Source organism: Salmonella sp. SAL04213 (genome assembly GCF_046550535.1).
GTDB lineage: Bacteria > Pseudomonadota > Gammaproteobacteria > Enterobacterales > Enterobacteriaceae > Salmonella > Salmonella enterica.
Genome location: NZ_JBGDXS010000006.1, coordinates 227,880 through 285,550, shown reverse-complemented (window position 1 = coordinate 285,550; position 57,671 = coordinate 227,880). Strand labels below are relative to the sequence as shown.

The following is a 57,671-nucleotide window of genomic DNA, read 5'->3' as shown; positions in this document are numbered from 1 at the left end:
ATAAAAGGACGGGGCGGAGTGTCACGCAGACGCGTATCCGGCCCTGCGCCCTTTGTTAGCGAAAGAAGCGCTGTACCCTGCCGAACACCGGTTTCAGACGGGCGCGGAGATAATGGGAATATAAATTTTCAGATATGCATAGAAACAACCCGAACCATACTGCACAAAAGCAGAGCAGTTCCGCGTAATTAATGTGCTCGCCAAATATCATAATGGCAAGTAAGAACTGTAAAGACGGCTCTATATATTGCGCCAGTCCGGTGACAATCAACGAGGTGTGATTTAACGCGATGGCAAATAATACCAGTGGAATGATTGTCACTGGCGCCGTCATAACATACAAAAAGAAAGGAGTATTAGCGGATATAATTGGTCCAGTATCGCTAAAGAGAAAAATTAATAGTGAGACAGGCAATGCCCATAATGTTTCAATCGTTATCGATGTCATCACATCATAATGTATAAACTTTCGCGCCAGGCCATATAGCGCAAATGATAATCCCATGGTTAGCGCCAGCGCCGGGAAATGCCGTAACATGATAATTTGAAAAGTCAGGCCACAGACACCAGAAAAAACGGCGATGGCCTGAAACAACGACAGTTTTTCTTTAAGAAAAATGCATCCCAGCGCAATAACAAATAGCGGGTTGATAAAATAGCCGAGGCTGGCATCAAGTACCAGATGATGGGTTAGCGCATAAATAAAAGATGACCATGAGACAATCATCAAAAGTCCGGCAATCATGCAGAAGAAAAAAGATTTTTTATCTTTCCAGGCATCATGAAATCGCGTTCGCTGCCGAAATAACAATCTTACTGCCAGTAATAATGGAATTGACCAGAATACCCGGTATATCAATATTTGTGCGAGGTTCCCCCCTGATAAATATTGATAATATAAAGGTGTTAACCCCCATAATATAAATGCCAGTACCACAAACATGGTACCGCTACGCAGATATTTTTCCACTTATCCATATCCTGTTATAACTTCACCCGATACGTATGAAGTTTCCAGTTCTCCTGCTACGCTACATCGAGTGGCTTTATTTACTCTAAAATCTTCACGCCGTTTTAACATGGATTCTAACATTGTAATTTCATTGTGATAGCTGATAAAAATCAAAAGAATGTTTATCAGGGAAATCTGACGCCGAAACTAATAAAGTGACTGGATTATTTTATCTGCATCGCCTGACCGCCGTGGACGGCGCTGTCAGGCGACAGAATATTTACGCTATTTCAACCCTTATGCGTTGCGGCAACAATCGCTTCGCTCAGCGCGTTCAGCCCCTGACTGCGTGAGGCGCTAAGCTGGGCGCGTAAACCCAGCTCATCAAACAGCGCCAGCGGTGAACGAGCCTGTAATTCGGCGGCGTTTTTTCCTTCCACCGCGGTGAGCAATACCGCCAGCAGGCCGCGGACAATCCGCCCCTCACTGTCGCCGAAAAAGTGCATCGTTCCGTTATCTGATCGGGTAAAGCCCAGCCAGACGCGGTTCTCGCAGCCGGCTATCTCTTTCGCCTGCGCTTTGCATTCATCCGGCAGAGCGGGGAGCTGTTTTCCTAACAGAATCAACTGACGATATTTATCCTCCCACTGGGTCAGCGGGAGAAAGATAGCGCGTAACGTCTCTTCCGTTACCGTTGTGCCGAACGGGTGTCCGGTATAAAGAGGGTTTGTCATTAATCCACCAGCAGTTCCAGCGCGCGGTCAACGGCGTTAACCAACGCATCCACATCATGTTGGGTATTATACGGCGCAAAAGAGGCACGCAGAGTCCCTGTGACGCCAAGTTCCGCCAGCAATGGCTGGGCGCAATGTTGCCCGGCCCGGAGCGCAATACCGTATTCCGCCAGCAGTGTCACCATATCGCTGTGGTGCACGCCGACAAAATCAAAGGCCAGCAGGCTGGAGTCCTGGCAGCGGAACGAACGAAAGCCCGGGCGTTTCGCCAGTGCGTCTTCCGCCAGCGTCGCCAGCCCCCGGCTCCAGTTTTCGGCCTGTTCAATATCGATATCGGACAGCCATTCCAGCGCAGCGCTCAGGCCGATGACCCCGGCGACGTTCGGCGTCCCCGCTTCCAGCTTCCAGGGAGCGCTTTGAGTGGTGAAGCCTTCAAAGCTAACGTCACGGATCATCTTGCCGCCGCCGAGCCAGGGCGACATCGCCTCAAGAAGCTCCGGCTTACCGTACAGCACGCCGATACCGGTCGGGCCATACAGTTTGTGAGCGGAAAAAGCATAAAAATCGATATCAAGCTGCTGAACATCCGCCGGGAAGTGTACCGCGCCTTGCGCGCCATCTACCATCACGACCATTCCCGCTGCGTGAGCGGCGCTGATAGCGCTTGCGAGATCCGGGCAGCCACCCGTTACGTTCGACATTTGCCCCAGCGCCAGAATGCGGCTGCGCGACGTGATCAGTTCCGGCAGACGTTCAATATCAGGAAGACGCCGGTCATTAAGCGGCAGTTTTATGACCTGCGCGCCGGTTTGTTGCGCCACCATCAGCCAGGGCACAAGGTTGGCGTGATGCTCGGCGACGCTAACGATAATTTCATCGCCGGGGCGCAGACGAGGACGGGCGTAACACTGCGCCACCATGTTGATCGCTTCGGTGGTGCCGCGTGTCCAGACGATACTTTTTTCATCGGGCGCGTTTAACAGTCGCGCCGCTTTTGCTCTGGCCGCTTCATATTGCGCCGTCAGGCGCTGCGCCTGCGCAAACTGGCTACGATGAACGTTACCGGCGCTCAAACAATAAAACTGGTGCGTGGCGTCAATGACTGCCTGTGGCTTTAATGCCGTGGCGGCGCTATCGAGATAAACACCCGCATCGGCTAGCGCGGGAAACTGCGCGCGAAACTGCGTGGGATTAAAAGCGTTCATGATATTCCTCGGTTCAGTTTACCGATCGTGGCGTAAAAGCGCGGCTGATACAAGGTTTGTCCTAACCATCGGAATCGTCTGTATATCCTGGCGAATTATGTAAAGGAGGTTATGCTGAATAATGTTAGGCGAATGTTTAAGCCTGTTACGGAGTCCGCTTTAAATAGCACAAACAGCTTTAAGGAGAAGAAGATGAAAAAGACTGCCGCAATTATCTCTGCATGTATGCTGACTTTTGCCCTGAGCGCCTGTTCCGGTCCTAATTACGTTATGCACACCAATGATGGACGTAGCATTGTGACCGACGGTAAACCCCAGACCGATAACGATACCGGTATGATTTCGTATAAAGACGCTAATGGCAACAAACAGCAGATCAATCGTACTGACGTGAAAGAGATGGTGGCTCTGGAAAACTAACCGTTTGTTATACAAAAAAAAGCACCGCAATATGGCGGTGCTACATTAATCACTATGGACAGACAGGGTAAATGTACAGGAAGTGAAAAAGGGTAGTCTCGCTACCGTGGTCTGAATCGCAGACCAATTGCAAACACAACAACACAACATCACAACCGTAAGCCAAAAGCCCATCAGAACACGCATTCCGATAAAACTTTTCGTTCCGGCTCAGGAAGTGCCGCCACTATAGGTATTTGCTGGTAGAACCTCAACGGACAATTTATAATGTCTCAGATTAAAAAAACTAATAGGTTACATGTTGTTACCTATTTGTTAAATTCATTCGACATTAAGTCCAGAGGCCATGTCAAAACGATTACCTCCTTTAAATGCGTTACGCGTTTTTGATGCTGCCGCGCGCCATTTGAGCTTTACGCGAGCAGCGGAAGAACTTTTTGTGACGCAGGCCGCAGTAAGCCACCAAATTAAGTCACTTGAGGATTTTTTGGGGCTAAAACTGTTCCGCCGCCGCAATCGTTCGCTGCTGCTGACGGAAGAAGGCCAAAGCTATTTTCTCGACATTAAAGAGATATTTTCCCAGCTCACGGAAGCAACGCGTAAGCTTCAGGCGCGCAGTGCTAAAGGGGCGCTGACGGTGAGTTTACCACCCAGTTTTGCCATCCAGTGGCTGGTGCCCAGGCTCTCCAGCTTTAACTCAGCTTATCCGGGAATTGACGTTCGGATACAAGCCGTTGACCGTCAGGAAGATAAACTGGCAGACGATGTCGATGTCGCGATTTTTTATGGCCGGGGAAACTGGCCGGGCTTGCGCGTCGAAAAATTATACGCAGAATATTTACTGCCCGTCTGTTCTCCTTTATTACTCACAGGCGAAAAACCGTTAAAAACGCCGGAAGATCTGGCGAAACACACGCTATTGCACGACGCCTCCCGGCGTGACTGGCAGGCCTACACTCGTCAGTTAGGACTCAACCATATTAACGTTCAGCAAGGGCCGATATTTAGCCACAGCGCGATGGTGCTACAGGCCGCTATTCACGGACAGGGGATCGCGCTGGCGAATAATGTTATGGCGCAGTCGGAAATTGAAGCCGGGCGACTGGTGTGTCCATTTAACGATGTTCTGGTGAGTAAGAATGCTTTTTATCTGGTTTGTCATGACAGCCAGGCAGAACTGGGTAAAATAGCCGCCTTCCGTCAGTGGATTTTGGCGAAGGCGGCGACGGAGCAAGAAAAATTCCGTTTTCGTTACGAACAATAATTAACTTAGGGTATGACCATGACCAGCCGTTTTATGCTGATTGTCGCCGCTATCAGCGGTTTTATTTACGTTGCTCTGGGCGCGTTCGGGGCGCATGTTTTGAGTAAAACCCTGGGCGTGGTTGAAATGGGCTGGATTCAGACCGGCCTGCAATATCAGGCGTTCCATACGCTGGCGATCTTTGGCCTGGCGGTGGCGATGCAGCGCCGTATCAGCATCTGGTTTTACTGGAGCAGCGTTTTTCTGGCGCTGGGCACAGTGCTGTTTAGCGGCAGTCTGTACTGCCTTGCGCTTTCGCATCTGCGCCTGTGGGCGTATATCACGCCTGTCGGCGGCGTCAGTTTCCTGGTGGGCTGGGCGCTATTGCTGATTGGCGCCATTCGTATGAAACGTAAGGGCGCGAGCCATGAATAAAGTTGTCTTGCTCTGCCGTCCGGGGTTTGAAAAAGAGTGCGCTGCAGAAATTACCGATAAAGCGGGAAAACGGGAAATATTTGGTTTTGCACGCGTAAAAGAGAACGCAGGCTATGTCATTTATGAATGCTACCAGCCGGAAGATGGCGAAAAGCTGATTTCAGAACTGCCGTTCAGTTCGCTGATTTTCGCCCGCCAGTGGTTTGTGGTGGGTGAACTGCTGCAACATTTACCGCCGGAAGACAGAATTACGCCGATTGTTGGCATGTTGCAGGGCGTAGTGGAAAAGGGCGGCGAGCTGCGGGTTGAAGTCGCCGATACCAATGAAAGTAAAGAACTGATGAAGTTCTGCCGCAAATTTACGGTGCCGCTGCGCGCGGCTTTGCGTGATGCGGGCGTATTGACGAATTATGAAACGCCGAAGCGTCCGGTCGTTCATGTCTTTTTTATCGCGCCAGGATGCTGCTATACCGGTTATTCGTTCGCGCATAACAATTCACCGTTTTATATGGGCATCCCGCGTTTGAAGTTTCCGTCTGATGCGCCGAGCCGCTCAACGCTGAAACTGGAAGAGGCGCTCCACGTTTTCATCCCGGAAGATGAGTGGGATGAACGTCTGGCGAACGGCATGTATGCGGTGGATTTGGGCGCCTGTCCCGGCGGATGGACGTACCAGTTAGTGAAGCGCAATATGTGGGTTTACTCCGTAGATAACGGCCCGATGGCGCAAAGCCTGATGGACACCGGACAGGTGACCTGGTTGCGTGAGGATGGCTTCAGGTACCGTCCGAACCGGAATAATATTTCGTGGATGGTCTGCGATATGGTGGAGAAGCCGGCCAAAGTCACCGCGTTAATGGCGCAGTGGCTGGTGAACGGCTGGTGCCGGGAGACGATTTTTAACCTTAAACTGCCGATGAAAAAACGCTATGAAGAGGTGTCGCATAACCTGGCGTATCTTCAGGCGCAGTTGGATGAGCATGGCGTTAATGCGCAGATCCAGGCGCGTCAGCTTTATCACGATCGCGAAGAGGTGACGGTACACGTGCGTCGATTGTGGGCGGCTGTTGGCGGACGTCGCGACGAGCGATAAAAACGCGCTGCCGTCATCCGGCGCGTCATCAGCGCCGGATGACGCACGCTTATCCGGCCTATGACTGCGGCGCATCTGAAACAATATGCGTCACATCATCCAGATGGCCGATGCGCGCCTCTCCTGAACGATTAAATTTACTTTTATCAATCAATAATAAAGACTGCGAGGCGCGCCTGAGCAGGATAGATTTAAAATCGGCGTTGATCGCATTGGAGTCCCACAGATCGCCGCCGCCGTCGATCCCCTCACAGGAAAAGATGAACAGATCGATATCAAGCGATTTTAGCTGTGAGATAAGCGACGGATTAACATAACAGCCATATTTACGTTCAAGCTGGCCGCCGGAACTTATCAGCGTAATGCGTTCGCGTTTTCCCAGCTCCTGACAGATAGGATGGCTATTGGTAAAAACCTGAATGGGAATATCCGGCAACTGGCGGGCCAGATACCAGCAGGTTGAACTGGCATCCAGCGCAATCGTCATTCCTTCTTCTATCCACGCTAACGCTTCACGGGCAATATCGGCTTTGTGCGCATAATGGCTTTTCAGGCGGATATGGAATGGATCGCCGCTGTCCTGATTTTCACGATGAATATATTTAGCTCGTCCGTGATTACGCAGCACTTTTCCCTGCGTCTGTAGTTCACTGAGATCGCGGCGGATGGTCTCTTTACTGACGTTAAGCCGGGTGGCCAGCGCTTCGGTGGTCAGACTTTTATGGTTGATCAGCAGATCGACTATCGCTTGTTGGCGTGCCGCTTTCATTTTTCTCACCCCATCATTCGATGAACGCCCGCGTCATGCGGGCGCACCGGCAAGAGATTACGGCGTTACCCCTTTTTTTAAAAGAATATTTCCGTACTTCGCGCACTCACCTGTGATAACGATCGCAAACGCTTTTTGCGCCCGCTCATAAAACGCATAGCGGTCGATACGAACGATATCCGGGCACGGCGCTTCTAATGACAAGGCATCGCGATAGCGCGCTTCAACGCTGGGGTCGAGCGTGTCGCCTTCCACGGCGGCCATCATCACCAGCGGCGGAGCGTAGCTATCCAGCTCAAAGAGCGGAATGATTGCCCGCAGTAGATCGCTGACGCTAAGACCATCGGCGCGAATCACCTGCGGGCCCAGGCTATGCGCGGGAAAGTGAGCGTCGGAAAAAATGATTTCGTCCCCGTGGCCCATCTCGGCCAGCACTTTGAGCAGTGTCGGGGAAATTAACGGTGAAATGGTTTTTAGCATTTCATACTCCCTCAATAATTTCAGGTTCGGTTTGCGGCCAGAAATAGCGATACTGATAATTGACCTGCGCGCGCGCCTGCTCCGGGCTACTAAATTCGCCTACGCCGTACCAGCCAAACATGGCAGCGCCGGCCACGGTGGTTTCCGCATCGTCCAGCACTTTGATAGGGAGAGCAAGCTGATTCGCTTTAATTTGATTCCATAAAGCGTTGCGACTGCCGCCGCCAACCAGTAACAGTTCTGTGGCGTTAAAATGACCGATTTTCTCCAGCGTGCGCAGGTTACGCTGCAGTTGCGCCGTCAGGCCTTCCAGCGCGGCGCGATAGAAATGGCCGCGGGTGGTATTGAGCGTCACGCCCTGCCAGCCTGCATTTTGGCAGGCGAGTAGATCGCACTGCATCCGCACGCCTTCCGCGCCAGCGGGAATAGCGCGCGCTTCGTCGATCAGCGTTTGCCATGGCGTTTCCGGCGTCCACAGCAGTTTTCGTACCCATTCGAGTACGCCGGAGGCCAGCCACTGCATTCCGGGGTTATAAAGCCCCGACTGACTGTCCAGTTCACAGGTCGAGCCCGGATACTGACTGAGCAGCGAGGTATCCACCTGACCGCTGCGCACCATCAGAATCTCCCATGTTCCGGAGGAGAGCACCGGTTCACCTTGCTGCGCGCCAGCGCCGAATAACGCGAACTGAGTATCGTGTCCGGCAGAGATCACCGGCACACCCGCCGGGAGACCGAGTAGCCTGGCCGCGTCTGTCTGTAGCGTGCCTATCGGGGCGCCCGCTTCCACGATACGTGGGAACAGGCGGCGCGCCAGGCCCGTCGCCTGCAGGATTTCCGGACTAAAGTCGCGCTGATGGATATCCAGGAGCTGGCTGGTGCCTGCCATAGTGATATCGGTCGTAAACTCGCCGGTCAGACGGTGGTTAATCAGCGACGAGATAAACAGCCAGCAGTGAGCTTGTTCCAGCAGGCGCGGATGATTCTCTTTAAGCCAGACCAGTTTATACAGCGTGTTAAAGCTGAACGCGCCGACGCCGGAGAGCGTCTGCAATTGCCGGGGCGAGATAAAGCGCTCAATCGTTTCCATCACGGCAGCGGTTCGCGGGCATTTCCAACTGATGACCGGGTAGAGCAGCTTACCCTGCGCATCGACCAGCGCGCCATCGACGCCGAACGTAGTCACCGTAATACCGCGAACAACACACTCCGACAGGGCGCTGGAGAGTGACCTGCAGCAGTCGGCGAAACGTTGCAGGATGGCGTCCAGCGACCACTGATGCCAGGCGCTATTTTCTGCGGCAATGTCGCTGGCGTTAGCGGTTGAGGCGCGGGCGACAATTTTCCCCTGGCGATCAACGGCGATCGCCCGAACGTTAGTCGCACCGCAGTCGAGAACCAGGATAACGTCTTGTTTCATAGATAACTCCATAAACGCCGCCCGATGGCGCTACGCTTATCCGGCCTACGGTTCACGCGCCCGTAGGCCCGGTAAGCCTGCGCCACCGGGCTAAGCCGCATTAACGTTTATACAGCGGGCCATAATTCTGGCAGGCGCGATAATCCTGGCCTTCGATATCCATACCGTGAGCCGCCCAGGCGGAAGGACGGTAGATCTTCGCCTCCTCCACGTTGTGCATACATACCGGGATACGCAGCATCGCGGCGAGAGTAATAAAGTCCGCCCCTACATGGCCGATGGTGAGTACGCCGTGGTTAGCGCCCCAGTTCGCCATCACCGAATAGACATCGGTAAACGGGCCTTTGCCGGTAAGACGCGGCGCAAACCAGGTAGTAGGCCAGGTAGAGTTGGTGCGGGCATCAAGCTGATCGTGCATCGCTTTCGGCAGTTCGACGCTCCAGCCCTCGGCGATTTGCAGTACTGGCCCCAGGCCTTTGATGATATTCACGCGGGTCATGGTGAATGGCACGCCGCCTTCGGTCAGGAAACGGGATGAGTAGCCGCCGCCGCGGAAGTATTCGTGAATCGCCGGGCACCATTCAGTGGCCGCCAGACACGCATCCGCCTCTTGTTGGCTGATTTCCCAGTGCGGTTTCATGGTCGGCTTGCCTTCGCTGTCGCGCTGTTTACAGGCACCGTCCAGAGCGGCAGAACCGGAGTTAATCAGGTGAATAATGCCGTGCTCCGCCAGTCCGCTGAGCGCCTGGCCGGTGACGCGTTCTACGGCTTCCGGCGACCAGTAGGTTCGCACGTCGGCGAAGATCTGCGCGGTACCGGTGAGTTGATGGCCGAACAGCATCGCTACGCCGTTCAGACTGTCATTTTCGGTGGCGACGACAAACGGTTCGCGTACGCCGTTCCAGTCAAAAGAACTATTGAGCAGCGCTTCGGCGGTATCGCCGTTCGGGTATTGATCGGTCCAGTGGCGCTGGCCCTGGAAGCCGGCGGCAATGGCGTTGTAGCCCAGCGATTCTTCAACTAACCCTTTGTCCGCCAGCGTCTTGTTGCCCTGCATCATGTCGCGAATACACATCGCCATCAGCAGGCTCTCTTTTAACACCGCGCGGTTCTGGGCTTCATTGCGCTTATACTGCGAGGCGTTCTGATCTTCGCCGTAGCGGAAGTTTTTATCCGCCCACGCCAGCGCCATCTCCAGTTCGGCCTCATCATAAATTTTTTGATCGATACGGCGGCGCAGTTCGGTCATATCTACCGCTTGCACCTTCATGCCCAGCCAGGATTCAAAGAAGTTATGATCGACAATGGAACCCGCGATCCCCATCGACACGCCGCCGACGGAGAGGTAGCTTTTGCCTTTCATGCTGGCTACCGCTAACCCTGCCCGCGCAAAACGCAGCAGTTTTTCTTCGACGTCGGCGGGAATGGAGGTATCGTCGGCATCCTGCACATCATGGCCATAAATGGAGAACGCCGGAATGCCTTTCTGGCTGTGCGCCGCCAGCGCCGCGGCAAGGTAAACTGCCCCAGGACGCTCTGTGCCGTTAAAGCCCCAGATGGCTTTCGGACGCATCGGGTCCATATCAATGGTTTCGCTGCCATAGCACCAGCACGGCGTAACGGTAATGGTCACGCCCACGTTCTGGCTACTGAATTTTTCTTCACAGGCGGCGGATTCCGCCATTCCGGCAATACAGGTATCCGCAATGACGCACTCCACCTGAGCCCCGCAGGCGTGGCGGATTTTCTCGGTGATGAGCGCCGCCGTCGCTTTCGCCATGTTCATGGTTTGTTCTTCGAGCGACTCGCGTACGCCCATACGACGTCCATCAATCACCGGGCGGATACCGATTTTCGGTAAGCTGATTTTTTTCATGACAGATTCCTCACGTTATTCGGATAAATGTTCAGTTTGTCGCCGCTTGTGAACGGAAACGGGCAAAGATGAAGATGACGGCAAAGCACAATGCCGGAACCAGTTCGGCGGTCGGGATTTTGCCTGCGGCGTCGCTAACGAAGCCCATTACTGGCGTGACAATACCGCCGCCAATGATGGTCATGACGATAAAAGACGAGCCGTACTTAGTGTCCTGTCCCAGATTTTTGATACCCAGCGAGAAGATGGTCGGGTACTGGATTGACATAAATGCGCTACACAACGTCAGCGCCAGCAGGCCGATATGTCCGCCGCTAAAGGCGGAAATCAGACACAGGAGCATGGCAAACAGGGCGTAGGCGGCCAGCACTTTATGCGGCGCGAAGCGGCTGATAAGCCAGGTCCCGGTGAAACGGCCGATAAAGAAGCACACCATCGTGCCGGTCAGGTAATTGGCGGCGAAACCGGGCGTCATTCCAGGGATCTCCTCAATGGCGTAGCGGATCAGATAGCTCCAGCAGGCGGTTTGCGCCCCCACATAGCAGAACTGCGCCAGCACCGCCCAGCGCCAGTGGCGGATACGGATGAGTCGGGAGAGAGAAGATAAGAAAGAGCTTTGTTTAGCATCGCTATGATCGTCACTTTGCAGGGCCGGAAATTTGGTCAGCATAATCAGCAGCGCAACTACTAATACGATGGCGACGATAATCATGTATGGCGTTTGTACCGATAACACCAGGCTGTGTTTATAGGCGCTAAGCTGATCCGGCGTCATTTTATCAAGCGCTTCTTGCGATTGATGCGGCACGTTAGACAAAATAAGGCTTTGCCCAAACACAACGGCGATAATAGCGCCAAAGGAGTTAAAAGTTTGCGCCAGATTAAGCCGGAAATGTCCGCCGCTTTCTGGACCTAATACCGTAACAAAAGGGTTGGCTGCAGTTTCAAGGCAGCCTAAACCGGCGGCGATGATAAACAGGCCAATTAAAAACAATGTGTAATTCATTATCTCGGCGGCAGGCCAGAATAATGCGGCGCCAACAGCATACAAAAAAAGCCCGGTGATAATCCCTGCTTTATAACTGAGTTTTTTCATCAAAATCCCAGCAGGAATTGGAATGACGAAATAACCGAAATAAAAGGCTGACTGAATAAGCCCAGCCTGAAAGTTAGTTAGCGTAAAAGCTTGTTGAAACTGCGGTAATAAAATGTCATTCAGATTATTGGCGACGGCCCACAGAAAAAATAGCGAGCAAAGTAAGGCGAATGGAATAATGTAGCGCTTGCTCTTGCTTTGCTCTGCATCCACAGCACGAAAACTCTGCGTTTGTATTGTTGTGTTTCCCATAGCATCCTCATCGGTTCAGAAGCTTTTGCGTGCGGTCGGTTCTGGTCACCAGACCGTAAAATTAGGTGAGTTCGCTTTTCTTACCGGTAATAAATTGGCGTCCGGAATGAACTCATGGATTCATTTTCAAATAAAAAAGGCCTTTTAATATGATGGCGGTCACATTTATACCTGAGAGCAGAGCATTCTGTGATTATCATCACTTTAATTTTCATAAAAAAATGACCGTTTGAGATGTTTAATTTAAAAAACCACAGACTGAATGCCCGAATTAAATTATTGCCACGAAAACGGGCAGTAGTAACTTATTCTTCATTTTTGCCCGTTTTAAAAAATATTATTAAGAGCGGGCATTTATCGGCGAGAGAAACGGTAGGCGTCTGGTTTATCGTGGCGAATTAATTGATGTGAATCACAAAATATCGTTATTTAAATTCCCTTCTCTTTATTCAGTATGATGATAGTTGCTAACTATTCGATTATTTCAACAGGACAGCAGCGCAATGCGAAAGGCGGTTTTGTTGTCTCATTTTGAATCACAGAGAGAGGTAAATAATGGAACGAAATAGACTGGCGCGGCAGATTATTGATACCTGTCTGGAAATGACGCGGTTAGGGTTAAATCAGGGGACGGCAGGTAACGTGAGCGTACGTTATCAGGGCGGATTGCTGATTACGCCGACGGGGATCCCCTACGAGAAGCTGACAGAGTCGCACATTGTCTTTATTGATGCAGACGGTCAGCATGAGCAGGGCAAGCTGCCTTCCAGCGAGTGGCGTTTTCATATGGCGGCATACCAGACGCGCCCTGACGCCAATGCCGTGGTACATAACCACGCTGTCCATTGTACGGCAGTCTCGATCCTGAATCGCCCGATTCCGGCGATTCACTACATGATTGCCGCCGCAGGAGGAAACTCTATTCCCTGCGCGCCCTACGCCACTTTTGGCACCCGCGAACTTTCTGACCATGTTGCCGTGGCGCTTAAAAATCGTAAAGCGACGCTGTTACAGCATCACGGGCTTATCGCTTGTGAAGAAAATTTAGACAAAGCGTTGTGGCTGGCGCATGAAGTGGAAGTGCTGGCGCAGCTCTATTTAAGTACGCTGGCCATTGTCGATCCGGTACCGGTACTGGATGACGAGGCGATCGCTATCGTACTGGAGAAATTTAAAACTTACGGATTACGTATTGAAGAGTGATGTCAGGAGACAGGCGATGGCGAACAGAATGATTCTGAATGAAACGGCATGGTTTGGCCGGGGAGCGGTGGACGCATTAACCGATGAGGTGACGCGCCGCGGTTATCATAAAGCGCTGATTGTTACCGATAAAACGCTGGTGCAATGCGGTGTGGTCGATAAAGTGACAAGCAGAATGGATGCCGCAGGGCTGGCGTGGGAGATCTATGCGGGCGTGATCCCTAATCCTACGATTTCCGTTGTCCAGGAAGGGCTTAAGGTCTTTACCCAAAGTGGCGCGGACTATCTCATCGCCATTGGCGGCGGTTCTCCGCAGGATACCTGCAAAGCGATCGGTATTATCAGTAACAATCCGGAATTTGCCGATGTGCGCAGTCTGGAAGGGCTATCGCCGACCCGTAAACCCAGCGTGCCGATTATGGCGATCCCGACAACGGCGGGAACCGCGGCGGAAGTCACTATCAATTATGTGATTACCGATGAGGAGAAACGGCGCAAATTCGTTTGTGTCGATCCACATGATATTCCGCAGGCGGCATTTATCGATGCCGATATGATGGACGGTATGCCGCCCGCGCTGAAAGCGGCAACGGGCGTGGATGCGCTAACCCATGCTATTGAAGGCTATATTACCCGGGCCGCATGGGCGCTGACGGATGCCTTACATATCAAAGCCATTGAGATTATTGCTGGCGCGCTACGCGGCGCCGTAGCCGGAGAAAAAGAGGCTGGTGAGGCGATGGCGCTGGGGCAATACGTTGCCGGGATGGGGTTTTCCAATGTGGGGCTGGGGCTGGTGCATGGGATGGCGCATCCGTTGGGCGCGTTTTACAACACGCCACACGGCGTCGCGAATGCTATTTTGCTTCCGCATGTGATGCGTTTCAATGCTGGGTCTACCAACGAGAAATTTCGTGATATCGCCCGGGCGATGGGGGTGAAGGTAGAAGGATTGAGCCTTGAAGAGGCGCGTAATGCCGCAGTGGAAGCCGTATTTACGCTAAATCGCGATGTGGGAATTCCGCTGCATTTGCGTGATGTCGGCGTTCGAAAAGAGGATATCCCGGCGCTGGCGCAGGCGGCGTTCGATGATGTCTGTACGGGCGGCAATCCGCGTGAAGCGAGTCTGGCGGACATTGTCGAACTGTATCATATCGCCTGGTAATTTTGCCGGATGGCGCTGCGCTTATCCGCTCTACATTTCGTGCAGTTCTGTAGGCCGGATAAGGCGTTCACGCCGCCATCCGGCAACAAAACTACCGCGCCAGCCGTAGCTGCTGTAAGTTTCCGTCGATATGTAAATCGGTTTGCAGACGTGCAATATCGCGGCAAAGAAATGCCATTTCTTTATGCGTCTCAAGCTTTTTGCGCCACTTTTCCGGCACCTCGTCCAGATGGGCGTAAATTCCCTCCAGATTTTGAAACTGAATCAACAGCTGGGTCGCGCTTTTGGGGCCGATACCGGCAACGCCGGGGACTTTCGAACTACTGATTCCTGCCAGACCCCAGTAATCCGGCAACTGCCGGGGAAGTACGCCAAACTCTTTTTCAATAAACGGCGCGTCCAGCCAGCGTTTCTGGAAGTAGTCGCGAATGCGCAATCCCGGAGAGAGCAACTGGCAATAGCCTTTATCGGTTGACACAATGGTTGCCTGGTGTCCGGCTTCGGTAACTTTTAGCGCCAGCGTCGCCGCCAGATCGTCCGCTTCGTTACCGTCTGATGCCCAACAGCGTACGCCGCGCTGTTCAAACGCGGCGCGTAGGGCGGGCATTTCATTATGTAAATCGTCAGGCATCGGCGGACGTCCTGCTTTGTAGTCCGGCAAACGCTGATGACGCCAGCCGCTGCTGCGCGCGTCGTCATCAAATACCGCTACGGCATGGGTTGGCTGGCTGTGGATAATCAATTGATCGAGCGCGTGTTGGCAGGTTTCCACACAGGGCGATCCCTGAACGGCGTGAATACGGCGAATCAAATTGAGCGCGTCGACGATAAGCAGATGAGCAGCCACGGTGTTCTCCCTTACAAACCTGCGCGTAGGGTAACATTCACGGCGGGGGGAGGCGAGCATTGCGAAATAGCGCTATCCGTAGGCCTGATAAGCGAAGCGCCATCAGGAAACAAAAGCCGGATGGCGGCGAGCGCCTTATCCGGCCTACAGATCCTAAAATGTGCTGAGAATTAATCGCAGGTAACGATCTTCATCGCCAGGCCGCCGCGCGAAGTTTCGCGGTACTTAGCGTTCATGTCTTTACCGGTTTCGTACATGGTCTCAATCACTTTATCGAGGCATACGCGCGGTTCGCTGGTACGGCGCAGCGCCATACGCGCGGCGTTGACCGCTTTGACTGAAGCAATCGCGTTACGCTCAATGCAGGGAACCTGTACCTGACCGGCAACCGGATCGCAAGTTAACCCCAGATTATGCTCCATGGCGATTTCTGCGGCGATACACACCTGCGCCGGACTACCGCCCAGCAGCTCGGCCAGACCCGCTGCCGCCATGGAACAGGCCACGCCGACCTCTCCCTGACAACCCACCTCGGCGCCGGAAATAGAGGCGTTCATCTTATACAGCGAGCCAATCGCGCTGGCGACCAACATATAGCGAGCAAGCGAGTTAGCATTTACTTCGCGGATAAACTTGTCATAGTACGCCAGCACCGCCGGAACAATACCACATGCGCCGTTAGTCGGGGCAGTGACTACTCGTCCGCCTGCGGCATTCTCTTCGTTCACCGCCAGCGCGAACATATTGATCCAGTCGACGACCGCCATCGGATCGGTGGTGGTCTTATCCTGACTGACCAGCACCCGACGCAGCGCCGCCGCGCGACGCGGAACGCGCAGTTTGCCCGGCAATACGCCCTCGGTGGTGATACCGCGCTCAATACCGCTGCGCATCACCTCCCAGACCCTGGCGAAGTGCTGCTCCAGCGCTTCTTTACTGTGCAGGGCCAGTTCGTTTTGCATCATCAGACCGGAGAGCGACAGGCCCGTCTCCTGGCAGTGGCGCTGTAAATCCGCGGCGGTTTTGTAAGGGTACGGCACGTTAACAGGTTCGCTATTCGTCAAACCAAAGTGCTCTTCATCGACGATAAAGCCGCCGCCAATGGAGTAGTAGGTTTGGCTGTAGAGCACCTTATCGCCCGCCAGCGCGGTAATACGCATCCCATTTTCATGCAGAGACAGGTTGTCGGCGTGGAAATTCATGCACTTATCGACCGGAAATTCGACTTCATGCTGCCCATTAGCCAGTAGTAAACGCCCATGGGTGTTCACATCCTGGATAAAGGACGGAATGGCGTCGATATCGACGGTGTCCGGCAGATTCCCCGCCAGGCCCATAATAATGGCGATATCAGTGTGGTGGCCTTTACCCGTCAATGACAGAGAGCCGTAGACATCCACCACGACGCGGGTGACATCTGTAAGGATATGGCGGGCAATCAGATCGTCCGTGAACTGCTTGCCTGCTTTCATTGGTCCGACGGTGTGAGAACTGGAAGGGCCAATGCCGATTTTAAAAATATCGAATACGCTAATCATAGGGCATCCATTGCGGTTGTATCATAGAGAAGCGCCGCGGTAAGCGGCGCTAAAGGACTTAGCTGAACAGTGAGTAGAAAATAGCGGAGATGGCAATCAGGCCCATAATCACAACGAATACGTTGCTGATATGACCGCTGTACTTACGCATTGCCGGTACTTTCTGGATGGCATACATCGGCATCAGGAACAGAATCATCGCGATGATCGGGCCGCCCAGGGTTTCAATCATGCCCAGGATGCTGGGGTTCAGCGTCGCCACAATCCAGGTGGTGACCAGCATGAACAGCGCGGTAATTTTATTCAGTTTGTTGATTTCGATGGATTTACCTTTACCACGCAGCGATTTAATCACCATCCCGTTAAAGCCTTCACGCGCGCCCAGGTAGTGGCCGAGGAAGGATTTGGTGATAGCAATCATCGCAATGATCGGCGCCATCCAGGCGATGATCGGCGCGTTAAAGTGGTTCGCCAGGTAAGACAGAATAGAGATGTTCTGCTCTTTTGCCGCTGCCAGATCCGCCGGCGTCAGGCTCAGCACGCAGCTGAAGACGAAGAACATTACGGTCAGCACCATCATGATGTGGGCGAAGGCCAGAATTTTAGAACATTTCTTCTCTGCGCCTTCACCGTACTCTTCACGCTTCGCAACCGCGAAGGAGGAGATGATCGGGGAGTGGTTGAAAGAGAAAACCATCACCGGAATCGCCAGCCACAGCGTCATCCACAGACCGTTACCGGTAGACGCGGCGGAATCAAAGGACAGCGTTTCCAGCGCCGCGCCGTTCCACTGCGGGATCAGGTACAAGGCCAGCAGCATCAGCGCAGCGACGAACGGGAATACCAGGATACTCATCGCCTTAACGATCATTTGCTCGCCGAAGCGCACGATGGTCATCATGCCAACAATCAGGATCAGGGAAAGAATCGCCCGCGGCGGCGGATTAATCGCTAACTGGTGGGTCAGGAAGCTTTCCACGGTATTAGTAATCGCCACGCTGTAAACCAGCAGGATGGGGTAAATCGCGAAGAAGTAGAGCAGGGTAATCAGTTTACCTGCGCCGATACCGAAGTGTTCCTCAACGACTTCAGTGATGTCTTCACCCGGGTTTTTACCGGACAGCACGAAGCGGGTTAAGCCACGGTGTGCGAAAAAGGTCATCGGGAAAGCGAGAATCGCCATGATGATGAGCGGAATCATGCCGCCGACGCCTGCGTTGATTGGCAGGAACAGAACGCCCGCGCCGATAGCCGTGCCGTAAAGGCCCAGCATCCACATGGTATCCGTTTTGCGCCATGCGCTTCGAGAGTCAATCGAAGCAATCGTGCTGGTCTGAGTGGTTTCCATCTATTTCTCCTGGAGGATGCTAAAAATCAGGTTGCTGGTCTAATCCAATGAAAAAAGACCTGATCGTAAAATGAAATCTGCTTAGGGACGCTTTTTATATAATTTTTCGCCGTAATAATTTTCGGGCGGAAAGATACATTTAAGTGATGAATCTATCAGTGATCCCGATCTCAAATGCAATAATCCGCTTCTTACATGGATAAATTTGGACCATTAATCTATTAAAAAAACGTCATAACGAATTTCCGGGCGCGAAGGCTACCATTAACGATATAAGGCCGGAAAGATTGGGGCGCAAGATACGGAGGTTTGACTATAAAAATCAAGGTTTTTAGTGGATTCTTGCGAAGAATAAGAGTTTGAGCCGATAAATCACGGTAAGAGGAGTCAAGTAAACGTTTGCCTGGCAATCTATTTATGATGAATTATAAATGGTGTTTATAAAACAATGCGGGCTATGCCTCTGATGATCATCATAAAAAATGAAGGAATACGTGAATCGCCATACCGCAATGAAAGGAATGGGAGAAGCGCCCGGCTGCTGGCGGCAACCGGGCATAAGCGCTAAGCGCAGATCTCGTAACAGGGGATGTAGGCGGAACCCGGCAATTTCATACGATGCTGCGCGACGAAACCCTGCAGCAGATCGTCCATGCGACGCATCATTTCTCGATCGCCGTGGATTTTATACGGACCATTAGCTTCAATGGCGCGTATCCCGACCTCCTTCACGTTCCCCGCGACAATACCGGAGAAGGCGCGTCGCAGATCCGCCGCCAGAATCTCAACCGGCTGATCCGGGTACAGTTTCAGGTTGGCCATATTCTCATGCGACGGCTCAAACGGCACCTGCAGATCCGGTGCAATACGCATCGACCAGTTAAAACTATAGGCGTCGCCAGTATCGCGGCGATTCTCTTTCACTTGCGGCATCGCTTTCTTCATCAGCCGCGCTACCTCCGCCGCATCGTCAATGATGATGCGGTAATGACGGCGGGCCGCTTCGCCCAGCGTATGGGTAATAAACTCATCCAGCACGCGGAAGTAATCGGCGCTCTCTTTTGGTCCGGTCAGGATCAGCGGCAGCACCTGATTTTTATTGGCTGGATTCATCAGAATTCCCAGCAAATAAAGCAGCTCTTCCGCCGTACCCACGCCGCCCGGGAAGATGATGATACCGTGTGCGATACGGACGAACGCTTCCAGGCGTTTTTCGATATCCGGCATGATGATCAGTTCGTTCACCAGCGGGTTAGGCGGTTCAGCCGCAATAATGGAAGGTTCAGTCATGCCGATAAAGCGGCTGTCTTTATAACGCTGTTGCGCGTGACCGACCGCCGCGCCCTTCATGGGGGCTTCCATCGCCCCAGGGCCGCAGCCGGTGCAAATGTTCAGCTCGCGTAATCCCAACTGCGTGCCGACGCGACGGGCATACAGGTACTCGTTTTCGTTAATTGAGTGGCCGCCCCAGCATACCACCATGTTTGGCGCTTCGCCGACGTGCAGCGCCCGGGCGTTGCGCAAAATGGAGAACACCAGATTGGTGATATGTGTTGAGCTTTCAAGATCCAGATGCTGGAAACGACCGGCATTGTGGATCTGCCCATTCACAAAGAGAATGTCGCGCAGCACCGCGAACAGGTTAGCCTGTAGCGCACGAATAATCCGCCCGTCAACAAAGGCGTCTTCAGGCGGGTTAATCAATTCCAGCTTCACGCCGCGCTCGCGGCGCAGTACGTTAATATCGAAATTTTCAAAGCGGGACAGCAGCTCTTTGCTGTTGTCGGTCAGGCTGCCGGAGTTAAGAACGGCAAGTGAACAGTTACGAAACAGTTGATACAGGTCGCTACTGGCCGTGCGTTTCAGCATGTCCACTTCCAGTTGCGACAACATATCCATTGAGCCAAGCGGGCTAATATGTGTAATCAAGTAAACTCCTTATGGGACGCAACACGCCATTCCCTGTTGATTACAATAGCCCTGGCTGATGACCTTTCACAACCTTACATGCGCAATCCGGCACGCAAAATTGACAAAAAAATTACTGTCGCGCCAGCCTGCCCGTGGCGGGCACGAAATTGGTATTGCTGCGCCAGGGATTAATGTCCAGCCCGCCGCGGCGGGTATAGCGCGCATAAACGCTTAACGTTTCCGGCTGGCAGAAGCGCAGAATGTCATTAAAAATACGCTCTACGCACTGCTCGTGAAATTCATTATGGTGACGGAAGGAGACCAGATAACGCAGCAGTTTTTCCCTGTCGATTTTGCGCCCGCGATACTGAATTTGTATCGAGCCCCAGTCCGGTTGGTGGGTGATCAGGCAGTTGGATTTCAACAGATGACTGACCAGCGTCTCTTCTACTTGCTTCTCGCCGCTGACCGCATGTTGCAGATAGTCGGTAGTAAACTGGTAGTTGTCGATACTGATATCCTGATCGTCAATACAGGTGCCGTGGAAATGGGCGACAGGCTGTCCTTCCAGCTCATCAAGACGATGAAGCCTCACGCTAACGTTGCCCTGCGCGCAGGCGCGCAGATCGCGCTCCAGCGTCTGGCGCACCGTCTCCCAGGTGTCAAAGCGCGTCTGGTTAAAGCTGTTCAGATACAGTTTAAAGCTTTTGGATTCGATTAAATTAACGCTGGTGTAATCCAGTTCGACATGCCCGACGGCGACCTGCGGAAGACCACGGCTGTTAAGCCAGGAAAGTTCATACAACGTCCAGATATCCGCGCCGTGGAACGGCAAATTATCGGCTGTTAATCCGAGCGGGTCGCGATTCAAACTGCGCGGTACGCCCTGCAGCAGGCTGGCGTCATAATTGTCCCGGTAATCCGTTGATTTTCCGAGAGTCAGGCCATCGAGAGCCTGATGGTTTTCATAAGAAGACATGTTTCACCGTCATAAACCAGATACACTATGCGCCAAGTGTATCCTGGCTTTTATGAAGAGAGAAACTGGTGGACGAACTGACAGCGCAGGCATTGAAAGCCTTTACGACGCGTTACTGCGACGCGTGGCAAGAAAAACACGGTAGCTGGCCGTTGAGCGAAGAACTGTATGGCGTACCTTCTCCGTGCATTATTTCTTCAACCCGCGATGCCGTTTACTGGCAGCCGCAGCCTTTTGAAGGCGAAGAAAATGTAAACGCGGTTGAACGCGCCTTTGATATTATGGTACAACCTGCGCTCCACGCGTTTTACACCACGCAGTTTGCTGGCGACATGCCCGCGCAGTTTGCGGATGAAAAGCTTACGCTACTGCAAACCTGGAGTCAGGATGACTTTCGGCGCGTGCAGGAAAATCTGATAGGCCACCTGGTCACGCAAAAGCGGCTCAAGCTTCCTCCCACGCTTTTTATTGCGACGCAGGAAAATGAGCTTGAGGTTATTTCGGTCTGTAATCTGTCCGGCGAGGTGATTAAAGAAACGCTGGGCACCCGCAATCGTACCGTTCTTGCCGCAACGCTTGCGGAATTCCTTACGCAACTTAATCCTCTTCTGTAATCGTTTGCCCTAACGGGTGTGAGAGATCTCTTACAAAGTCTGTAGGAGATCGCCAGGATATCAGCGGATACTGAGCCCCGTTTTCTTATGTAAGTCTATATAAAACAACTAATTAAAATGTTTTTGCGCACTTTCATATGAAAATTTACTTAAGGTATTGTCTGTAAGCGTCTTGTAAGACAAGGTGAAACAGGCGATTCTATCTTCGTCGACAGGGAGTCGTACAACGAAGCGAACGTCAGGATGATGACGCTTCAGCAGGACACGCCAGGATGGTGTTACAAGGAAAGGCTTCAGGATGAAGCAAAGTGGAAAGCGCAGGATGCGTTAAAGGACACCTCCAGGACGGAGAACGAGAGCCGATCAGGATGTTCGGCGGGTCTGGATGACCAGGGACGCTTCAGGATGAAGCTATCACATCGGGCGATGTGCGCAGGATGCAAACGTTCAGGATGAACAGGCCGTAAGGTCACAGGAAAAGTTGTCACGGATGAGCAGGGAGCACGAAAAGTAGCTGGAATGCTGCGAAACGAACCGGGAGCACTGTTTATACAGTGCTCCCTTTTTTTTGTTATTCTTCGCGCCAGATTTTCATCATTGAGGTTTTAACATGACGACTCATGACCGTGTGCGTCAGCAGTTACATGCGCTTGAAACGCTGCTGCGCGAGCATCGCCACTGGCGGCAGGATGCGCCGCAGGCGCACCTGTTTACCAGCACCCAACCATTTTTTATGGATACCATGGAACCGCTGGAATGGCTGCAATGGGTATTGATCCCACGTATGCATACCCTACTTGATAATGCGCAGCCGCTGCCCGAGGCGTTTGCCGTCGCCCCTTATTATGAAATGGCGCTGGCGGCGGATCATCCGCAGCGGGAGGCGATCCTGGCGGTTTTGCAGGATCTGGATGCGCTATTCGTCCGCGATAAATCCTGATGCTGGAGATCCTCTATCAAGACCCGTGGCTGGTTGCCGTGAATAAACCCGCAGGCTGGCTTGTTCACCGGAGCTGGCTGGATCGCGACGAAAAAGTCGTGGTCATGCAAACGGTGCGCGACCAAATCGGCCAGCATGTTTTTACCGCCCACCGTCTCGACAGACCCACGTCGGGCGTACTGTTAATGGGGCTGTCCAGCGAAGCGGGACGCCGTCTGGCGCAGCAGTTCGAGCAGCACCACATCCGTAAACGCTACCATGCCATTGTGCGCGGCTGGCTGATGGATGACGCGGTACTGGATTATCCGCTGGTGGAAGAGCGCGATAAAATTGCCGATAAATTCGCCCGCGAAGATAAAGCGCCCCAGCCGGCTGTAACGCAGTATCGCGGGCTGGCGACGGTCGAAATGGCGGTGCCGACCGGACGTTATCCCACCACGCGTTATGGTCTGGTTGAGCTGGAACCAAAAACGGGACGCAAGCACCAGCTTCGTCGTCATCTGGCGCATCTGCGTCATCCTATCATCGGCGACAGCAAGCATGGCGATTTGCGACAAAACCGCAGCGCCGCAGAGCATTTTGCCTGTCGTCGCCTGATGCTTCATGCCAGTCGGCTTGAACTGACGCACCCCTTTACCGGACAGCCGTTGATAATTCAGGCCGGGTTGGATGAAACCTGGATGCAGGCGCTGACACAGTTTGGCTGGCGTGGACTTCTCCCTGACAATGAAAGGGTTGAGTTTACGGCGGCGTCCCGGCAGGATGAGACTCATCAGGCATAATTCAGGGAGATACGCATAATGGCAGAAATTGGTATTTTTGTCGGGACCATGTATGGCAACTCACTGCTGGTGGCGGAAGAAGCGGAAGCGATCCTCGCCAGACAGGGCCACAGCGCGACCGTGTTTGAAGATCCTGAACTGTCCGACTGGCAGCAATATCAGGATAAGGTTGCGCTGGTCGTTACCTCGACAACCGGGCAGGGCGATCTACCGGATAGCATTGCGCCGCTCTTTCACGGCATTAAAGATACAGTCGGTTTTCAACCAAACCTGCGTTACGGGGTGATTGCGCTAGGTGATAGCAGCTACCCCAATTTCTGTAATGGCGGCAAACAGTTTGATGCCCTGTTGCAAGAGCAAAGCGCGCAGCGGGTGGGGGAGATGTTATTCATTGACGCCAGCGAACATCCGGAGCCGGAGAGCCAGTCCAATCCCTGGGTTGAAAACTGGGGAACTTTACTTTCCTGAGGTAAATCCCTCCCCCCTACGGGAGGGTACCTTTTCGTTTGCTTGCGTTGCCAGTAAGCAAAATCACGACCTGTATACAGTGTAAAGTAACTGAATCGTGTTAGCTTTGGGCATATGCCCGCAAAAGCGGCAGTTTTTTACGGGCGTTTTCATGTAATCAAGCGACCTGTTTCACATTCTTCTCTTTTTATTCCTCCTGCGTCGACGCCTGGCGCCTTCTGATTTCATTTCCGTGAAGTGGCTTCCACTGTCCTGGGCTTTTGCCATAAACAGGCGTAATTCATCGCCAAAATACTGTGTTGTTGCACGGTGAGTGTGTGTGGCGCGCTTTTTATACTTCTCCTGCCAGTGAATAAAAGCATGCAGCGTGCAAAGCAAACGACCTAATAAAAGCTGCAACAAGGAAACGTTATCTCTGATTCCCTACCGGTTGTGCAGTTCAGAGTGAGCGTAGCTAACGCGAAATTTCAGGAGTGCAACAATGAGTTCATTAAGTCACGCGGCGAGCAGTGCGGAGAAACGCACGAACGCCCGCTACTGGATAGTGGTGATGCTGTTTATCGTCACATCCTTCAACTACGGCGACCGCGCCACATTGTCCATTGCCGGCTCAGAAATGGCCAAAGATATCGGCCTTGATCCGGTAGGTATGGGCTATGTTTTTTCTGCTTTTTCATGGGCCTATGTTATCGGGCAGATCCCGGGCGGCTGGCTGCTGGACCGCTTTGGTTCCAAACGCGTCTATTTCTGGTCTATTTTCATTTGGTCAGTCTTCACCCTGTTGCAGGGTTTTGTCGATATCTTTAGTGGTTTCGGCATTATTGTCGCCCTCTTTACGCTTCGTTTCCTGGTTGGTCTGGCGGAATCGCCTTCTTTCCCGGGCAACAGTCGCATTGTTGCAGCCTGGTTCCCGGCGCAGGAGAGGGGAACGGCGGTGGCCATCTTTAACTCCGCGCAATACTTTGCCACGGTTATTTTCGCGCCGATTATGGGCTGGCTGACGCACGAAGTGGGCTGGTCGCATGTCTTCTTCTTTATGGGCGGGTTAGGGATCATCATCAGCTTTATCTGGTTGAAAGTTATCCATGAACCAAATAACCATCCGGGCGTAAATAAGAAAGAGTTGGAGTACATCGCAGAAGGCGGCGCGCTGATCAATATGGATCAGAAAGACACCAAAGCGAAAGTACCGTTTAGCGTCAAATGGGGCCAGATCAAACAGCTGCTGGGCTCTCGTATGATGATTGGCGTTTACATCGGTCAGTACTGTATTAACGCATTGACCTATTTCTTTATTACCTGGTTCCCGGTCTATTTGGTCCAGGCGCGCGGCATGTCGATTCTCAAAGCGGGCTTTGTCGCCTCGGTTCCTGCGGTCTGCGGCTTTATTGGCGGCGTGTTGGGCGGCATCATTTCCGACTGGCTGATGCGTCGTACTGGCTCCCTGAATATCGCGCGCAAGACGCCGATTGTGCTGGGGATGTTGCTGTCAATGGTTATGGTGTTCTGTAACTATGTGAACGTGGAATGGATGATCATCGGCTTTATGGCGTTGGCCTTCTTCGGTAAAGGTATCGGCGCGTTGGGCTGGGCAGTAATGGCGGATACCGCGCCGAAAGAGATCAGCGGTCTTTCCGGCGGCTTGTTTAATATGTTCGGCAATATTTCCGGTATTGTGACGCCAATCGCGATTGGTTACATCGTTGGCACCACCGGTTCCTTCAACGGCGCGTTGATCTATGTCGGCGTACATGCCCTGGTGGCCATCATCAGCTATCTGGTGCTGGTAGGCGATATTAAGCGTATTGAACTGAAACCTGTCGCAGGACAATTATCATGACAACGCAATCCAGTCCCGTTATTACGGACATGAAGGTCATTCCGGTTGCCGGACATGACAGTATGCTACTCAACATCGGCGGCGCGCATAACGCGTACTTCACCCGTAATATCGTCGTCCTCACCGATAACGCCGGGCATACTGGCGTCGGCGAGGCGCCGGGCGGAGAAGTGATTTATCAGACGCTGGTCGATGCTATTCCGATGGTATTAGGCCAGGAAGTCGCCCGCCTGAACAAAGTGGTGCAGCAGGTGCATAAAGGCAACCAGGCTGCTGATTTTGACACCTTTGGTAAAGGCGCATGGACGTTTGAACTGCGGGTTAACGCGGTGGCAGCTTTGGAAGCGGCGCTGCTTGATCTACTGGGGCAGGCGCTTAATGTGCCGGTCTGTGAACTATTAGGACCCGGTAAACAGCGCGATGCCGTCACCGTGTTAGGCTATCTCTTCTATATTGGCGATCGTACTAAAACCGATCTGCCGTATCTGGAAAGCACGCCGGGCAGTCACGAATGGTATCGCCTGCGTCATCAGGAAGCGCTGAACAGCGACGCGGTCGTGCGGCTGGCGGAAGCGTCTCAGGATCGCTACGGCTTTAAAGATTTTAAACTCAAGGGCGGCGTGCTGCCGGGCGAACAAGAGATTGATACCGTTCGCGCGCTAAAAAAACGCTTCCCGGACGCGCGTATTACCGTGGATCCGAACGGCGCCTGGCTACTGGATGAAGCCATTGCGTTGTGCAAAGGGCTGAATGATGTACTGACCTACGCGGAAGATCCGTGCGGCGCGGAGCAAGGATTCTCTGGTCGTGAAGTCATGGCGGAGTTCCGCCGCGCGACCGGTCTGCCGGTGGCGACCAATATGATTGCCACCAACTGGCGTGAAATGGGACACGCGGTGATGCTCAACGCGGTAGACATTCCTCTTGCCGACCCGCATTTCTGGACCCTCACCGGCGCCGTTCGCGTGGCGCAACTGTGCGATGACTGGGGGCTAACCTGGGGCTGCCATTCGAATAACCATTTTGATATTTCACTGGCGATGTTTACCCATGTCGGCGCGGCGGCGCCAGGCAAACCCACCGCTATTGATACGCACTGGATCTGGCAGGAGGGCGATTGCCGCCTGACTAAAAATCCGCTGGAAATTAAAAACGGCAAAATTGCCGTTCCGGATGCGCCAGGACTGGGCGTGGAGCTTGACTGGGAACAGGTGCGAAAAGCGCATGACGCGTATAAAAAGCTGCCAGGCGGCGCGCGTAATGATGCAGGCCCGATGCAATACCTGATCCCCGGCTGGACTTTTGACCGCAAACGCCCTGTTTTTGGTCGTCACTAATTCTGAATAAGGACACAGTTATGAGTACTCAATTTACGACGCCTGTAGTGACTGAAATGCAGGTTATCCCGGTTGCGGGTCATGACAGTATGCTGATGAACCTGAGCGGCGCGCACGCCCCGTTCTTCACGCGCAACATCGTCATTATTAAAGATAACTCCGGCCATACCGGGGTCGGCGAGATTCCGGGCGGCGAAAAAATTCGCAAAACGCTGGAAGATGCGATCCCACTGGTGGTTGGAAAAACGCTGGGTGAATATAAAAATGTCCTGACCGCCGTTCGCAACCAGTTTGCCGATCGCGATGCGGGCGGACGCGGTTTACAAACGTTCGATCTCCGTACCACTATCCATGTGGTGACTGGTATTGAAGCGGCAATGCTTGACCTTTTGGGCCAACACCTGGGCGTCAACGTCGCTTCGCTGTTAGGCGACGGTCAGCAGCGCAGCGAAGTCGAAATGCTGGGTTATCTGTTCTTTGTCGGCAATCGCAAGGCCACGCCGCTGCCGTATCAGAGCCAGCCGGATGAGCAATGCGACTGGTATCGTCTGCGCCATGAAGAGGCGATGACGCCGGAAACGGTAGTGCGTCTGGCGGAAGCCGCCTATGAAAAATACGGCTTCAACGACTTCAAACTGAAAGGCGGCGTGCTGGCGGGCGAAGAAGAGGCCGAGTCAATCGTGGCGCTGGCGAAACGTTTCCCACAAGCGCGCGTCACGCTCGATCCAAACGGTGCCTGGTCGCTGAACGAAGCGATCAGCATTGGTAAATACCTGAAAGGTTCTCTGGCCTATGCAGAAGATCCGTGCGGCGCGGAGCAGGGTTTTTCCGGACGTGAAGTGATGGCGGAATTCCGTCGCGCGACCGGATTACCGACGGCCACCAATATGATAGCGACCGACTGGCGTCAAATGGGGCATACGCTGTCGCTGCAATCTGTAGATATCCCGCTGGCTGACCCGCACTTCTGGACTATGCAGGGCTCTGTACGCGTGGCGCAAATGTGTCATGAGTTCGGTCTGACCTGGGGCTCGCACTCTAACAACCACTTTGATATTTCGTTGGCGATGTTTACCCATGTTGCCGCGGCGGCGCCGGGCAAGATCACCGCGATCGACACCCACTGGATCTGGCAGGAAGGCAACCAACGTCTGACTAAAGAACCGTTTGAAATTAAAGGCGGCATGGTGCAAGTACCGACCAAACCGGGTCTGGGCGTTGAGCTCGATATGGATCAGGTGATGAAAGCGCATGAGCTCTATCAAAAACATGGCTTAGGCGCGCGTGACGACGCGATGGGAATGCAGTACTTAATTCCTGGCTGGACGTTTGATAATAAGCGTCCTTGCATGGTGCGTTAAGTCAGAGCCGGTTCCGTAAGGAACCGGTTCTTCTCTGGGTGTATGCTTAACAGGATCAACATGCGTAAGGACGACTTATGAAAATAGTGATCGCACCAGACTCGTATAAGGAAAGTTTGAGTGCTCTTGAGGTAGCGACCGCCATTGAACAAGGATTTCGCGAGATCTGGCCTGACGCCGATTACCTGAAATTGCCGCTGGCTGATGGCGGAGAAGGTACTGTCGAAGCGATGGTTGAAGCGACGGCGGGTCGAATCGTGCATGTTGAGGTCACCGGGCCGTTGGGACATCGCGTCAATGCGTTTTATGGGCTTTCCGGCGATGCGCGTTCCGCGTTCATTGAAATGGCGGCCGCCAGCGGGCTGGAGCAGGTGCCGCCCGCGCAACGCGATCCGTTGAAGACCACGTCATGGGGAACCGGCGAGCTGATCCGTCATGCGCTGGATGCGGGCGTTGAGCATATCATTATTGGTATCGGCGGTAGCGCCACCAACGATGGCGGCGCGGGGATGGTACAGGCGCTGGGGGCCAGGCTACGGGATGCGCAGGGCAATGATATTGCGCAAGGCGGCATTGGGCTGGAAACACTCGCCAGCATTGATGTCAGCGGCCTGGATAAGCGTTTGTCGGCGTGCCATATAGAGGTCGCCTGCGATGTCACGAATCCCCTTACCGGCAAAGAGGGCGCGTCTGCGGTTTTTGGTCCGCAAAAAGGGGCGACGCCGGAAATGATTGAACGCCTGGATACGGCATTGACTCGCTATGCGCATTTGATTGCTCGCGATCTGCATGTCGATGTGTTGGATCTGGCAGGCGGCGGAGCGGCAGGCGGCATGGGGGCGGCGTTATACGCGTTTTGCGGCGCGCAGCTACGGCGTGGTATTGAGATTGTCACCGATGCGCTTCATCTGGAAGCGTGTCTTGCGGATGCTGATTTAGTCATCACCGGCGAGGGACGCATCGACAGCCAGACCATTCACGGTAAAGTCCCTATTGGCGTGGCAAACATCGCCAAACGGTATAACAAGCCGGTAATTGGTATTGCGGGTAGCCTGACGGCGGACGTTGGCGTGGTTCATGAACATGGGCTTGATGCCGTTTTCAGCGTGATTTATACCATCTGCACGCTGGAGGACGCGCTGAAGAATGCGAGTGAAAACGTACGAATGACCGCGCGCAACGTGGCTGCAACGCTGAAAGCGGGGCAACAGTTACGCTGAGTTGTAGGCCGGATAAGGCGGTCACGCCGCCATCCGGCGAATATCAGCCTAATATCTTCTTCGCTTCACGCGCGACATTATCCATCTCATCCAGCAGCTCCAGAAACTCAGGCTCCAGCTCCTCTTCGTGGACGCCGCTGCGAAGCTGTTGCTCAATAAGCTGGCAAAGGTTCTTCATCCGCGGTACGCCGCTATAGCCGCAGCTCCCGTGTAGCTTATGGACCAGATCGACCAGACCGTTGGGATTTTCTCCCACCAGTTGTTCTTCAATTTTGTTGCGCACTTCCGGCAGGAAATCAATCAGCATTTGCAGCATATCCCGCGCCAGATCGGGCTTACCGGCAGCCTGGCGGAGCGCAAGCTGCCAGTCGAGCGTCGCATTTGGATTGAAGATAAACTCAGCCGGTTCCGGCGCCATCAGGCGCGCTGCTACGTTGGCGCCAGGTTTATAGCGCAGCAACAGATTATGCAACTTCTCTTCTTCTATCGGTTTAGCCAGATAGTCGTTCATGCCCGCGCTGAGCAACTTCTCTTTTTGCCCGGCCATCGCATGTGCCGTAACGGCAATAACCGGTGTTTGCTGCTGATGAGGAAGCTGGTGAATCAATTCGCAGGCGCGTATGCCGTCCATATCCGGCATCTGAATATCCATCAAAATCAGATCAAACTGCATTTGTTTCGCCCGATCCACCGCCTGATGTCCGCTATCACAAAGCTCTACGTGCTGGACTTTATCTTCCAGTAACGCGCCGATAAGTTTCAGATTGGCGGGATTATCATCAACCGCCATAACCGTCATGGTGATTTTACTGGTATCCATTAGCAGCGGTTCAGGATGGTGATTCAACTGGCAATATTCCGTCAGCGCTGGCAACAGGCGCGTTGACGTCAATGGTTTTAACAGACAGGCCGCCGCGCCTCCTTGTTTCAGCTTTTCGGCGTTAATTTGCGCATGGCAAGGTAGCGCCAGCAGTAGAAAGTCCGTCATTGATGCCGCTTTCGCCAGACGTTCATGCTGCATGGTGAGCGGCTCACGGAAGGTCACCGGAACGCTCAAAATCATAATATCGTAGTGCGCTAACGGCAGCGCGGAGAAGGTCGGGCTGTAAACCACTTCCACCGGCGTGTCGCTCAGTAGATCCAGGGTACATTGCGCGGCGGTAGCATTCGGTTCGACATAAGCCAGCCGTTTCCCGGCCAGACACGCGGTCGACGGCCCGTCAATAATGACATTTGGGTTAAGATCAAGATTAATATGAAACCAGAAGGTCGAGCCGCGATTAGGCTGGCTGTGGAAAGAGATATCCCCGCCCATTTCGTTGACCAGCTTTTGCGTAATCACCAGCCCAAGCCCGGTGCCGCCGTGACGGCGAGAAATACTGGCATCGGCCTGGCGAAACGCCTGAAACAGTCGCGACTGGTCGCGTTCCGGAATGCCGATCCCCGTATCGCGGATCTGCACTTCAATCTGTACTTTGGTGTTACTGAGCGCCCGCTTTTCTACCAGAATGTCGATATTGCCACTCTCGGTGAACTTAATGGCATTACCCACCAGATTAGTAATGACCTGTTGCAGGCGCAGCGGGTCGCCAATCACATTATCCGGGACGTCGTTTTTAATATTTAACGTCAACTCCAGCCCTTTATCATGCGACGAGTGGGCCAGCAGCGTAACCACTTCATCCAGCGTGTTGCGCAGTGGAAAAGGGATACTTTCCAGAATGAGCTTACCGGCTTCCAGCTTGGAGAAATCAAGCACGTCATTAATGATCGCCAGCAGATTATTCGCGGAACGCTCAATGGTGTTCAGATGGTCGCGCTGGGTGGGGTTCAGCTCCGTTTTTAATGTCAGGCGGGTAAAGCCAATGACGCCGTTCAGCGGCGTTCGCAGTTCGTGCGACATGTTCGCCAGGAACTCCGACTTAATACGCGCCGCTTCCTGGGCGCGCTTTTTCGCCAGATCCAGCTCAACGTTTTGGATTTCCATCTGCTCAAGGGTTTCACGCAGGTCCGAGGTGGCCTGATCGATATTATGCTGCATCTCTTCGTGATAGGCGGCAAGCGACATCGCCATGGAATTAATGCCGTTTTTCAGCATGTCCAGCTCGCCCAGCATAAATCCTTCCACCCGGCTATCCAGTTGTCCGCGGCGAATGCGGTCAACGGTATTCACCATATTACGGATAGGCCCGGTGACATCGCGCATAAGCCGCCAGCCAAAGATCAGCGCAATGCCAATACAAAAAAGCATCATCACGCTGGAGATAAAAATCTCTTTGTATTGCTGTAGCCTTACCGACTTGAGATCCAGTTCAAGCGCCACATATCCCAGCATATTTTTGGTATTTTTCGCGTCGGCAATCGCTGACTCGTCCGGCGAATAGCTCTCCGAGATAATCGGGGTGCGCAGAATCATAATATCGCCGTGGCGATCGACACTCAGACGACGTGGAAACGGCGCTCCGGCGGGAAGCTGCATCTGTGAGGGGTCCAGATGGAAATTAGACGTTACAAACAGGCGGTTATGATCGTCATAAACGGAAATCGCCCGCACAATATCAGAGTGTCTGCGGTGCAGGACGCTGATAAGTTGGCCGATAGACTCCCGGTTTTGTAAGTTCATACCATATTCGCTGGAGACGGCGAGCGGTTCAATAATACTGGCGCCGGCATCTTCCAGTTGACGCTGCAGGTCGTTATAGCGGTGCACTACAAAAAAGATACTGAGCAGCAAACCTATCAGGACGGTCGGGGCCAGGATCAGAATCATCATGCGTGCGCGCAGGCTGTAGTTGGTCATGGAGTTCCGTTATGGGACAATTAGGGTCACACTGTTAAATTGAGAAAAAGCTGGTCGATGGCGCAATTCTACTCTGCAAAACGGCGCGTGACGACGCGTCAGATCATAACCGTTAAAGTCAATGACCTCGATTCATTTGGTCAGGGCGTAGCCCGTCATAACGGAAAGGCGCTGTTTATCCCCGGTTTATTGCCTGAGGAAAGCGCAGAAGTCATTATTACAGAAGATAAAAAGCAATTTGCCCGCGCACGCGTTTCGCGCCGTTTGAATGATAGCCCGGAACGAGAAACGCCGCGCTGCCCGCATTTTGGCGTCTGCGGCGGTTGTCAGCAACAGCATGTCAGCATCACCCTGCAACAACGCAGCAAAAGCGCGGCGCTGGCGCGTTTGATGAAACACGAGGTGAATGACATCATCGCCGGCGCGCCCTGGGGTTATCGGCGTCGTGCGCGGTTAAGTCTGAATTGCCCGCCGGATAAACCGCTGCAAATGGGATTTCGCAAAGCGGGTTCCAGCGATATCGTCAATGTCGAACAGTGCCCCGTTTTGGCGCCCCAGCTTGCAGCATTGCTGCCCCGAATCAGGGCGTGTCTGGCGAGTTTACACGGCACCCGACATCTTGGGCATGTTGAGCTGGTACAGGCGGGAAGCGGTACGCTGATGATTCTGCGCCATACCGCGCCATTAAGTGCGGCGGATAAAGAAAAACTGGAACGCTTTTCGCATTCTGAGGGATTGTCTCTGTTTCTGGCGCCGTTTAGCGAGATACTGGAAACGGTATCTGGCGAGGCGCCCTGGTATGATTCGCACGGCTTACGTTTAGCCTTCAGTCCGCGAGACTTTATTCAGGTTAATGAGGCGGTAAACCAGCAAATGGTCGCCCGCGCGCTGGAGTGGCTTGATGTGCGCGCCGAGGATCGTGTCCTGGATCTGTTCTGCGGAATGGGGAATTTTACGCTGCCGCTGGCAACGCGCGCGGCAAGCGTGATTGGGGTTGAGGGCGTTCCGGCTCTGGTAGAAAAAGGCCGTGAAAACGCCATCCGCAATGGTTTACATAATGTGACATTCTTCCATGAGAACCTGGAGGAAGATGTCACGAAGCAGCCGTGGGCGAAAAACGGCTTTGACAAAGTCTTACTCGATCCTGCGCGTGCGGGGGCTACAGGAGTGATGCGACATATTATAAAATTAAAACCTATTCGCATTGTTTATGTATCCTGTAACCCGGCGACGCTGGCGCGCGATAGTGAAGCGCTGGTCAATGCGGGATATGAGGTTACGCGTTTAGCGATGCTCGACATGTTCCCGCACACAGGACATCTGGAATCAATGGTTCTGTTCGAGCGCATGTAATGATTACCGGCTTACCGACTTCGGTAGGCTTGGTCCCTTAAGGAGAGGACGATGGTCGCGGTAAGAAGTGCACATATTAATAAAGCTGGTGAATTTGATCCGAAAAAGTGGATCGCAAGCCTGGGAATTTCCAGCCAGCAGTCGTGTGAGCGCTTAGCCGAAACCTGGGCGTATTGCCTGCAACAGACACAAGGACATCCGGATGCGGATCTGTTGCTGTGGCGTGGCGTGGAGATGGTAGAAATTCTTTCCACGCTGAGTATGGATATCGACACGCTGCGGGCGGCGCTACTGTTCCCTCTGGCCGACGCCAACGTAGTCAGCGAAGATGTACTGCGCGAAAGCGTTGGCAAATCTATCGTTACCCTGATTCATGGCGTGCGAGATATGGCGGCGATCCGTCAGCTAAACGCCACTCATAACGACTCTGTTTCTTCGGAGCAGGTTGATAACGTCCGTCGAATGTTATTGGCGATGGTGGATGATTTCCGCTGCGTGGTCATCAAACTGGCCGAGCGAATCGCTCATTTGCGCGAAGTGAAAGAGGCGCCGGAAGATGAGCGCGTACTGGCGGCGAAAGAATGTACCAACATCTATGCGCCGCTCGCTAATCGTCTGGGCATCGGACAACTGAAGTGGGAACTGGAAGACTACTGTTTCCGCTACCTGCATCCGGCGGAATACAAACGCATCGCCAAACTGCTGCATGAGCGCCGTCTCGATCGCGAACATTACATCGAAGAGTTTGTTGGACATCTGCGCGCCGAAATGAAAAACGAAGGCGTGCAGGCGGAAGTCTACGGACGACCAAAACATATTTATAGCATCTGGCGCAAAATGCAGAAAAAGCATCTGGCGTTTGATGAACTCTTTGACGTGCGCGCCGTGCGTATTGTCGCTGAACGTCTGCAAGACTGCTACGCCGCGTTGGGGATAGTGCATACGCATTATCGTCACCTGCCGGATGAATTCGATGATTATGTCGCTAACCCGAAACCGAACGGTTACCAGTCTATCCACACCGTGGTCCTGGGACCGGGCGGTAAAACCGTTGAGATCCAGATTCGTACCAAACAGATGCATGAAGACGCCGAACTGGGCGTGGCGGCACACTGGAAGTATAAAGAAGGCACCGCGTCCGGCGGCGTGCGCTCCGGTCATGAAGACAGAATTGCGTGGCTGCGTAAGCTGATCGCCTGGCAGGAAGAGATGGCCGACTCCGGCGAAATGCTGGATGAAGTGCGCAGCCAGGTCTTCGATGACCGGGTTTACGTCTTTACGCCAAAAGGTGACGTTGTGGACTTACCTGCAGGCTCCACGCCGCTGGACTTTGCGTACCACATTCACAGTGATGTAGGGCATCGTTGCATTGGCGCGAAAATTGGTGGGCGCATCGTGCCGTTTACCTACCAGTTACAGATGGGCGATCAGGTTGAAATTATCACTCAGAAGCAGCCGAATCCCAGCCGCGACTGGCTGAATCCAAACCTGGGCTATGTGACGACCAGCCGCGGACGCTCGAAAATTCACGCCTGGTTCCGTAAACAGGACCGTGACAAAAATATCCTGGCTGGACGGCAGATCCTCGATGATGAGCTGGCGCATTTGGGGATTAGCCTGAAAGAGGCCGAGAAACATCTGCTGCCGCGCTACAACTTTAATGAGCTGGAAGAGTTGCTGGCGGCGATAGGCGGCGGCGATATCCGTCTTAATCAGATGGTGAATTTCCTGCAATCGCAGTTCAATAAGCCGAGTGCAGAGGAACAGGATGCAGCGGCGCTGAAACAGCTTCAACAAAAAACATACGCGCCGCAAAATCGTCGTAAAGACGACGGGCGCGTGGTGGTAGAAGGCGTGGGTAATTTGATGCACCACATCGCCCGCTGCTGCCAGCCGATTCCGGGGGATGAAATTGTCGGCTTCATTACTCAGGGGCGGGGGATTTCCGTGCACCGGGCCGACTGCGAACAGCTGGCGGAACTGCGCTCACATGCGCCGGAGCGGATCGTAGAGGCGGTATGGGGCGAAAGCTATTCGGCGGGATATTCGCTGGTGGTGCGCGTCCAGGCCAACGATCGCAGCGGCTTGCTGCGCGATATCACCACCATTCTGGCTAACGAAAAAGTCAACGTGCTGGGCGTCGCCAGCCGCAGCGACATTAAACAGCAGATCGCCACCATTGATATGACCATCGAGATCTACAACCTGCAGGTGCTGGGCCGCGTGCTCGGTAAGCTGAACCAGGTGCCGGATGTGATTGATGCACGGCGACTGCACGGGGGGTAAACCCCAGACAGTAATAATGTAGCGGCTTTGCTACTCGTTCAGCAAAGCCGCATTAGCCAACCCCATAAGCATGAGATATGGGGTATGTTTTCGACGTACATTTCATTTCCGGTGTACTCTTATGTAAGATTTATACTTACAGTGGAGGCTGTTATGGCCAGAACAATGACCGTTGATCCTGGCGATGAACTGCGTGAGTTTATTGAATCGCTCATAGAATCAGGTGATTACAGAACACAAAGTGAAGTGATCAGAGAGTCTCTTCGTCTGCTGAGGGAAAAACAGGCCGAGTCACGACTTCAGGCGTTATGTGAACTTCTGGCTGAAGGTCTGAACAGCGGAGAGCCGCAGGCCTGGGAAAAGGATGCCTTTTTACGGAAGGTCAAAACAGGGATGATCAAACCCGATGAGAACGGTAAAATTAACGCCAAAGGCCAGTGAAGATCTGGAAAATATCTGGCATTACGGCTGGCAGCATTTTGGCGAAATACAGGCCGATCGATATATTAATCATCTATCAGATATTATTCGGGATGTAGGGAGATACTCGAGGGCTACGGCTTGATGTTTTATAAAGATATCTGGTAGCTATCTGCTTACCAGATATCTGGTATGGTTCCATGAAAATCGGTTTTGTTCAAATTTCTATTCGTATGGCAGTAATACGGTTACCGCACAATCGGTGTCAATGTTGACTCGTCCCCAGGTACCACGAAGTTCTACCATCTGTGAACGGGCACATTCAGTATTGTTTTGATCACAGGGAATAGCCTCAATCTGCATGTTTTTATCATCACATGCTATTGATACTGTTGCATTATCTATTATTTGTGCACAAATTGAATCTGATTCATAGACATCACAGGGCATATTTCCATGTCTTAAAAAAATATTTGCAATGAGCTCATTGGTTTTTGGTCCACTAAATTCTTTATTTATTGAGGTTACTTCTGAGTATTTATCAAAAGAAGCAGTTAAATTTTCAGGATCGATTGAAGCGATAATTTGTACGCTGTCACTATAAAATGACATTTTATCATTAATGGTGGTAATGCTGGTCCCAAAATTGGCGTCAATAATCGAAATTTCCGTTTTTATATTATGGTCTGTAAAGCCGTAATCAGTTATACTATAAGCGTCATAGGATACTTGATGTTTTTTGGTGTTGTAAGTTATTTCCCCATCAATATATTGCGATTGTGCGTAATCATATGAAGATGGTTCGATATGTAATTTTAAATCTTGTTTGATTATTTGTGCATCGTATAGTGGTGATATATTTAATTGTGCATCGATATTGCTGGTCCAGACACAATCAAGTGTGGAATTATCATGTGATGTACAGCGGGCCCGGCGGGTTTCAGTCATATTGGGAAGTGTGAAAAAAGTGCTGCCAATGATCATTCTTATACTGGAATCCATTGTTATCGTTGATTCAATATCGACCCATAGCCCAGGGGCGCACGTTACCTGACTGCCACGTAGTTTTCCACCAGTACATAACATCTCAATATTCTCTGGTAATAATGATGTTCTAACCCGTAGGTCACTATTTAAATCAGCTGTACCTGCCCCTCTGCCTGCCATATTATTCAATTCGGCATTGATCTTAACGTATCCAGATCCAAATGTATTGTTGGTGAAGCACATGAATAGAATAAATGAAATTATGATTCTTTTGTTTATGGTCATCATTTTTCCTGTGTTTATTCGTAGGGTATCAAAACGGTGATTGCACAAGTTGTATCAATGCTGACTTTCCCCCAGGTACCATTTATCGTACCTACTTTGCCGTTCAGGCAATGTGTTGTGTCTGAAGCATTACAAGTGCTGCTAAAGGCAAGCTGCGCATTCAGATCGTGACATACAAGAGCAACCGACGTCTTATTAAGACTGTAGTTACACAAGGATGTATCGTCGCATGGCGTATTGCCATGGTAGAGATATACAGAGGCTAGCTCGACATTATTTTTTGCGCCAGTCATGGCGACTTCTGTACTGTGCACTATCGTATTTTCAGAAAATGAAGCATCTAATATTTCTGGAGGCAAATAACGATGTAGGGTGGACGCTGGAGAGCCATTAAGTACAAGTGATCCGTTCCATATACCGAAATCACCCTCGGTATCTTCTGTCACTGTTACAGTCCATTTGAATTTCAGATTCTCAATGCCCGATGTTTCCGGTTCATAACTAGCGTAACTGCTTACCGATTCATCAATAATAATATGGCCGGAAAGGGATGAATATTGATTAGTGTCATTATTTCCTCCTCCGGGTATTACCGAAACTGTAAGATTTTGCTGGTTAATTGTTATTCCATTCTGTTTGGTAAGTAAGGTGAGGGGAAGTGAAAATGATTTATCCCATATACAAATTGCGCTGTTAGTTGCCTGATTACCCGTACAGTCGGCATGTGCCGTCGCTTTTACCGCTTCACCAGTAAAACTATAAGTGATACCGTTATCGACAGCGGTTGTATTGATGAAAGAAGTTGATGGATCAAACTCAAGGGTGGATTCAAGTCCATAGGGAATTGTACCTTGAGTAGTACAACCACCCCCATCGCCTCCACCTGACTTAGTGCACGATGAAAGGATATGAATGTTTGTTGGTAATGGGGTATGGATGGTATCGAGTGTAGGATCGCCAGTCAGTGCACCAAGACTATCAAACTGTGAAATAATTTGAGAATTATATTCTATATCCGTTCTTACTTCAGCGCATTGTAGCGCAATACACCAAAAACCAGATATTATTACCAGTATTAGCTGTAATAAAATTCGCTGCATTTCATATCCTTATAATTTTACCTATAGCTTACTGATATTCAAAACTCACTGTTGCGCTACCCGAAAATTCCCCCGGCATAACCTCTTCACCAGCGTATTTTTGCAGCCTGGCCTGCAAGTTGATGGTGGTAATCCCTTCCTTCAGCACAAAAGCTGTACCCTCTGTTGCATTGATACTCACTGGTTGCTGTGCAACCGTTTCCACGCCAATCGCAAAACCACTGGCTTCCGACGAGGGCTCCAGCGCCAGCAGTCCGGGCAGAGTACTGTCTTCAACGCCCTGAAAGGCCACCAGCACGCCGTTGGCTAGCGCTGTTTTGCAATCCTGGAGGCTAAGTGTGAATGGAACAGGAGTGGTTTGCCCGCTGGCGTCGAAATTGTCACTGCCAATAGTATGAAAATCCACCGTCGCCATCGTGTCATTATCCACTACCAGGTTACAGGCGCCGGCAACCAGCTTACCGCTGTAGTGCACATTAGGCGTGGCGGCAGGTAGCGTATTGCAAACCGCCCATAACATTACGCCTCCGATCAAATGCCCGGCAGTTTGAAAAATACGGTTCATTGGTAATCCACCTGTAACGTGGCAAAAGCCTCAAAATCGCCTTCGGCAGGCTCTTTACCGGGCTGTTTTACCGGCACGGCTTTTAGTGTGGGAAGCGATGACTCATCGATGGTTAGCGACGTGCCGGGAGGAAATACCGTGCCGTTCTGCTGAAGTTCAATGCCCAGCTCAGGGACATTGGTGGTTAAGGCATTTGCGGAGTAAGGCGTCGCCGTGCCCAGATAGCTCAACGTAAAAGTTAATGCGTCATCGCGAAAGCTGCTGTCGCAGGTAAGGGTCCACGGGATCTCGGTCAGGTAATTGACGCCGTCAATATTATCAATAATCACGCTACCAAAACTGACCTCCAGCGTTTCACCATTATTGATAGTACAGGCGGGCGGGTTTATCAGTTTGCCGTGAAAGGTCAAATTGTCGGCGCAGGCAAACTGGGTGATTAAAAGCGTCAGGATAAGCACCCTTTTCACTATGAATCTCTCCATCACTGGTAATCCACGACTAACGTCGCACTGGCGTTAAAATCGCCACCCGCTAACTGCGTGGTGGGCTCTTTAACCGGTACGGCTTCCAGCTCCGGCCCATTGCTGCCGCTCAGGGTGAAGTTCAGCCAATCCGTTATGCCAACCGGAACCAGTTGTTTATTGCCCGCCTGCTGAATACGGATGCCTAACCCCTGCACCGAAGTTTGCAGAACCTGCTCCCCGCTGATGGTGGTAGTGCTCCCCTGAATTTGTAGCTTCAGATAGTCACTCGCTCTGCCATCGCAGTTCAGGCTGTAGCCCACAGGTTTCGTTTGAGAAACATCGCCAACTTTGGTGGTCAGGACATCGCCAAACTCTACGGAAGCGCCGCCTACCGTACAGGGCGGTGGTTGAGTGACGACCAGATGCAGCTCCAGTTGCACGGTTTTTGTGCCGGCAGCCTCGGTGCCGGTAACGAATCCACCGCACAGCAGCACCAGTATTTTCCAGCGAGTCAACATCGTCATAGATCTCTTTCGCACAGGATTACTTATTCGCTTTCTTCTCAGCGTCACGGGTTTTTTCCTCATTGACCTTGCAGGTATTCCCTGAGCAGGTAAAAACCAGCAGGCGATGACCGCCGTAATCATCGACGTAGCCCACCACCGGTGAGCTGCCGAGCGAGGCACCTTTGATGGGAGAGGTCACTTTTTCACGCGGGGCAATCAGCAGGTTTTTAAAGCCGGAGGCGGTTTCGTTCTCTTTACTACCGGCATTGCTGATGACGAGGTAAAACGGTGTGGGGTTGTCGAAGATCACACCATCGCCCTGGTAGGTCAGCGTGAGCTTCGTCTGCCACGGGTGCGTCTTATCCACCTGCCGGGCGACGGCTACCGGGCGGTAGAAAAACTTAATACGCGTTTGCAGCGCCAGCTGGAGCGTATTAGGCTTATCGCTTTTCGGCGGAATTTCCCGCACGTTGAAATAAAACAGACTTTCCCGGTCCTGCGGTAGGCTAGCCGCGGCTGGTAACGGCTGGACTTTAACCTGCCCGTCGGATTTTGGCTCAATACGCTGCAGCGGCGGCAGGGCGGTAAAATAGCGGGTATCTTTGGCGAACTTATCGTCTTCCAGCCACGCCTGTGCGAGATAGGGCAGAGTGGCGTTGCCGTTTTTCAGCGTGACGGTGATTGAATTTTCATTGCCGTTAAAAATAACGCGGGTACGATCCGGCACAATCGCGCTGTGCGATACCAGCGGCGCAGCCAGTAATACCGAAGCGATAAGCGCCTGGCGCTTAAAATGGTTGGTCTTGTTCATTACAGGTTCCCTTTATTCCATATCCTTGCGATTCACCGCATGGTTGTCAGCCAGCGGTATGGGCGGGGTTTGAGTGGTTGTCGCCACCGGCGCGGCCGGTTGGCCATCGGTTTGCGTATGTTCCTGGATTAGCGGTTGCGCAGGCAGCGGAGAACTTTTCTGCGGTGCGGTGGGGGGCTGACCTTCCAGCATTTTGCACGGCAGCAATAGCGCGTTGGCCAATAGCTCCGGTGTAAACGTGGGCGGGAGTGATGCTTCACACTGCGCCGCGCCATCCCAGAAGACTTTCAATGTTTCCCCGGCTTTTACGCCCGCCAGCCAGGCGTTGCCGTCATCGGCCACCAGGCCCAACTGCTGCTGGCGCTCGTTTTTCACTTCGGCGCCGAAAGGTGGGAAGTCGCCGTCTGCCAGCCGGAAAACCGCCATCATTTTCTCGCCGCTGACCACGTCAAAGTGGCGGTAGCCGATGGCGCCTTCGGTGAGCGTGATCTGCACAACCGACTTAGTAGCTTCCGCCTTCTCCGGCAATTTGTTCAGATCGATACGCGCCAGGCTGCGCGAATAGCTTCCGACATCCGCAATCACGGCCTTGCCGAAAATGTTGGTTGAGGTTGGCGAGCCGTTACCGCTAACGGGGACGTCCGCAATGCCGTCGGTATCAACCAGCAAACGTGTGCTGCCCGCTAAACTTCCCCGGTGTAGCGCGCCGCCCTGGGTGGTCAGCGTCATGCCGCCGCGCAGCGACATGCCCAGTGAACGGTACGATCCTTCTTCATAATCCGCGCTCAGATCGATGTCCGTCAGCGCGCCCTGATGGCTGTAATAACCGTCTGCCTGCGCGCCTTGTTCATCCTGCCCGACGTGAAGCTGCCAGTTATCGCCGTTCTGGCTGTGGCCGGAATAGCCGAGCTGATTACGGTGTTGACTACCGTTAAACGTACCGTTGTAGCTGATGGAATCATTGCCCCAGGGAACAGACAGCGAGATATAGACGCCATCATCTTTATCACCGTTATATTCGCTGCGATAGCCGTTCAGCGACGCACTGAGATTTTTTATCGACCCTAAGTCGAAGTACCAGGAAAGAGACAGGTTATAGTTACTCTGATCCGGGCTGTCCCAGAAGGTACTGCGTGAGTAGCTGAAATAGGCGCTCATGCCCTGTTCACGGAAGTTCTGGTTATAGGTGACCGTATAGCGTTCTTTTTCGTGACCGGCATTGAGATGATGATAGGTTTTCGCATCCAGATAGTCGCTCATGCTCATAAAGTTCTTTTCTGAGAAGCGGTATCCGGCAAAGGTTAGTCGGCTGTCGATTTCATCAAAGTCACGGGAGTAGCTGATGCGATATGAGTTACCCTGCAGAGTTTCGCCGTCAAACCCGTCGTCTTGCGGCATGTGGGCGATGGAGTGCGTAATGTCCACCGCCACCGCGCCCACCACGCCAAGATCCTTACCGCTTCCCAGCGCCACGGCCTGATAGTTGCTTTCTCCAATTGCGCCGCCATAGAGCGACCAGCCGTTGGTGACCCCCCACGAAGCTTCCGCCGAGGCGAATGTGCCGGTAATGGGGTGATGATCCCAGTCCTGCGGGCGGCCCAGCGCCATCTTGTAGCGCACCATGCCGGGGCGCGTCAGGAAGGGAACCGATGCGGTGTTAACGTCAAACTCTTGGGTCTGACCGTTCTGCTCTTCCACGGTGACGTGCAACGTACCGGAAACGGACTGGTTGAGATCCTGAATACGGAACGGTCCTGCGGGCACCTGCGTTTCATACAGTACGCGCCCCTGCCAGGAGACTTTGACTTTTGCATTAGAGCGCGCAATGCCCACGATCTCCGGCGCATAGCCGCGCAGTTTCGGCGGCAGCATCTGATCGTCAGAAACGACGCTGGCACCGATATAGTTAAAGCTGTCGAAAACATCGGACTGGAGATAGCTTTCGCCCAGCGTAAGTTTGGCCCCGAGCGTCGGTAGTGCGCGATAGGCGTAGTAGCGGCTCCAGCTCTGATCGTGGAGGGTAGAAGTGTTCTCGTCATCGTCACGATGGTCGTAGCTGGCCTGCCAGTCGGCCCGCAGTCGCCATGCGCCCAGGTTCGCGCCTAACGTCCCGTTGCCGCTGATGCTTTGCTCTTCGCTGCCGCTTTCTTGATCGTGGCGGAGCTGATTATTAATGTTGTAATCCAGAATGATGCCGGGAATACCATTATCCCAGCGGGCGGGTGGGTCCCAGTCGACATCGCTGTATTCCATATACGCCTGGGGTAAATTCACCAGCAGCGTGGAGTGTCCCAGGTCAGCCTGAAAATCCATGCCTTTCAGTGAATCTGGCGCCAGACATTGTCGTTCGCCGTGCGTTATCCAGACGAGTTTTTCCGCGAGTTCCGGTTTTATACCCAATTGCGTAACTAATTCTGGTTCTGCGCAAACCTCACTTCCTTGTGGATCATGTTCTGGAATAACCCAGTTAACAGGAAATTCCTGCGGCAGAGTCTGTCCGTTAATTTTAATTTGTAAGAGGTAGACGCCTGGCAGAATAAAACCCTTACGAGAAAACTGTGCAATGTTAACGTTATCGCGATTTTTTACATCGAGGAAATCGGTATTAAATTCGATGTCTTTGCCTGACGCGCTATAAGGGGAGACGCTTAGAAGCATTCCCACTCCGCACGCTATTGGGCAAAGAACACTTTTCCATGTGTTATTCATCAAATATATTCCGCAATAAAACTCAACAGGAATACCCTACCTAAAGCGGCAGGGTATTATCGTCGTGACTCTGTTAACTGAATTACAGGTAAGAGATAGTGACGTTGGCGGCGCTGCTGAATTCACCTGTGCCTACGGTGCCGGTTGCTGCGCCAACCAGCCAGGCGGTGAAATTCAGGCTTTGCTTCTCATCAAGGATGCTGTCTCCGTCCAGGTCCGCAATGGCCTGTGTATAGGTATCGCCCAGTTTGATATTGTTTTTGCCAGCATCGCCGATTGCCAGGCTTACGTTGCTAATAGCGCCAGTGCCGTCAGTCTTCATCAGCGCGAGATTATCCGTGGCGCCTGTAGCCGCTGTGGTTCCACTACCTGTAGTGAATACCACATTCATATTTTTCTCGGTAGCCCAGGTACAACCCTCAAGATCGATATGAAAGGTACGGGCATTGTTGATGGTCGTTTTACCATTACTCAGCGTGCCATTACCGATACTTGAACCCATATTGACTGTTTGATCTTCCGTATCCAATGTGACAGAGCAGGGGGAATCAACAATATTACCAAGGAAAGTGACCTTCGCTGTGTTGCTACCCGCGGCTTGAGCGCCGGAGACAATTCCCATAACTAAAGATGCAGTTACTGCCAGTTTACAAAAATGAGATGACTTCATCGTGTTATCCTTAATTAACGTGTTTTATGGCAACATTTTGTACGCGTATACCAAGGGATATGCGGCATAGAGCCATGCTGCGGGCTTTGGGTAAAAAATAGGTCATAATAAAAATATTATATTTCTACATTTTTATGAGTATATTCTTATGAGCTGAATGATCGCACCTGCTCATAGAATATTATATGTAATACTTTCAATATATTTATTTCATGTATGTTCCAGAAAAAACAAAAAAGCGGTCTTTTTTGAATATTAAACTGGCGTGCATGCTACTCGTTTTTCCGTAAAAGTGAAATAATTTATTTTTTTGAAAGGGAAGTCTCTTTGGGTGGGGTGCTTATAGTGTTTGCATAATTTTTTTTACTTAATTGATGTTATTTATAATGCCTGGTGCAAATATCTGTTTTTTTAATAAATTAGTTATATGATTATTATATTGTTGTGTATCGATTAATAATTTTAAAGTTATACGGGGAAGGTAGCATTCAACACCTGTTAACAATATATTTTATTATATAGGCGTTACCGTAGTGTCTCTGTGCGTGAATGGTTAAGAATAATACGTTACAATTGTCGCTGGTATTTACAACCGATTAAAAACCATGACAACTAACCATCAAATTGACCGTCTTCTCACCCTCATGCAGCGCCTGCGTGACCCGGAAAACGGCTGCCCGTGGGATAAAGAGCAGACCTTCGCCAGCATCGCGCCTTATACGCTGGAAGAAACCTATGAAGTACTGGATGCGATTGCGCGTGAGGATTTTGACGATTTGCGCGGCGAACTGGGCGACCTGTTGTTCCAGGTGGTGTTTTACGCGCAGATGGCGCAGGAAGAAGGCCGCTTCGATTTTAATGATATCTGCGCTGCCATCAGCGACAAGCTGGAGCGCCGCCATCCGCATGTTTTTGGCGAGCTTTCCGCGGATAATAGCGAAGAAGTCTTAGCTCGCTGGGAGCAAATCAAAACGGAAGAGCGCGCGCAAAAAGCGCAGCATTCCGCGCTGGACGATATTCCGCGCAGTTTACCGGCCTTAATGCGCGCGCAAAAAATCCAGAAACGGTGTTCAAACGTGGGCTTTGACTGGACGACGCTGGGACCGGTCGTCGATAAGGTCTATGAAGAGATCGATGAGGTGATGTTCGAGGCGCGGCAGGCGGTTGTTGATCAGGCTAAACTGGAAGAGGAAATGGGCGATTTGCTCTTTGCCACGGTCAACATGGCGCGTCATTTAGGTACGAAAGCGGAGCTCGCTTTGCAAAAAGCGAACGATAAATTTGAACGTCGTTTTCGCGAAGTTGAACGTATTGTCGCCGCCAGAGGCCTGGAAATGACCGGGGTGGACCTGGAAACAATGGAAGAAGTTTGGCAGGAAGTAAAACGCCAGGAAATTGATCTCTAAAGGTTTTAGGCGGTCAAGAGCGATTTGTGTGATTTTTTAAATAACAAGCGCTTGATTTACGTCAAAAACATTTACCTCAAAGGGGCTATTTTCTCCCTCCCTGTGTGAATGTCAGCCTGACGAAGAGGAGGAATAATGAAAGTTTGTGGCGTAGGTCATGTTCGGGTATACTGCTTTCCCGTCCTGGTTATTCCATCGTCTTTTAAACCTAACTTCTCAGGTTCCGCATGACAACGAACTATATTTTTGTGACCGGCGGGGTCGTATCCTCTCTGGGTAAAGGCATTGCCGCAGCCTCCCTCGCAGCCATTCTGGAAGCCCGTGGTCTCAACGTGACCATCATGAAACTGGATCCGTACATCAACGTCGATCCGGGTACTATGAGCCCAATCCAACACGGGGAAGTGTTCGTTACTGAAGACGGCGCTGAAACCGACCTGGACCTGGGGCACTACGAGCGTTTCATCCGCACCAAGATGTCTCGCCGCAACAACTTCACGACTGGCCGCATCTACTCCGACGTTCTGCGTAAAGAACGCCGTGGCGACTATCTGGGCGCAACCGTACAGGTAATCCCTCACATCACTAACGCGATTAAAGAGCGCGTGCTGGAAGGTGGCGAAGGCCACGATGTGGTACTGGTGGAAATCGGCGGTACCGTCGGTGATATCGAATCGCTGCCGTTTCTTGAGGCGATTCGTCAATTGGCGGTAGATATCGGTCGTGAACACGCGCTGTTTATGCACCTGACGCTGGTACCTTACCTGGCGGCTGCGGGCGAAGTGAAAACTAAACCGACTCAGCACTCCGTGAAAGAGCTGCTGTCTATCGGTATTCAGCCCGATATTCTGATTTGTCGTTCCGATCGCGCGGTTCCTGCCAACGAGCGTGCAAAAATTGCATTGTTCTGTAATGTGCCGGAAAAAGCCGTTATTTCAATGAAAGATGTCGATTCCATTTATAAAATTCCAGGCCTGTTGAAATCTCAGGGGCTTGATGATTATATTTGTAAACGATTCAGCTTGAACTGTCCGGAAGCTAACCTGTCTGAATGGGAACAGGTCATTTACGAAGAAGCGAACCCGGCAGGCGAAGTGACTATCGGCATGGTCGGCAAATATATTGAACTGCCGGATGCCTATAAGTCAGTGATCGAAGCGCTGAAACACGGTGGTCTGAAAAACCGCGTTACCGTCAACATCAAATTGATCGATTCGCAAGATGTTGAAACGCGCGGCGTCGAAATTCTGAAAGATTTGGACGCTATCCTGATCCCCGGTGGCTTCGGCTATCGTGGCGTTGAAGGTAAAATCGCCACTGCGCGCTATGCGCGTGAAAACAATATTCCTTATCTGGGCATTTGCTTGGGGATGCAGGTTGCGTTGATTGAGTTCGCTCGTAACGTGGCCGGCATGGACAACGCCAACTCAACGGAATTTGTGCCAGACTGTAAGTACCCGGTTGTGGCGTTAATTACCGAGTGGCGCGATGAAGACGGTAACGTTGAAGTCCGTAGCGAGAAGAGCGATCTGGGTGGCACCATGCGCCTGGGCGCGCAGCAGTGCCAGCTTAGCGATGACAGTCTGGTACGTCAGTTGTACGGCGCGTCGACGATTGTTGAACGTCATCGCCATCGTTACGAAGTCAACAATATGTTGTTGAAACAAATTGAAGCAGCGGGTCTGCGTGTCGCAGGCCGTTCCGGTGATGATCAGTTAGTCGAGATCATTGAGGTACCGAATCATCCGTGGTTCGTGGCCTGTCAGTTCCATCCGGAATTTACTTCCACGCCGCGTGATGGACATCCGTTGTTCGCCGGCTTTGTTAAAGCCGCCAACGAGCATCAGAAACGTCAGGCGAAGTAAAAAAGTTAGAACGGCGGTGCACCCTCAGCGGTGCACCGTTTGTCTGAAGTTTTAGTTTAACTAGTGACTTGAGGAAAACCTAATGTCCAAAATCGTTAAAGTCATCGGTCGTGAAATCATCGACTCCCGTGGTAACCCGACTGTTGAAGCTGAAGTACACCTGGAAGGTGGTTTCGTAGGTATGGCGGCGGCTCCGTCAGGTGCTTCTACTGGTTCCCGCGAAGCGCTGGAACTGCGCGATGGCGACAAATCCCGTTTCCTGGGTAAAGGCGTAACCAAAGCTGTTGGCGCGGTTAACGGCCCGATCGCTCAGGCTATTCTTGGCAAAGACGCTAAAGACCAGGCTGGCATCGACAAAATCATGATCGACCTGGACGGTACTGAAAACAAATCTAACTTCGGTGCAAACGCCATTCTGGCTGTCTCTCTGGCTAACGCCAAAGCTGCTGCTGCCGCTAAAGGTATGCCGCTGTACGAGCACATTGCTGAACTGAACGGCACTCCGGGCAAATACTCCATGCCGGTTCCGATGATGAACATCATCAACGGCGGCGAGCACGCTGACAACAACGTCGACATCCAGGAATTCATGATCCAGCCGGTTGGCGCGAAAACGGTTAAAGAAGCCATCCGTATGGGTTCTGAAGTTTTCCATCACCTGGCAAAAGTGCTGAAAGGCAAAGGCATGAACACCGCTGTGGGTGACGAAGGCGGCTATGCGCCGAACCTGGGCTCCAACGCGGAAGCGCTGGCTGTTATCGCTGAAGCGGTTAAAGCGGCTGGTTACGAGCTGGGTAAAGACATCACCCTGGCGATGGACTGCGCAGCATCTGAATTCTACAAAGACGGTAAATACGTTCTGGCTGGCGAAGGCAACAAAGCGTTCACCTCCGAAGAATTCACCCACTTCCTGGAAGAACTGACCAAACAGTACCCGATCGTTTCCATCGAAGATGGTCTGGACGAGTCTGACTGGGACGGTTTTGCATACCAGACCAAAGTACTGGGCGACAAAATCCAGCTGGTTGGTGACGACCTGTTCGTAACCAACACCAAAATCCTGAAAGAAGGCATCGAGAAAGGCATCGCTAACTCCATCCTGATCAAATTCAACCAGATCGGTTCTCTGACCGAAACTCTGGCTGCAATCAAGATGGCGAAAGACGCTGGCTACACTGCTGTCATCTCTCACCGTTCTGGCGAAACTGAAGACGCTACCATCGCTGACCTGGCTGTTGGTACCGCTGCAGGCCAGATCAAAACCGGTTCTATGAGCCGTTCTGACCGTGTTGCTAAATACAACCAGCTGATTCGTATCGAAGAAGCTCTGGGCGAAAAAGCACCGTACAACGGTCGTAAAGAGATCAAAGGCCAGGCGTAATCCTGCTTTTACCTCTTAACGTATAAACCCGCTTCGGCGGGTTTTTTTGTATCGGTTCAATAGCGCAGCCGCTGCGCATGACCGGGCAGACGAAATCTGCAATAATTAACGATTATCCCCTTAACAGAGAACGCTATGCAGTACCCGATTAACGAGATGTTCCAGACCCTACAAGGCGAGGGTTATTTTACCGGCGTCCCCGCTATTTTTATTCGTTTACAGGGATGTCCGGTCGGCTGTGCCTGGTGTGATACTAAGCATACCTGGGATAAACTGAGCGATCGGGAAGTGTCTCTGTTCAGCATTCTGGCAAAAACCAAAGAGAGCGACAAATGGGGTGCTGCGAGCAGTGAAGACTTGCTGGCAGTAATTAATCGTCAGGGCTATACCGCGCGTCACGTTGTCATCACCGGTGGCGAACCCTGTATTCACGACCTCATGCCGCTCACCGATCTGCTTGAAAAGAGTGGTTTTAGTTGCCAGATTGAAACCAGCGGGACGCATGAAGTGCGCTGTACGCCCAATACCTGGGTCACGGTTTCACCAAAAGTGAATATGCGCGGGGGATATGACGTGCTTTCCCAGGCGCTGGAGCGCGCCAATGAAATCAAGCATCCCGTTGGGCGAGTTCGTGATATTGAGGCGCTGGATGAACTGTTAGCCACGTTGAGCGATGATAAACCGCGCGTGATTGCTTTGCAGCCCATTAGCCAGAAAGAAGACGCGACGCGTCTGTGTATTGAAACGTGTATTGCACGTAACTGGCGGCTGTCTATGCAAACGCATAAATATTTAAATATCGCCTGATGCATTACTAATCTTACAGACGGCCTGCCGATGCCGTCTGTGACTCATCCATTACCTTGCATTGTTTATTTTCTCTATGTGAATTTCGATGAGTGTATAAAAGCGCTGATAAATTTTTCCATAGCGATGCACGGATCACGCTATTTTGGTAAATTTAAAGAAAAAATCATTCTATGAACTTTTTTGCATCAAAATCAGCAAATTAGCTGTTCTTTAATAATTTAAATTGTTGCGATTATGTTGGTAGAATGTGGTGCTGACAAAAAGTAGTTTATAAACAATGATATACGTTTAGTGTGTTCCCCGCGCCAGCGGGGATAAACCGTCGTCCGAACGTACCCTGGCTGTCCAGGCCGCGTGTTCCCCGCGCCAGCGGGGATAAACCGTATCGTTCCACTGGTTCATCAGCGTCCAGTTGGTGTTCCCCGCGCCAGCGGGGATAAACCGCTCACCCGATTAAACAAGAGGAGCGCAGAAACGTGTTCCCCGCGCCAGCGGGGATAAACCGTTTATATCCAGTTTTCGGCAGAAGCGCCGCAAGTGTTCCCCGCGCCAGCGGGGATAAACCGCAGTATTTCGGCATGGCAAGCCGCAGCGCGAAGTGTTCCCCGCGCCAGCGGGGATAAACCGATAATCGGGATACATTTTGTTGTCCGGGTGGCGTGTTCCCCGCGCCAGCGGGGATAAACCGTCAGAGCCTTTTTGATGAAGTACTACGGCAACGTGTTCCCCGCGCCAGCGGGGATAAACCGGCGTACAGCCGTATGCCTCAGACTCCCCACGAGTGTTCCCCGCGCCAGCGGGGATAAACCGGCGCACCGCTTTAGAGTGCCAGGCATAGGCAAGTGTTCCCCGCGCCAGCGGGGATAAACCGGGCCGATATACAGTTTTTACTGTGGGATGCGCGTGTTCCCCGCGCCAGCGGGGATAAACCGTTTACGGGCGCACAGCGAAAACTACCGAAACCGTGTTCCCCGCGCCAGCGGGGATAAACCGCGGAAATTCAGGGAACCCCGGAAGCGATTAGAGTGTTCCCCGCGCCAGCGGGGATAAACCGCAGCGCAGACTACTGGCGCTGACGGCTCGTACGTGTTCCCCGCGCCAGCGGGGATAAACCGCCTCCGGAAGAGCGGAATCCGACATAATTATTGTGTTCCCCGCGCCAGCGGGGATAAACCGACTCGCTTATGCATAGTGACAATTGGGCAACCGTGTTCCCCGCGCCAGCGGGGATAAACCGTTGAAAGAGCAATTAGCGCCGCTGGCATCAAGGTGTTCCCCGCGCCAGCGGGGATAAACCGGCGCCGCGCAGTTCGTGGACGCGAAACGGATTGTGTTCCCCGCGCCAGCGGGGATAAACCGCTACACATGCACCGGGTATCCGTGAGCATGATGTGTTCCCCGCGCCAGCGGGGATAAACCGGCGGGCATGTAAATAGCAGGTCAGCAGATACGGTGTTCCCCGCGCCAGCGGGGATAAACCGACACAAATGCAGTTAGCTAATCGTGCATGGCGGTGTTCCCCGCGCCAGCGGGGATAAACCGGCAACAGTGCTGGTGGAATTAAAAACACCGACGTGTTCCCCGCGCCAGCGGGGATAACCGTTGCATAATCATAATCTGTGTACCAGTAATGGCTGCTACAAACCTGTAAAGTAAAAAGGCCGCGTTTTTCCGGGGAGGCTTTTATACAGGAGAAGGCCATGGCGTTAAGGATCAGGGTATTGCTCGAAAATCATAAGGGGGCTGGAGCGGATAAATCGTTGAAGGCCAGGCCAGGGTTAAGCCTGTTGGTCGAGGATGAGTCTACGTCTATCTTGTTCGATACCGGCCCTGATGGCAGTTTTATGCAAAACGCGTTGGCGATGGGGATCGACCTGTCCGATGTGTCTGCTGTGGTGCTTTCGCATGGTCATTACGATCATTGCGGCGGCGTGCCGTGGCTTCCTGATAACAGTCGAATCATCTGCCATCCCGATATTGCGCGTGAACGTTATGCGGCAATGACTTTTCTCGGTATTACCCGAAAAATAAAAAAATTGTCGCGTGAGGTGGACTATTCACGCTATCGAATGATGTACACGCGTGACCCCCTGCCGATTGGCGAAAACTTTATCTGGTCAGGGGAAATACCGGTGGTCGCGCCTGAAGCCTACGGCATTTTTGGCGGCCACGATGCGGAGCCGGACTCTATTTTGGATGAGGGCGTACTGATTTATCAATCGACAAAAGGATTAGTCATCATTACGGGATGCGGGCATCGGGGGATCGCAAATATTGTCCGGCACTGTCAGAACATTACCGGTATAAAGCGGATTTACGCGCTTGTCGGCGGATTTCATCTCCGCTGCGCATCACCGTTCACGCTGTGGCGAGTCAGGCGCTTTCTGCAAGAACAAAAACCTGAAAAACTATGCGGTTGTCACTGTACAGGGGCCTGGGGGCGGTTGTGGCTACCGGAAATAACCGCACCTGCAACCGGTGATGTACTGCGCTTTTAACACCACGCGCTGGACAATGTTTTCACTGATGAAACGTCGTGTGGATAGGCTGGAATCAATCTGCCATCCAGCCCACGCGTTAATAAACCTTATTCGCCGCGATAGACGCAGCCGGCTGTACAGGTTTCTTTCACCATCACGGCGCTCAGTAGCGGCACGACGGGCTTAACCTGATCCCAAATCCATTTTGCCAGCACTTCGCTGGTGGGATTGGACAGCCCTGGAATATCATTGAGATAGTAGTGATCAAGACGATCGTAAGTCGGTTTAAACGCCGCTTTGAGATCCGCGAAATCCATAATCCAACCGGTATGCGGATCGACTTCACCGGTAATTTCGAGACGCACCATAAACGAGTGTCCGTGCAGGCGGCCGCACTTATGCCCTTCAGGCACGTGTGGCAGGCGGTGAGCGGCTTCAAAGGTGAAATCTTTATACAACGTGGTGGACATGATGAACTCTCAGGCAATAAAAAAACCGCCGTAGGGTACCGGAAAGCGCATTTTTTATCATTAACTAAAACCATTCTCCGCCTTGTGACGGGCAATTAATTTAAGAATTTCCAGAAAATTTAATAATTATCAATCATTTATAAAATCGATTTTGGCGTTAATCACGATAACTAAAACAGGTTAGTTCATTTGGTTATTTGTTATTTCCAACCCTTCTTTAATTGTTATTCCTCTCACCGTTAACCTTATCCTCAGTTTGGGATTTATCGCTTATACATTTCATCTTTCAAGCCGCATCTGTGTTGACTGCGCTTACTCACCCCAGTCACGTATTTATGTACGCTCCTGGGGCGCGCTCAGCTTACGGCGAACTTGAATGATTTTGTGTATAGATCCGCTTTGCTTACTGGAACATAACGACGCATGACGACACCGGCTCCACTGACTGGGTTGCTTCCGCTTAATCCGGAGCAACTGGCGCGCCTTCAGGCCGCGACAACCGACCTTACTCCCGAACAGCTTGCCTGGGTCTCCGGCTATTTTTGGGGCGTACTGAACCCGCGCTCAGGCGCTGTTGCCGTCACGCCTGCTCCTGAGGGGAAGATGCCGGGGGTTACGCTTATCTCCGCTTCGCAAACCGGCAATGCGCGTCGTGTGGCGGAAGCGCTGCGTGATGATCTGCTGGCGGCCAACCTTAATGTGACACTGGTGAACGCCGGCGACTACAAATTCAAACAGATTGCCAGTGAAAAACTGTTGGTGATAGTGACGTCCACCCAGGGAGAAGGCGAGCCGCCGGAAGAGGCCGTCGCTCTGCATAAATTCCTGTTCTCGAAAAAAGCGCCGAAACTGGAAAACACCGCTTTTGCCGTGTTTAGCCTCGGCGACACCTCTTATGAATTTTTCTGCCAGTCCGGAAAAGATTTCGACAGCAAACTGGCGGAACTGGGCGGTGAACGTCTGCTCGACCGTGTCGATGCTGACGTTGAATATCAGGCAGCTGCCAGCGAATGGCGCGCCCGCGTGGTTGATGTTCTGAAGTCCCGCGCACCTGTCGCGGCACCTTCGCAATCCGTCGCTACTGGCGCGGTAAACGACATCCACACCAGCCCCTATACCAAAGACGCGCCGCTGACCGCGACCCTCTCTGTGAATCAGAAAATCACCGGTCGCAACTCGGAAAAAGACGTTCGTCATATTGAGATTGATTTAGGTGACTCCGGTCTGCGTTACCAGCCGGGCGATGCGCTGGGCGTCTGGTATCAGAACGATCCAGCTCTGGTGAAGGAGCTGGTTGAGTTGCTGTGGCTGAAAGGCGATGAGCCGGTGACGGTTGATGGTAAAACCCTGCCGCTCGCCGAAGCGCTGGAGTGGCACTTCGAGCTGACGGTGAATACCGCCAACATTGTTGAGAACTACGCGACCCTGACGCGCAGTGAGTCGCTGTTGCCATTAGTGGGTGATAAAGCGCAGCTCCAGCACTACGCCGCGACCACGCCCATTGTTGATATGGTGCGTTTCTCTCCGGCGCAACTGGATGCTCAGGCGCTAATCGACCTGCTGCGTCCGCTGACGCCGCGTCTGTACTCTATCGCCTCTTCGCAGGCGGAAACTGAAAACGAAGCCCACGTCACCGTTGGCGTGGTTCGTTATGACATTGAAGGCCGCGCCCGCGCCGGTGGCGCTTCCAGCTTCCTCGCCGACCGCGTGGAAGAAGAGGGCGAAGTCCGCGTCTTTATTGAGCATAACGATAACTTCCGCCTGCCAGCTAACCCGCAGACGCCGGTGATCATGATTGGCCCCGGCACCGGCATCGCGCCGTTCCGCGCCTTTATGCAACAGCGTGCGGCGGAAGGGGCGGAAGGCAAGAACTGGCTGTTCTTCGGCAACCCGCACTTTACCGAAGATTTCCTCTATCAGGTGGAGTGGCAGCGCTACGTGAAAGAAGGCGTGCTGAACCGTATCGATCTGGCCTGGTCACGCGATCAAAAAGAAAAAATTTACGTACAAGACAAGCTGCGTGAACAGGGCGCCGAGCTGTGGCGCTGGATCAATGATGGCGCGCATATTTATGTCTGCGGCGACGCCAGGCGCATGGCCGCAGATGTCGAAAAAGCATTGCTGGAAGTGATCGCTGAATTCGGCGGTATGGACCTCGAATCGGCAGATGAATATTTAAGTGAGCTGCGCGTAGAGCGCCGTTATCAGCGAGATGTCTACTAATGAGCGAAAAACATCCAGGCCCACTGGTGGTCGAAGGTAAACTGTCCGATGCCGAGCGCATGAAGCTGGAAAGCAACTACCTGCGCGGTACCATTGCGGAAGATCTGAACGACGGTCTCACCGGCGGTTTTAAAGGCGACAACTTCCTGCTAATACGCTTTCATGGCATGTATCAGCAGGATGACCGCGATATTCGCGCCGAGCGTGCGGCGCAGAAGCTGGAGCCGCGCCACGCCATGCTGCTGCGCTGCCGTCTGCCGGGCGGGGTGATTACTACGACGCAATGGCAGGCGATCGATAAATTCGCGGCGGATAACACGATTTATGGCAGTATCCGTCTGACCAACCGCCAGACCTTCCAGTTTCACGGTATTCTGAAGAAGAACGTCAAGCCGGTGCACCAGATGCTGCACTCGGTGGGGCTGGATGCGCTGGCAACCGCTAACGACATGAACCGTAACGTGCTGTGCACCTCCAACCCGTACGAATCGCAGTTGCACGCGGAAGCCTACGAGTGGGCGAAGAAGATCTCCGAACATCTGCTGCCGCGCACCCGTGCGTATGCGGAGATCTGGCTCGATCAGGAGAAGGTCGCGACCACTGACGAAGAACCGATCCTCGGTGCAACCTATCTGCCGCGTAAGTTCAAAACCACGGTGGTGATCCCGCCGCAAAATGATATCGATCTGCACGCCAACGACATGAACTTTGTGGCGATTGCCGAGAACGGCAAGCTGGTCGGCTTTAACCTGCTGGTCGGCGGCGGTCTGTCTATTGAGCATGGTAATAAGAAAACCTACGCTCGTACGGCCAGCGAGTTTGGCTATCTACCGCTGGAGCACACCCTGGCGGTGGCCGAAGCGGTAGTGACGACGCAGCGCGACTGGGGTAACCGTACCGACAGGAAAAATGCCAAAACCAAATACACCCTTGAGCGCGTGGGACTGGAGACGTTTAAAGCGGAAGTCGAGCGTCGCGCGGGGATCAAATTTGAGCCGATCCGCCCGTATGAGTTTACCGGTCGCGGCGATCGTATCGGTTGGGTGAAAGGGATCGACAACAACTGGCACCTGACGCTGTTTATCGAAAACGGTCGTATCCTGGATTATCCGGGGCGCCCGCTGAAAACCGGCCTGCTGGAGATCGCGAAGATTCATCAGGGCGAGTTCCGTATCACCGCTAACCAGAACCTGATTATTGCCAGCGTGCCGGAAAGCCAGAAAGTGAAAATCGAGACGCTGGCGCGCGATCATGGGCTGATGAATGCGGTGAGCGCGCAGCGTGAAAACTCAATGGCCTGTGTATCGTTCCCGACCTGCCCGCTGGCAATGGCGGAAGCCGAGCGTTTCCTGCCGTCGTTCACGGACAAAGTGGAAGCGATTCTGGAAAAACACGATATTCCTGATGAGCATATCGTGATGCGCGTGACCGGCTGCCCGAACGGCTGTGGTCGCGCGATGCTGGCGGAAATTGGCTTAGTAGGGAAAGCGCCTGGTCGTTATAACCTGCATCTTGGCGGCAACCGTATTGGGACACGTATCCCACGGATGTATCAAGAAAATATCACCGAGCCGGATATTCTGGCCTCGCTGGATGAACTGATTGGGCGCTGGGCGAAAGAGCGTGAAGCGGGTGAAGGCTTCGGCGACTTTACGGTGCGTGCGGGCATCATTCGCCCGGTGCTCGATCCCGCGCGTGATTTCTGGGAATAACCTAAATTGCCGGATGGCGGCATAAATGCCTTATCCGGCCTACCGCCCGCGTAGGCCTGATAAGCGAAGCGCCATCAGGCAAGGTATACCGCGAGGAACTTATGTCCAAACTCGATCTAAATGCCCTGAACGACCTGCCAAAAGTCGATCGCGTACTGGCGTTGGCGGAAACCAACGCTCAACTGGAAACGCTGACTGCCGAAGAACGCGTGGCCTGGGCGCTGGAAAATCTGCCCGGCGAATATGTGCTCTCCTCAAGCTTTGGCATCCAGGCGGCGGTGAGCCTGCACCTGGTGAACCAGATTCGCCCGGATATCCCGGTGATCCTCACCGATACCGGCTATTTGTTCCCGGAAACCTATCAGTTTATTGATGAGTTAACGGACAAACTCAAACTCAACCTGAAAGTTTACCGCGCGGGCGAAAGTCCAGCCTGGCAGGAGGCGCGCTATGGCAAACTGTGGGAGCAGGGCGTTGAGGGCATTGAGAAATACAATGACATCAACAAAGTCGAGCCGATGAACCGGGCGCTAAAAGAGCTGAAAGCGCAGACGTGGTTTGCGGGTCTGCGTCGCGAGCAGTCCGGCAGCCGCGCGCATTTACCCGTTCTCGCTATCCAGCGCGGCGTGTTTAAAGTGCTACCGATTATCGACTGGGATAACCGTACCGTTTACCAGTACCTGCAAAAGCACGGCCTGAAATACCATCCGCTGTGGGATCAGGGCTATCTGTCGGTGGGCGATACGCACACCACCCGCAAATGGGAGCCGGGTATGGCGGAAGAAGAGACACGCTTCTTCGGACTGAAGCGCGAGTGCGGGCTGCATGAAGGGTGATTGT

General features: G+C 52.6%; 49 protein-coding genes, 1 pseudogene and 1 CRISPR repeat array (1 of these 51 only partly in view). Of the genes and pseudogenes, 27 read left to right on the top strand and 23 right to left on the bottom strand.

What is annotated here, in order from left to right:
- Window positions 1-4, top strand: partial view of a tRNA cyclic N6-threonylcarbamoyladenosine(37) synthase TcdA gene (gene tcdA / locus ACLJPQ_RS16610; RefSeq protein ID WP_080170062.1) — the 3' end only. It extends 803 nt beyond the left edge of the window; the window shows 4 of its 807 coding nt (coding positions 804-807); its start codon lies off the left edge, out of view; the stop codon is at window positions 2-4.
- A 51-nt stretch (window positions 5-55) separates the two neighbouring features.
- Here the strand turns inward: tcdA and rarD are convergent, their stop codons facing one another.
- The 3 genes from rarD to csdA form a co-directional block, all read right to left on the bottom strand.
- On the bottom strand, window positions 56-943 hold the full coding sequence (gene rarD / locus ACLJPQ_RS16605; RefSeq protein ID WP_014343890.1) for an EamA family transporter RarD: 888 nt from the start codon (window positions 941-943) through the stop codon (window positions 56-58).
- Window positions 944-1,242: 299 nt separating this feature from the next.
- Window positions 1,243-1,686, bottom strand: coding sequence for a cysteine desulfurase sulfur acceptor subunit CsdE (csdE, locus tag ACLJPQ_RS16600; RefSeq protein WP_000184198.1), 444 nt, complete (start codon window positions 1,684-1,686; stop codon window positions 1,243-1,245).
- Window positions 1,686-2,891 (bottom strand): cysteine desulfurase CsdA, encoded by a 1,206-nt coding sequence (gene csdA / locus ACLJPQ_RS16595; RefSeq protein WP_080184772.1) that lies wholly within the window; start codon window positions 2,889-2,891, stop codon window positions 1,686-1,688. Before csdA ends, csdE begins: the two co-directional genes overlap by 1 nt.
- Window positions 2,892-3,083: 192 nt before the next feature.
- On the opposite strand from csdA, the gene ACLJPQ_RS16590 reads away from it, so the two are divergent.
- From ACLJPQ_RS16590 to rlmM, 4 genes are all read left to right on the top strand, one after another.
- Window positions 3,084-3,311, top strand: coding sequence for a YgdI/YgdR family lipoprotein (locus tag ACLJPQ_RS16590; protein WP_000750393.1), 228 nt, complete (start codon window positions 3,084-3,086; stop codon window positions 3,309-3,311).
- Window positions 3,312-3,657: 346 nt separating this feature from the next.
- Window positions 3,658-4,575 (top strand): glycine cleavage system transcriptional regulator GcvA, encoded by a 918-nt coding sequence (gene gcvA / locus ACLJPQ_RS16585; RefSeq protein ID WP_000044409.1) that lies wholly within the window; start codon window positions 3,658-3,660, stop codon window positions 4,573-4,575.
- An 18-nt stretch (window positions 4,576-4,593) separates the two neighbouring features.
- Complete coding sequence (locus tag ACLJPQ_RS16580; protein ID WP_000203913.1) at window positions 4,594-4,989, top strand: DUF423 domain-containing protein; 396 nt, start codon at window positions 4,594-4,596, stop codon at window positions 4,987-4,989.
- Window positions 4,982-6,082 (top strand): 23S rRNA (cytidine(2498)-2'-O)-methyltransferase RlmM, encoded by a 1,101-nt coding sequence (rlmM, locus tag ACLJPQ_RS16575; RefSeq protein ID WP_001045494.1) that lies wholly within the window; start codon window positions 4,982-4,984, stop codon window positions 6,080-6,082. Before ACLJPQ_RS16580 ends, rlmM begins: the two co-directional genes overlap by 8 nt.
- Before the next feature lie 58 nt (window positions 6,083-6,140).
- On the opposite strand, the gene fucR is transcribed toward rlmM, so the two are convergent.
- From fucR to fucP, 5 genes are all read right to left on the bottom strand, one after another.
- The gene (fucR, locus tag ACLJPQ_RS16570) at window positions 6,141-6,851 is read right to left on the bottom strand and encodes an L-fucose operon activator (RefSeq protein ID WP_000642333.1); all 711 of its coding nucleotides are present in this window, start codon (window positions 6,849-6,851) and stop codon (window positions 6,141-6,143) included.
- A 57-nt stretch (window positions 6,852-6,908) separates the two neighbouring features.
- Window positions 6,909-7,331, bottom strand: coding sequence for an L-fucose mutarotase (gene fucU / locus ACLJPQ_RS16565; protein WP_000920848.1), 423 nt, complete (start codon window positions 7,329-7,331; stop codon window positions 6,909-6,911).
- Between the two features lies 1 nt (window position 7,332).
- A complete protein-coding gene (fucK, locus tag ACLJPQ_RS16560; RefSeq protein ID WP_001670246.1) occupies window positions 7,333-8,751 on the bottom strand; it encodes an L-fuculokinase in 1,419 nt (472 codons plus the stop codon).
- Between the two features lie 100 nt (window positions 8,752-8,851).
- Window positions 8,852-10,627, bottom strand: coding sequence for an L-fucose isomerase (gene fucI / locus ACLJPQ_RS16555; protein ID WP_000724126.1), 1,776 nt, complete (start codon window positions 10,625-10,627; stop codon window positions 8,852-8,854).
- A gap of 31 nt (window positions 10,628-10,658) precedes the next feature.
- Window positions 10,659-11,975, bottom strand: a complete 1,317-nt coding sequence (fucP, locus tag ACLJPQ_RS16550; protein WP_000528622.1) for an L-fucose:H+ symporter permease — start codon at window positions 11,973-11,975, stop codon at window positions 10,659-10,661.
- Window positions 11,976-12,530: 555 nt separating this feature from the next.
- Here fucP and fucA point away from each other — a divergent pair.
- Window positions 12,531-13,178, top strand: a complete 648-nt coding sequence (fucA, locus tag ACLJPQ_RS16545) for an L-fuculose-phosphate aldolase (RefSeq protein WP_000440819.1) — start codon at window positions 12,531-12,533, stop codon at window positions 13,176-13,178.
- A 16-nt stretch (window positions 13,179-13,194) separates the two neighbouring features.
- On the top strand, window positions 13,195-14,343 hold the full coding sequence (fucO, locus tag ACLJPQ_RS16540) for a lactaldehyde reductase (RefSeq protein ID WP_000013564.1): 1,149 nt from the start codon (window positions 13,195-13,197) through the stop codon (window positions 14,341-14,343).
- Between the two features lie 91 nt (window positions 14,344-14,434).
- Here fucO and xni read toward each other — a convergent pair whose 3' ends face one another.
- The 5 genes from xni to queF all read right to left on the bottom strand — a co-directional run bounded on the left by xni (window position 14,435) and on the right by queF (window position 20,966).
- The gene (xni, locus tag ACLJPQ_RS16535) at window positions 14,435-15,190 is read right to left on the bottom strand and encodes a flap endonuclease Xni (RefSeq protein WP_001519360.1); all 756 of its coding nucleotides are present in this window, start codon (window positions 15,188-15,190) and stop codon (window positions 14,435-14,437) included.
- 170 nt (window positions 15,191-15,360) lie between these two features.
- Window positions 15,361-16,728, bottom strand: coding sequence for an L-serine ammonia-lyase II (gene sdaB / locus ACLJPQ_RS16530; RefSeq protein WP_000626384.1), 1,368 nt, complete (start codon window positions 16,726-16,728; stop codon window positions 15,361-15,363).
- Between the two features lie 58 nt (window positions 16,729-16,786).
- The gene (gene sdaC / locus ACLJPQ_RS16525; protein WP_000450462.1) at window positions 16,787-18,076 is read right to left on the bottom strand and encodes an HAAAP family serine/threonine permease SdaC; all 1,290 of its coding nucleotides are present in this window, start codon (window positions 18,074-18,076) and stop codon (window positions 16,787-16,789) included.
- Window positions 18,077-18,640: 564 nt separating this feature from the next.
- The gene (gene ppnN, locus ACLJPQ_RS16520) at window positions 18,641-20,005 is read right to left on the bottom strand and encodes a nucleotide 5'-monophosphate nucleosidase PpnN (RefSeq protein WP_000627973.1); all 1,365 of its coding nucleotides are present in this window, start codon (window positions 20,003-20,005) and stop codon (window positions 18,641-18,643) included.
- A 112-nt stretch (window positions 20,006-20,117) separates the two neighbouring features.
- Complete coding sequence (gene queF / locus ACLJPQ_RS16515; RefSeq protein WP_080184771.1) at window positions 20,118-20,966, bottom strand: NADPH-dependent 7-cyano-7-deazaguanine reductase QueF; 849 nt, start codon at window positions 20,964-20,966, stop codon at window positions 20,118-20,120.
- Window positions 20,967-21,034: 68 nt separating this feature from the next.
- On the opposite strand from queF, the gene syd reads away from it, so the two are divergent.
- The 8 genes from syd to ACLJPQ_RS16475 all read left to right on the top strand — a co-directional run bounded on the left by syd (window position 21,035) and on the right by ACLJPQ_RS16475 (window position 29,528).
- Window positions 21,035-21,580, top strand: a complete 546-nt coding sequence (gene syd, locus ACLJPQ_RS16510) for a SecY-interacting protein (RefSeq protein ID WP_000343990.1) — start codon at window positions 21,035-21,037, stop codon at window positions 21,578-21,580.
- A 610-nt stretch (window positions 21,581-22,190) separates the two neighbouring features.
- Window positions 22,191-22,520: a YqcC family protein gene (locus ACLJPQ_RS16505; RefSeq protein WP_000207015.1), complete on the top strand. Its 330-nt coding sequence runs from the start codon at window positions 22,191-22,193 to the stop codon at window positions 22,518-22,520.
- Entirely contained in the window at window positions 22,520-23,302 is a 783-nt protein-coding gene (gene truC, locus ACLJPQ_RS16500) for a tRNA pseudouridine(65) synthase TruC (protein ID WP_000890028.1), read from the top strand. Before ACLJPQ_RS16505 ends, truC begins: the two co-directional genes overlap by 1 nt.
- 18 nt (window positions 23,303-23,320) lie before the next feature.
- Complete coding sequence (locus ACLJPQ_RS16495) at window positions 23,321-23,770, top strand: flavodoxin (RefSeq protein WP_000807739.1); 450 nt, start codon at window positions 23,321-23,323, stop codon at window positions 23,768-23,770.
- 481 nt (window positions 23,771-24,251) lie between these two features.
- Window positions 24,252-25,610 (top strand): galactarate/glucarate/glycerate transporter GudP, encoded by a 1,359-nt coding sequence (gene gudP / locus ACLJPQ_RS16490; RefSeq protein ID WP_000097015.1) that lies wholly within the window; start codon window positions 24,252-24,254, stop codon window positions 25,608-25,610.
- Window positions 25,607-26,947, top strand: a complete 1,341-nt coding sequence (locus ACLJPQ_RS16485) for an enolase C-terminal domain-like protein (RefSeq protein WP_000211806.1) — start codon at window positions 25,607-25,609, stop codon at window positions 26,945-26,947. Before gudP ends, ACLJPQ_RS16485 begins: the two co-directional genes overlap by 4 nt.
- Before the next feature lie 20 nt (window positions 26,948-26,967).
- Window positions 26,968-28,308, top strand: coding sequence for a glucarate dehydratase (gene gudD / locus ACLJPQ_RS16480; RefSeq protein WP_000107113.1), 1,341 nt, complete (start codon window positions 26,968-26,970; stop codon window positions 28,306-28,308).
- Between the two features lie 77 nt (window positions 28,309-28,385).
- Window positions 28,386-29,528: a glycerate kinase gene (locus ACLJPQ_RS16475; protein WP_080184770.1), complete on the top strand. Its 1,143-nt coding sequence runs from the start codon at window positions 28,386-28,388 to the stop codon at window positions 29,526-29,528.
- A gap of 43 nt (window positions 29,529-29,571) precedes the next feature.
- On the opposite strand, the gene barA is transcribed toward ACLJPQ_RS16475, so the two are convergent.
- On the bottom strand, window positions 29,572-32,328 hold the full coding sequence (gene barA, locus ACLJPQ_RS16470; protein ID WP_000186400.1) for a two-component sensor histidine kinase BarA: 2,757 nt from the start codon (window positions 32,326-32,328) through the stop codon (window positions 29,572-29,574).
- Window positions 32,329-32,385: 57 nt separating this feature from the next.
- Here barA and rlmD point away from each other — a divergent pair, with 57 nt between their 5' ends.
- The 4 genes and pseudogenes from rlmD to ACLJPQ_RS16450 all read left to right on the top strand — a co-directional run.
- Window positions 32,386-33,681 (top strand): 23S rRNA (uracil(1939)-C(5))-methyltransferase RlmD, encoded by a 1,296-nt coding sequence (rlmD, locus tag ACLJPQ_RS16465; protein WP_000046860.1) that lies wholly within the window; start codon window positions 32,386-32,388, stop codon window positions 33,679-33,681.
- Between the two features lie 51 nt (window positions 33,682-33,732).
- Window positions 33,733-35,967 (top strand): GTP diphosphokinase, encoded by a 2,235-nt coding sequence (gene relA, locus ACLJPQ_RS16460; RefSeq protein WP_080184769.1) that lies wholly within the window; start codon window positions 33,733-33,735, stop codon window positions 35,965-35,967.
- Window positions 35,968-36,051: 84 nt separating this feature from the next.
- Entirely contained in the window at window positions 36,052-36,408 is a 357-nt protein-coding gene (locus ACLJPQ_RS16455; protein WP_023785404.1) for a type II toxin-antitoxin system ParD family antitoxin, read from the top strand.
- Window positions 36,374-36,493, top strand: a pseudogene (locus ACLJPQ_RS16450) (type II toxin-antitoxin system RelE/ParE family toxin); the annotation flags it as partial. The gene ACLJPQ_RS16455 and the pseudogene ACLJPQ_RS16450, both read left to right, overlap by 35 nt.
- Window positions 36,494-36,612: 119 nt before the next feature.
- On the opposite strand, the gene ACLJPQ_RS16445 reads toward ACLJPQ_RS16450, so the two are convergent.
- From ACLJPQ_RS16445 to ACLJPQ_RS16410, 8 genes are all read right to left on the bottom strand, one after another.
- Window positions 36,613-37,662, bottom strand: coding sequence for a hypothetical protein (locus ACLJPQ_RS16445; RefSeq protein ID WP_227490277.1), 1,050 nt, complete (start codon window positions 37,660-37,662; stop codon window positions 36,613-36,615).
- An 11-nt stretch (window positions 37,663-37,673) separates the two neighbouring features.
- Complete coding sequence (locus ACLJPQ_RS16440) at window positions 37,674-38,759, bottom strand: hypothetical protein (protein ID WP_080184767.1); 1,086 nt, start codon at window positions 38,757-38,759, stop codon at window positions 37,674-37,676.
- A 28-nt stretch (window positions 38,760-38,787) separates the two neighbouring features.
- Window positions 38,788-39,324 (bottom strand): fimbrial protein, encoded by a 537-nt coding sequence (locus ACLJPQ_RS16435; protein WP_001079643.1) that lies wholly within the window; start codon window positions 39,322-39,324, stop codon window positions 38,788-38,790.
- Window positions 39,321-39,791, bottom strand: a complete 471-nt coding sequence (locus ACLJPQ_RS16430) for a fimbrial protein (protein ID WP_000832396.1) — start codon at window positions 39,789-39,791, stop codon at window positions 39,321-39,323. Before ACLJPQ_RS16430 ends, ACLJPQ_RS16435 begins: the two co-directional genes overlap by 4 nt.
- Before the next feature lie 14 nt (window positions 39,792-39,805).
- Window positions 39,806-40,312 carry a fimbrial protein gene (locus ACLJPQ_RS16425; protein WP_000178262.1) on the bottom strand — a complete coding sequence of 169 codons (507 nt, stop codon included), beginning with the start codon at window positions 40,310-40,312 and terminating at the stop codon, window positions 39,806-39,808.
- A gap of 19 nt (window positions 40,313-40,331) precedes the next feature.
- Window positions 40,332-41,105 carry a fimbria/pilus periplasmic chaperone gene (locus tag ACLJPQ_RS16420; RefSeq protein ID WP_001044459.1) on the bottom strand — a complete coding sequence of 258 codons (774 nt, stop codon included), beginning with the start codon at window positions 41,103-41,105 and terminating at the stop codon, window positions 40,332-40,334.
- A 12-nt stretch (window positions 41,106-41,117) separates the two neighbouring features.
- Window positions 41,118-43,814, bottom strand: a complete 2,697-nt coding sequence (locus tag ACLJPQ_RS16415; protein ID WP_071586544.1) for a fimbrial biogenesis outer membrane usher protein — start codon at window positions 43,812-43,814, stop codon at window positions 41,118-41,120.
- Window positions 43,815-43,896: 82 nt separating this feature from the next.
- The gene (locus tag ACLJPQ_RS16410) at window positions 43,897-44,484 is read right to left on the bottom strand and encodes a fimbrial protein (protein WP_000842511.1); all 588 of its coding nucleotides are present in this window, start codon (window positions 44,482-44,484) and stop codon (window positions 43,897-43,899) included.
- A gap of 605 nt (window positions 44,485-45,089) precedes the next feature.
- Here ACLJPQ_RS16410 and mazG point away from each other — a divergent pair.
- The 5 genes from mazG (at window position 45,090) to ACLJPQ_RS16385 (ending at window position 52,444) form a co-directional block, all read left to right on the top strand.
- Window positions 45,090-45,890, top strand: a complete 801-nt coding sequence (gene mazG, locus ACLJPQ_RS16405; RefSeq protein ID WP_000210454.1) for a nucleoside triphosphate pyrophosphohydrolase — start codon at window positions 45,090-45,092, stop codon at window positions 45,888-45,890.
- Between the two features lie 227 nt (window positions 45,891-46,117).
- The gene (gene pyrG / locus ACLJPQ_RS16400; protein ID WP_000210863.1) at window positions 46,118-47,755 is read left to right on the top strand and encodes a glutamine hydrolyzing CTP synthase; all 1,638 of its coding nucleotides are present in this window, start codon (window positions 46,118-46,120) and stop codon (window positions 47,753-47,755) included.
- Window positions 47,756-47,837: 82 nt separating this feature from the next.
- A complete protein-coding gene (eno, locus tag ACLJPQ_RS16395; RefSeq protein ID WP_000036734.1) occupies window positions 47,838-49,136 on the top strand; it encodes a phosphopyruvate hydratase in 1,299 nt (432 codons plus the stop codon).
- Between the two features lie 135 nt (window positions 49,137-49,271).
- A complete protein-coding gene (gene queE, locus ACLJPQ_RS16390; RefSeq protein ID WP_001199961.1) occupies window positions 49,272-49,943 on the top strand; it encodes a 7-carboxy-7-deazaguanine synthase QueE in 672 nt (223 codons plus the stop codon).
- A gap of 296 nt (window positions 49,944-50,239) precedes the next feature.
- Window positions 50,240-51,549: direct repeats of the CRISPR family, unit length 29 nt; unit sequence GTGTTCCCCGCGCCAGCGGGGATAAACCG.
- A 97-nt stretch (window positions 51,550-51,646) separates the two neighbouring features.
- Window positions 51,647-52,444, top strand: a complete 798-nt coding sequence (locus tag ACLJPQ_RS16385) for an MBL fold metallo-hydrolase (protein ID WP_001208007.1) — start codon at window positions 51,647-51,649, stop codon at window positions 52,442-52,444.
- Between the two features lie 89 nt (window positions 52,445-52,533).
- Here the strand turns inward: ACLJPQ_RS16385 and queD are convergent, their stop codons facing one another.
- A complete protein-coding gene (gene queD, locus ACLJPQ_RS16380; protein ID WP_000108313.1) occupies window positions 52,534-52,896 on the bottom strand; it encodes a 6-carboxytetrahydropterin synthase QueD in 363 nt (120 codons plus the stop codon).
- Between the two features lie 423 nt (window positions 52,897-53,319).
- Between queD and cysJ the strand changes: the two genes are divergently transcribed.
- The 3 genes from cysJ (at window position 53,320) to cysH (ending at window position 57,667) form a co-directional block, all read left to right on the top strand.
- Window positions 53,320-55,119: an NADPH-dependent assimilatory sulfite reductase flavoprotein subunit gene (gene cysJ / locus ACLJPQ_RS16375; RefSeq protein ID WP_000210912.1), complete on the top strand. Its 1,800-nt coding sequence runs from the start codon at window positions 53,320-53,322 to the stop codon at window positions 55,117-55,119.
- Window positions 55,119-56,831, top strand: coding sequence for an assimilatory sulfite reductase (NADPH) hemoprotein subunit (cysI, locus tag ACLJPQ_RS16370; protein WP_080184766.1), 1,713 nt, complete (start codon window positions 55,119-55,121; stop codon window positions 56,829-56,831). The genes cysJ and cysI overlap by 1 nt, the downstream gene beginning before the upstream one ends.
- Before the next feature lie 101 nt (window positions 56,832-56,932).
- The gene (gene cysH, locus ACLJPQ_RS16365) at window positions 56,933-57,667 is read left to right on the top strand and encodes a phosphoadenosine phosphosulfate reductase (RefSeq protein ID WP_000039832.1); all 735 of its coding nucleotides are present in this window, start codon (window positions 56,933-56,935) and stop codon (window positions 57,665-57,667) included.
- Window positions 57,668-57,671 lie beyond the last annotated feature (4 nt).

Excerpts from the sequence above, each read along its gene's own strand:
- rarD (WP_014343890.1), bottom strand. The coding sequence starts at position 943 with ATGTTTGTGGTACTGGCATTTATATTATGGGGGTTAACACCTTTATAT.
- csdE (WP_000184198.1), bottom strand. The coding sequence starts at position 1,686 with ATGACAAACCCTCTTTATACCGGACACCCGTTCGGCACAACGGTAACG.
- csdA (WP_080184772.1), bottom strand. The coding sequence starts at position 2,891 with ATGAACGCTTTTAATCCCACGCAGTTTCGCGCGCAGTTTCCCGCGCTA.
- ACLJPQ_RS16590 (WP_000750393.1), top strand. The coding sequence starts at position 3,084 with ATGAAAAAGACTGCCGCAATTATCTCTGCATGTATGCTGACTTTTGCC.
- gcvA (WP_000044409.1), top strand. The coding sequence starts at position 3,658 with ATGTCAAAACGATTACCTCCTTTAAATGCGTTACGCGTTTTTGATGCT.
- ACLJPQ_RS16580 (WP_000203913.1), top strand. The coding sequence starts at position 4,594 with ATGACCAGCCGTTTTATGCTGATTGTCGCCGCTATCAGCGGTTTTATT.
- rlmM (WP_001045494.1), top strand. The coding sequence starts at position 4,982 with ATGAATAAAGTTGTCTTGCTCTGCCGTCCGGGGTTTGAAAAAGAGTGC.
- fucR (WP_000642333.1), bottom strand. The coding sequence starts at position 6,851 with ATGAAAGCGGCACGCCAACAAGCGATAGTCGATCTGCTGATCAACCAT.
- fucU (WP_000920848.1), bottom strand. The coding sequence starts at position 7,331 with ATGCTAAAAACCATTTCACCGTTAATTTCCCCGACACTGCTCAAAGTG.
- fucK (WP_001670246.1), bottom strand. The coding sequence starts at position 8,751 with ATGAAACAAGACGTTATCCTGGTTCTCGACTGCGGTGCGACTAACGTT.
- fucI (WP_000724126.1), bottom strand. The coding sequence starts at position 10,627 with ATGAAAAAAATCAGCTTACCGAAAATCGGTATCCGCCCGGTGATTGAT.
- fucP (WP_000528622.1), bottom strand. The coding sequence starts at position 11,975 with ATGGGAAACACAACAATACAAACGCAGAGTTTTCGTGCTGTGGATGCA.
- fucA (WP_000440819.1), top strand. The coding sequence starts at position 12,531 with ATGGAACGAAATAGACTGGCGCGGCAGATTATTGATACCTGTCTGGAA.
- fucO (WP_000013564.1), top strand. The coding sequence starts at position 13,195 with ATGGCGAACAGAATGATTCTGAATGAAACGGCATGGTTTGGCCGGGGA.
- sdaB (WP_000626384.1), bottom strand. The coding sequence starts at position 16,728 with ATGATTAGCGTATTCGATATTTTTAAAATCGGCATTGGCCCTTCCAGT.
- sdaC (WP_000450462.1), bottom strand. The coding sequence starts at position 18,076 with ATGGAAACCACTCAGACCAGCACGATTGCTTCGATTGACTCTCGAAGC.
- queF (WP_080184771.1), bottom strand. The coding sequence starts at position 20,966 with ATGTCTTCTTATGAAAACCATCAGGCTCTCGATGGCCTGACTCTCGGA.
- ACLJPQ_RS16505 (WP_000207015.1), top strand. The coding sequence starts at position 22,191 with ATGACGACTCATGACCGTGTGCGTCAGCAGTTACATGCGCTTGAAACG.
- truC (WP_000890028.1), top strand. The coding sequence starts at position 22,520 with ATGCTGGAGATCCTCTATCAAGACCCGTGGCTGGTTGCCGTGAATAAA.
- ACLJPQ_RS16495 (WP_000807739.1), top strand. The coding sequence starts at position 23,321 with ATGGCAGAAATTGGTATTTTTGTCGGGACCATGTATGGCAACTCACTG.
- gudP (WP_000097015.1), top strand. The coding sequence starts at position 24,252 with ATGAGTTCATTAAGTCACGCGGCGAGCAGTGCGGAGAAACGCACGAAC.
- ACLJPQ_RS16485 (WP_000211806.1), top strand. The coding sequence starts at position 25,607 with ATGACAACGCAATCCAGTCCCGTTATTACGGACATGAAGGTCATTCCG.
- gudD (WP_000107113.1), top strand. The coding sequence starts at position 26,968 with ATGAGTACTCAATTTACGACGCCTGTAGTGACTGAAATGCAGGTTATC.
- ACLJPQ_RS16475 (WP_080184770.1), top strand. The coding sequence starts at position 28,386 with ATGAAAATAGTGATCGCACCAGACTCGTATAAGGAAAGTTTGAGTGCT.
- barA (WP_000186400.1), bottom strand. The coding sequence starts at position 32,328 with ATGACCAACTACAGCCTGCGCGCACGCATGATGATTCTGATCCTGGCC.
- rlmD (WP_000046860.1), top strand. The coding sequence starts at position 32,386 with ATGGCGCAATTCTACTCTGCAAAACGGCGCGTGACGACGCGTCAGATC.
- relA (WP_080184769.1), top strand. The coding sequence starts at position 33,733 with ATGGTCGCGGTAAGAAGTGCACATATTAATAAAGCTGGTGAATTTGAT.
- ACLJPQ_RS16455 (WP_023785404.1), top strand. The coding sequence starts at position 36,052 with ATGTTTTCGACGTACATTTCATTTCCGGTGTACTCTTATGTAAGATTT.
- ACLJPQ_RS16445 (WP_227490277.1), bottom strand. The coding sequence starts at position 37,662 with ATGATGACCATAAACAAAAGAATCATAATTTCATTTATTCTATTCATG.
- ACLJPQ_RS16440 (WP_080184767.1), bottom strand. The coding sequence starts at position 38,759 with ATGCAGCGAATTTTATTACAGCTAATACTGGTAATAATATCTGGTTTT.
- ACLJPQ_RS16435 (WP_001079643.1), bottom strand. The coding sequence starts at position 39,324 with ATGAACCGTATTTTTCAAACTGCCGGGCATTTGATCGGAGGCGTAATG.
- ACLJPQ_RS16425 (WP_000178262.1), bottom strand. The coding sequence starts at position 40,312 with ATGACGATGTTGACTCGCTGGAAAATACTGGTGCTGCTGTGCGGTGGA.
- ACLJPQ_RS16420 (WP_001044459.1), bottom strand. The coding sequence starts at position 41,105 with ATGAACAAGACCAACCATTTTAAGCGCCAGGCGCTTATCGCTTCGGTA.
- ACLJPQ_RS16415 (WP_071586544.1), bottom strand. The coding sequence starts at position 43,814 with ATGAATAACACATGGAAAAGTGTTCTTTGCCCAATAGCGTGCGGAGTG.
- ACLJPQ_RS16410 (WP_000842511.1), bottom strand. The coding sequence starts at position 44,484 with ATGAAGTCATCTCATTTTTGTAAACTGGCAGTAACTGCATCTTTAGTT.
- mazG (WP_000210454.1), top strand. The coding sequence starts at position 45,090 with ATGACAACTAACCATCAAATTGACCGTCTTCTCACCCTCATGCAGCGC.
- pyrG (WP_000210863.1), top strand. The coding sequence starts at position 46,118 with ATGACAACGAACTATATTTTTGTGACCGGCGGGGTCGTATCCTCTCTG.
- eno (WP_000036734.1), top strand. The coding sequence starts at position 47,838 with ATGTCCAAAATCGTTAAAGTCATCGGTCGTGAAATCATCGACTCCCGT.
- queE (WP_001199961.1), top strand. The coding sequence starts at position 49,272 with ATGCAGTACCCGATTAACGAGATGTTCCAGACCCTACAAGGCGAGGGT.
- ACLJPQ_RS16385 (WP_001208007.1), top strand. The coding sequence starts at position 51,647 with ATGGCGTTAAGGATCAGGGTATTGCTCGAAAATCATAAGGGGGCTGGA.
- queD (WP_000108313.1), bottom strand. The coding sequence starts at position 52,896 with ATGTCCACCACGTTGTATAAAGATTTCACCTTTGAAGCCGCTCACCGC.
- cysJ (WP_000210912.1), top strand. The coding sequence starts at position 53,320 with ATGACGACACCGGCTCCACTGACTGGGTTGCTTCCGCTTAATCCGGAG.
- cysI (WP_080184766.1), top strand. The coding sequence starts at position 55,119 with ATGAGCGAAAAACATCCAGGCCCACTGGTGGTCGAAGGTAAACTGTCC.
- cysH (WP_000039832.1), top strand. The coding sequence starts at position 56,933 with ATGTCCAAACTCGATCTAAATGCCCTGAACGACCTGCCAAAAGTCGAT.